Here is a 57,186-nt window from a genome sequence, read left to right on the forward strand (position 1 = left end):
TTGCCGCACCTCGTGCCGGCATGGACCCGCTCGTCGTCGATCTGTCATTGTCTAAAGTTGCACGCGGCAAGGTGATGAGCGCGCGCAAGGCGGGCAAGCCTATACCGGAAGGGTGGGCACTTGACGGCGATGGCGACCCGACAACCGATCCTGAAAGAGCGCTTCAAGGCACCATGCTTCCCATCGGCGAGGCAAAGGGAACGGCCCTGGCGCTACTGGTCGAGATCCTTGCGTCGGTCATGACAGGCGCTAGCTACAGCCAGGAAGCCTCTTCGTTTTTCAAAAGCGACGGTCCGCCACCGGGTGTCGGGCAATTTCTTATTGCCATGAAACCGATGGATGAGCATTTCGGATCACGACTTGAAGGCCTTCTTTCGCTGATCACATCGCAGGAAGGTGCAAGGCTTCTGGGCGAACGCCGCGCTGCGGCCATTCGAAACGCGCAGACGAACGGCATTGATGTACCGGTTCGTTTCCTTGATGCGCTCGAAAGGATTGCGGCCGCTGAAACCTAAGACGCTGCGTCTGAATAATTCATGGAAACGGGGAGTTCCGACAAGATGTACAAGCACATTCTTATTCCGGTCGCGCTTGACCATGAAACGCTTGTTGCGCGCAAACTCCAGCTCGCGCGGCATCTCCTGGCACCGGGTGGCGAGATTACACTTCTGACGGTTCTGGAGAATATTCCGGGGTTCGTTTCCGAATTTGTCGATTTGAAAATCGACAATCACCTGACGCAGAAAGTGACCGACAAATTGCAGGCAGCGGTAGAAGGGGATCCGCAAATCAGCTGCAAGGTCGTCACCGGTAAACCCGGCGTCCAGATCGCGGCATTCGCCGAGGCGAATGAAACAGATCTCATTCTTGTCGGCTCCCACCATCCTTCGGCACAGGACTATTTCCTTGGGTCGACGGCCTCAAGGGTCGTTCGCAGGGCTGGTTGTTCTGTTTTTGTCGTTCGCGATGGTGTCGACTAGAGCGTTGGTCAAAAGCCCGGGCAAGGCTCCTATACAGTGACGCGTAGTCCGAAATCCCGCTTGACGTGATAGACTGATTTAAGGAAACGCGACGCGTCCGGATTCAAGTCCGCTATACCGAGCTCCAATTCCTCGTTGAGGCGTTTTCCGAGATCAACGATTGCCTGATGCCTTGAACGATCCTCTTGCCAATCCGCAAGAATTTTGTCTCTCCAGAAGCTGTCGATCCATTCGTAGTCGGAGACAAGCCTATGTTCAAAAGCTTCGAGAGCGGTCATGACGCAGCCGAGCCGCGCTCCGAGAATTGCCCAGTCACCGTTTGGAGCGTCCATGCCAACGCTGCACCAGATCCGAAGGCGTTCGTAACTGGCGGCACCGGTATGTTTCAGAATGGCCTTGCCCGTGGGTAAGTTTGGATAGGCCTTGGCGGCAAGTGTCCCGTCAGCAAGGTTCAACTTAACGCCTTCGCGAAAACCGCCGCGAAACGCCTGAAACGGGGTCGCTGTCATGTGCACTTCCGATAGCACATGCTTCACCTGATAGTATGGCGTCGTCCAGCAGAAATCGACGGCCGCCTCCGGCCGGCGTGCATTCTCGTGCGAACGAAGGGTCAGGAGCGTTTCGCGGGGCCAAATCTTGACGCCGCCATTGCCATATTCAAGCGCATTGAGCACGTTGCGAGCACTAAAAGAAAACACCGCACCCCGGTCGCGCGGGGCAATGTCGAAGCGGCCTGAGAAGAAATTCTCGTCGGTTAGTAGATTGTCGGCATCGATCGTAATGACATGTTCGCTGTTGCTGATCTGACCTGCCTTTCGGTGAGCCGCATCAAAGCCCTTGACGCCATGCACACGCATTGCATTTGGCAAAAGTTCCTGAACGCGCGAAAAATGAGCGTCCGCATTCGGCTCGTCGAAGCTCAGGAAAACCGCATCGCACTTTGACAGTTCCAGCATAGCCTCACCAGTTCCGGTTGCTGCCGAGGTGAACGATGGCCTCCGGACACCATTTCTCGATCAGTAGCTCCTTGCGCCGCTCGAAGTAGACGCTCCAATCCAGGTCGGGCAAACGAGCCATATTGGCCACCACGTTTGGCAATGTGTCATAAGCGAACTCAGAATTGTGAAGTGGAACAAGGTCCATCAGATCGACGACAAGCACTGCCAGCATGTTCTGTTCGCTTGCCCCGTCCCGTGCAACCGGTAATAGCGGCTGGATCTCGCTCCATTCGAGGCCGCACAGATTTACGAGCATGATTGATAGAGGGCGCTCCTCGCTAACGATACCTTCGATCACGTGGCTGTCCGACTTGAATGGCCACGCCGCTTCGTCGGGGTCCAGTTTTTCAGTCTTGGGGCCCTCGGTCCAACGCGCGTTTGAAAACAAGCTTTTCATGTCATGTACCTTGCGGCCTGCATGCAGGACCCACGAGCGTCGTCATAACGTCACGCCACGCGGCGGCAACGATCACTGTATCACGTGCTGCGGTCGCGTGTGCCGCTGCACGTCCTCGTTCAGCCCAGGTCGTTGCATCAGTGCCGAGCGCGACCCGGAGGGCTTCGCGCAGGTTATCGGGCTGATAAAGCAAACCGGTGCTTTCCTGCACGACTACGTCGCGCAGACCCGGGGTGTCGGGGCCCAGGACGGCGCGTGCGAGCGTCGCGGCCAGAATGGCCGATCCAGACGTGAGTGAAGCGCGATACGGCAGAACGACAAAATCTGCAGCCGCGTGCAATTTGCCGACCTCTTCCGGCGTTTCAAAGCCGTTCCGATAGATCAAGCGATTGTCTTCAGGAAGTTCGATTGAGAGGTCTTTTTCAGTGTGACCTGCGATTATCAGCCTGTCATCGGCTTTGGCTATGGCGAGAAATGCCTCGATAAGCTCGTTCGGTTGCTTGTAAGGAGCAATCCGGCCCGGACACAAGGCGATCATGCCGGCGTCCGTTAAACCCAAACTCGCCCGAGCGGCCTCGCGCACAAAAAAAGGGTAGGCGCCCGTGTAATTCTGATGAGGTATTACGCGAACTTTTCTACCGGGAAGATTGAGTTCCGCCTTGGCAGCGGCAACAGCAGGGAGCGAATGCAGGTGCAGGATATCGGCGAGCTCCAAGAGACCTTTCTGAAGATCGGCATTTGTGCCGCGTTTGCTTTCATCATGCGGACTCAGATTGTGAATCGTCCAGATGATCTTGCCGCCTGCCGCACGAAAGCAGTCCAATTGGTTGAGGAAGCGCTCAATAAGCCTCGGTTCGGTTTGCCCTTCGTAAACTGCATGCTCCCAGTGCAGGTGGAACAGACGTTGCTTTTCCGGTGAGGCTGCCTGCAAATCGACTGCTTCGTCGATGGTTCCGGGTTCTGCCTCAAACATAGGCTCCAGGGCTTCGTACAGCAGCTTTTGATATGGGTTCGATGCCCTGTAGTCGGGAAAAAACGTTATTGGAATTGGGGTTAGAAAGGCGAAATTGCTCATAGGTCACATTGGCACGTCTGTGCACTCGCGACCAGCAACTATCATGCATGATCACACAGTGCGGGTGAGGGTTGACACGATATCCGGGCTCGCCTCTAATCGACGGGAAGATTTCTGATATTTTTTTCGACAATCAATTCGGGTGAGTGCGGCCATGGCACGTTGGGTCCTTGGAAAAATACTGGCAATGTTGAGCGTGCTCGGCATCCCGCTTAGCAGTGCGGCTGCACAAAACTCCAAGCAGTTCGACACGGCGGCTTCCGCCCGCGCCTATTTGCGCGCAAACCCGGATGGCCCGGAGGCCAATGCCGCCTTTCTCGCGCTAGTCGAGTTCCGGTTGATGCGGGAAAATCCAGGACTGTCGAGAGACGATATTATCAGGACTTTTAACCAGGGTGCTTCAGCGTCCACAACCGGGCGTCAAGCCCAACTACCCGGCCTTTATTGAGAAGATCTATGCAGCAACCGATACGGTTTTTGCTCAAGTCTACAAGCGTCGTTGCCGTTGCAGTAATGGTCCTATTGGGGCCTGCCGAGGCGCAGACGAGCGATGCGCTGGCCAACTCGACATCGCGGGTCGCACTTGTGATCGGGAACTCCGCCTATCGTTCGGTCGCGCCTTTGCCTAATCCTGTTAATGACGCGGAACTCGTGGCCGAGAGATTGTGGGAAGCCGGATTTGAGGTCATCGAGACGATCGACGGCGATCGCGAAAAGATGCTCGCCGACCTTGCCACTTTCCGCAGCCGGTTGCGCGAAGGCAGCGAAGCTTTGTTCTACTACGCCGGGCATGGCGTGCAGATTGGCGGACGCAATTATCTGCTGCCGGTATCTGTCGCGCCCAAGTCGGTTGAAGAACTGATAGAGCAGTCAATCGACGCGCAGCTCTTCGTGGACATCATGTCCAATTCGGGCGCAAAGCTGAACATTGTTCTGCTTGATGCCTGCCGCAACAATCCGTTCGGCGAAATAACCGCAGAAGAAACCGATACCATTGCGTCAAGAGCGATCAGCCTGGGGGCTTCGCGCGAAGAAGTTTCCCGCGGCCTGGAACAATTGTCCGAGTCAAGCCGTGGCGGTCTGGCCGAGATGACGGCGGGTGATACCGAAACGATCATCAGTTTTGCGACCGCGCCGGGGTCCGTGGCATATGATGGTGAAGGTCGGCACAGTCCCTATACACAGGCGATCGCCGACAACATCAGCGAGCCGGGTCTTGAAATTGTCGACCTCTTCCGCCGGATCCGGGGCCACGTAAGAGAAACCACGGCCGGTGAACAGATTACCTGGACGACAAGCACGCTTGAAAGCCGGTTCTATTTCATGCCGGAGATCGACGACCTGCGGGCCGCGACGACCGGCATGTCCATTGCCTCCGACACGCTCGGCGGCCTTCCGCCGCGCCGCGTAATTGATCGGACTTTCTGGCGCTCCATTCGCGAAAGTGACAGGACAGAAGCGTTTGCGTCCTATATCCGGACAATGCCGGGCGGCGCGTTTGTCGAAGATGCCAAGGAACAGTTGCGGCAACTGGGTGGCGATCCCGATGCTATTCTGGTCTCAGATACCACGCTTCCGGAACCGGAGCGCCGGGAGACCGGAGCGCTTGAGGACGGCGTACGTGAGGAGTTCGAGGCCACGCTCAACGCAGCACAGATCACGATACCTATCGGCGTCGGCACGAAACCGTTTGAGAGCGAGCAGGATGAAACAGGCTGGATCTACGTGGAGAGCGCTTCGCGTCTTGGCGTAGTCACTGAAAGTTCCGGTAAGCCTATTCATGGCGGCACGGTGCACTGGCTCGCAAATGACAATGAGTTGTCCTACACGCCGCAGATCGGCTCCAATGGCGGGCGCGACAAATTCCGAAGCGTTGCCTTGCGCGATGAAGGGAATACGTCCCCGATCGAGGCGCAACTGGATGTGTATGTCGACGCCTGCGATATCCTTGCAGGCAATCCCTATGACAGCCAACGCGTAACGGCGGGAACACGGCAATTCATCATTGACCGGAACTTCGACGCCGCGATTGAAGTGTGTGAAATCGCCGTTGCCAACTACCCGGATGTGGAACGGTTCTGGGCGCAGCTCGCCCGCGCCTATCGTTCTGCCGGTGAATACGACAAAGCGATTGAATGGCAGCAGAAGGCCGTTGATGCAGGCTACGCCTCCGCAATGGTATACCTCGGACAAATGCATCTTGACGCACAAGCGGTGCCGCGTGACTTTGCCCGCGCAAAGGAACTGTTTGAAGAAGCCGCGGACCGCGGTGAAACGGCAGCATATACGGCACTGGCGTGGATCTACCGTGCAGGTGTCGGTGTCCCTCAGGACTATGCGCAAGCGCTTGAATTTTATCGCGAAGGCGCGGATCTTGGAAACGATTGGGCGATGACGAATATCGCCGAGTTCTACCAGAAAGGCTTTGGTGTCGAGAAGGATCCGAATGAGGCGGTCAACTGGTATACCGCAGCCGCGAAAAGCGGGGAACTGACCGCGCAAACTCGTCTCGCGCGCATGTATCAGAGAGGCGACGAAATTCCCCAAGATTTTGGCGAAGCCCGGTTCTGGTTCGAGACAGCGGCTGGTCGAGGCGTGCCGAATGCGCTTACGAGACTCGGGATCATGTATGAAGCCGGGCAGGGGGTTGATCAGGACATAGAAGCCGCCGTCCGTCTTTTCACGCGGGCAGCGCGCGAAAGCGATTCCGAAGCGTTTTATCGCCTTGGGCGCGTTTACGCATCACGTCACCCGCTTTTCGACGATCCGGGCCGTGCCGCGACACTTTTCGAGCGGGCTGTCTCAGAAGAAGTCTATGGCGCCGGCCGTGGCCTTGGAAAGCTCTTGTTCGAGGGGCGAGGTGTCCCCAAAGACGTTTCCAGAGCGCGTGATCTTTTTGCGTTGGAAGCTGAAAAGAATCCGTGGGCGGCGCGGGACGCCGGACGCGCCTGGGCGTCTTCAGAAGGCGCTGAACCAAATTTTGAAGAGGCTGCGCGCTGGTTCCGGGTTGCCGCCGAAGGCGGTGTGCCCTGGGCTGCGCTGGATCTGGCCAGGATGAGCGAAGCGGGTCGTGGCGTTCCAAAGGACCGCCTGGCAGCTCTTGTGTGGTACGCAACGGCGCTCGGGCTGAGCGACGATGCAAAACTGGCCGAAACCGTCGGTAAAAGCACGTCGTCCTACAGCCAAAAGGAGCGGGTTGCCGCTGCGCAGACGATTCTTTTGAGGCTGGGCGTCTTGTCAGGCACAGCTGACGGACAGTATGGCCCTGCAACACGCAGGGCCTTGAACGATGCCTTTTCCAGTCGCGGTCTTTCCGCGCCCGGCGACGACATCACGCTCGACGTCCTGTCGACACTTACACAAATGAATTGAGACACAGGCGGGAATCCCATGACCAAAAGCACTGCGGTTCTAATCGTCCTCATGGTTTTCCTGACCGGTTGTGTGAGTACCAATCTTCCTGACGTTTCGATCAATGAAGAGGTCGCGCGTCTTCAGCAACTCGGCTTCAGGCAAGTTACACAGACATCCGACGGAACCCGGATCTTACGTTACAGCGGTCGTGTAACGCGTGCCGTCGAGTGCCGCCGGAGTGCGGGTGGGGAGTTTGCGCCCATTCCGGCAAGGGGACGAAACGCAGAAGGACAGAGCCAGACTGTCAGCCTTGATGCGTACCTGCAGCTATCGCCCGGCGCCGATGGCGTTTTGAGAAACTCCGGCCGCGATGGCATCTACATTCTGACCGTGAAAACGCGTGACGGCCGCCGATCAACGCTTACGGGCACCAAGTTCGGACCGCGTGGACAAGGTTCGTTGCCATCGGGTCTGACTTGCCGGGCAGCCTGACCGGGCTGACCTTGTTGGCTCGTTCATCCGCCATAAGGCTTGATATCTGCGTCCTTGCGGACATCCGGAAAGGGGATGTCGCATCCCCATCGCATGCGGCTTCGCTCGAGGCCTTTGTTGCGGAAGCCTATAGCGTTGGAGTGTTGCCGGTTGCGTCTCCGGCCATCGCGTCGGACCCCTATACTCTAGATCCTTGCTACCGACGCCTCTTCGAGGACGCGCGGATTACGCGATTGGCGCCGGGAGCAGCTGTCGAGTGCTCCCTTGCTCTCGGCTTAGATGCCCGGCTTTTTGCGGCACCAATGAACGCTGCATGCAACATCAAGGCGGAGCATCGCGTCGTTACACTCGAGCGGCCGGCGTCGTTCACCTCGCTAACACCACGACAGCGAGAGCTCATGCGCAGTTATGCCGAGGAGGTGTTAGGCGGTTCGATCGTCTGGGCGCCGAACACAAGGATCTCCCGGGACGCACTTTTTTTTGCCGCCCCCCATTGGCCGACGACCGAAAAAGATTGGGTGCCTGTAGTGCCAACGCATACACCACGGCTGCGCGAGGCGACTGAGGGTGCCAGGCCGAGCGTTGGCATGGCGCGTGTTGCGCGTGCGCGGCCGGTGCTTCCGGCGGACTGGGGCGAGAACGAAGACTATGACTTTAGTTCGGCAAATGTAATGTGGCGTCTGCGATTGGCTCCGGACGCACATCGTCCAAGCTGGCCTCAAGCCGCACCCATGCAGGTCTGGCCCGACACCGAAATCTCATTGGCGGATTTTTTTGCAAAGATTGACATCCTCGCAAATGCCGATACAGCCGCCGAAGAACCGTGCCCGATTGAAGTGCTCTATTCGCTCCGAAGTGGCGTTGTTCCCTTTCTGGAACCTGAATACAGGACTGTCTTCTCCGGCACGGCAATTTATGGCCGTTGCTCTGAACTGACCCAGCGTGCACTTGAGTTTTACGACAACCCGGATCTTGCTTCTGATCTTCGAGACGGTGCCGAAGACCTGATCGCCACGACCTTCTCAGCGAATGCTGCGGTCAAGTGGTTGAGACTTGTGATCGGCAAGCCCCGTGTGAACTCCTTTGCACCTGCCGTTCACGCGACACCAAATTCCACAGCGCTTTTCTTTTCGACGAATGGTGTTGGCCTTGGTCACCTGACACGGCAGCTTGCCATTGCGCGCCGGTTGCCGTCCCGGATAACGCCGGTATTTCTCAGTCACTCGAAAGCCATCGATATCATCGGTGCGCATGGCTTTGTTGCCGAGCACTTGCCGTACCATGCCGCTTATGGAGAACGAAAGGAACACTGGAACGCGGCCCTTGCCGACGCGCTTGAGACAGCGATTGCCTTCTATCGCCCTCGGGCAGTCGTCTTTGACGGGAATGTTCCTTTTGTCGGACTTATGAAGGCAATGGAAGCGTCGCCGGATGCGGGGCGTGTTTGGATCCGGCGGGCGTTTTGGGGATCCAACCGGGATCTTGACGCGTTGGAGCGAGGAGAGGCATTTGACCTGATAGTCGAGCCTGGGGAACTTGCCTGGGCTCGTGATGATGGTCCTACGGTCGCTTTGCGGCCGCACACGCGTGAGGTTCCTCCCGTCACGCTGTTGGATGGCCACGAGCTCCTTGAAAGGTCGGATGCTTGCGAACGGATTGGGCTTGATCCGGACCAGACAAACATCCTGATTGCACTGGGTGCCGGGAACAACATCGATACAAGCAACATGATCGCGCGGGCGCTCGCCCATCTCCATGGGCGCAGTCGAGTAGGTGTCGCCGTTGCACAATGGCGTATTGCCGAAGAGGCGCTTGAGCTCCCGCCCGGTGTTGCACGGCTCACCGAATACCCCTTTTCCAAATTCCTACGGGCGTTCGATTTTGCGGTCGCAGCAGCGGGTTACAACACGTTCGCAGAGCATGTGAAGGCAGCTTTACCGACAATCTGGGTCCCGAACGAGCACGCAGAGCAGGACCAGCAGATCCTGAGAGCACGCTTCGCGGTGGCGCAGAACCTGGGCTTGCTTGTCAGGCACGCTGCTCCGTTTGATCTCACCGGCAGCCTTGATCGCATGCTTCAAAGCGATGCAGGTGATGAGATGCGCGCTGCTCACGAGCCGTTAAGACAAGAGTATTCGACCAACGGCGCGGTTGCCACGGCGCAAGCCATTGCAAGCTTGTGTGAGACGGTCATTGTTCGAGAAGGGCAAAAGAACGAGACGTTTCAGGTTCTTCCTTGAATGAAGACGCTCTGCCGGACTGAAGCTTCCGCAATGCTGCTTATACCAAGCTCAAGAAGTAAGGACCTATCTGATGGCGCTGTTCCGGTTTGCCGGCAAGGCGCTTTGTGCAGGACGGCCTGGTTGGCCGTTCAAACAAGGCAACGCCGTCCGGAGAGCCGGAACAGGCCACCGAAGGCCACGTTTGAAGGCTGTTCCGCCGCGTCGCAGGTTTTGGACGATAAACCATATCGCCTGGCAACCTGCTTCTTGCCGAACAGCCTTCAAACCCGGTCAGATCGGTTCTTTTTTCTTGAGCTTGGTACTATTTCCCGAACCCAATCTGTTCACTGAATGGCTGTCCGCAAAGCTTCACTGGCGCTTCACCGCGACGGCCGTACGAGGATCTCAAGGCAAAAAAACACCGGGCCGATAGGGCCCGGTGCGATTTCGATTTGTCGTGACTGCGGGGTATCGCGTCCCGATCAGGCTTCCGAACGGCGGCGCATGCGCATTCCGGCAAGAACCGCAAGTCCGACCGGAAGCAAAGCCAGACCTGCAGGCAACGGCACTGGTGTAAGCTTCAGGTTGAAGTCACAAGTGGAATTGCTACCGCAAGGGCTTCCAGGGTCACCGTTCTGGTTCGCTGTGTAGAACCATCCAGACAGCCCCAAGTCGCCGTTCTTGTCGTTTGCGCCAATACCATACTGATAGGTGTATTTACCGTACGGCTGCGGCTTCATAAGCAGATTGTAAACCGCGCTGATGCCGTTAAATCCGGTCAGCGTGGAAGTCGGCAGCAGATCCATGAAGGACCACTGCGTTTCATCACCGTTACCCGTTCCCTTGGCGTGCGGCGCCGACGTGATAGCCACCTGCTGAGCCCAGTTCCGGAAATTGCCGAAGTTCAGGTTCACGTCGAATCCAGCTGTTGCTAGGGTTCCGTCCGTGGTCGCCGTGCCGACCAACGTGCCGGTTCCGTCGTCGTAACGTGTGAACAGTGCGCCTGAAGCGAAGTGATACCGGTTGCCATTCATGTAAAGGCTGTGTTGGCCGGAATTGTAGCTCATCACGTCATACTGCTCGACAATCGCAGCTGCGGATGCAACCGATATGCTGAATGGCAATAGCAAAATTGCTATTAAGCTCTTACGAAACATGGGTTTTACCTCTGGTTGCTATATCTAAACACGCAAATTTGTCTTTATATTAACGAAATTTTTACAACGTTTCCCTGCGTTAGTCAACCAATCTGATGCATCGGTGCCTTGGTCGCAAGCGCCTACAATCTTGATACAATCCATGGTCGTTTTTCTGTCTTTCACGACGCCGGATCGACACCTTTCCAAACCACATCAGCAAGGCATGTGCGTCGCTATGAAGGCGGTATTTGTGTCCGCATGCCGCTCGTCAATCGGTCAGGATCCCGCGATCTCTTGCAGTTGCCGGACCGTTTCAGGGCGATCCCACTGAGCGGGGCCAATCATCCGACCCAACTCGCGGCCGTCGGGCCCGATCAGAACCGTCGTTGGAATGCCGACGACATTGAGCGCCCTCATGATGTTCTGCGCGGGATCCATATAGACAGGCAGGTCCTTTAGATCGTGGCGTTTATAAAAGCGCTCGACCGCACCCGCACCGTTCACATCAATTGATATCGGCAGCAACTCGATATTGCTTCCACGCAGGTCGCGCGCCAACTGATCAAGCGCGGGCATCTCTTCGCGGCAAGGTTCGCACCAGGTCGCCCACACGTTCACAAACACATAGCTTCCTTCAAAAGCCTTGAGATCCACCTGAGCGCCGGCTTCGTCCGTGAATTTCGCGTCTGGAAGCTCGCGCGGTGTTTCCAACATGGCAATCCGGCCCATCGGCAGTTCTGTTGGAAACAGAATGGGGTAAACGTTCGCAACGGTCACGAAACTACCGATGATGATGAGGAAAGTAACGAGTGACGAACGCATTGTGACGGCTAGACCCGGTTTCGAGTGCAGACCACGCCGGACACTCAAAAAAAACAAACTCAATCTGCGATCAATAGTTCAGATGCAGTCGGTTCGTCGACAGCCAATCCATCAAAAGAACGTGTCTCAACGGGTTCCGTGGCGGTCTGGTACGTGACGCTTGGTGCAGACAGCCGGTCAGGTATGCCCGCTCGACCAGACGATTGACGGTAACAGTCCGGTTTTCCCTCATCGATCTGCGAGTAGCTTCAAAACCCTACTTCGCACGAGCCTTCAGGAATTCACCCACCTCGAGCAGGATGAGTTCGTTGTCATCCGGTGCACCGAGGCTGCGTCCGGCGGAGAATGGAAAATTATTGTCGTTGCCGACAATGATATGGGTGTCGTCGATGCGGTCGACGTTCTCGATTGTGACAAACGGAAATGTAAACAATCCGTCTTCCCGTTTTCCTTGCCTGACAAGGTCATTCGGGTCCTGAATGCGCAGGAGATCGATATAGGCGACCTTGTGAACCGGTTCGCCGGGCGCGACACCTTCCATATCGATGAGGTAGATACGCTTGAAAGCGGCGGGCTTTTTGAAACAGTTTTCGGTCACCCCTTCTTTACAGGCAAATTCTGAGTCGCCCTGACCGCCGTCACGTTCGATGACCAGGCCACGCGTTTCGTCAATCATGTTGAAGTCGCCAATGGCATGATCAGGTGCTTCGACCGGGTAGAACCAGGACCGACCGGTCCACTCGCGTGTCTGAGCGTTCATTTCAAGGAGCCGAAGCGCCGTCCTGCCATCCGCTATTGTTTCGTACGCGCCTTTTTCAGTGTCCCAAAGAGGGCCCTCGAGCAAAGGGAAAAGCATATCGCCGTCGACCGACGCAGCGAGCCCTTCGTAACCACGTGAACGCTTGATGTTTTGTTTAACCTCCGGCGCGTCCGGATTTGACAAGCCAATGAAAGGATTGTCGGGAGACTGGACGATGACATCATCGACGACCGTTTCGTGGAATTCGGTGATCTTTCCGCTTTCAAGGTCGGCAACGATGATAAAGGGCCCGAATTCGTCGCCTATGACGATCTGGTCGCCCACGAACTGGAAGCCTTCAATGTCGAAGTCAGCGCCCGTGAGGTATCGCTTTTCGGTTCCTTCCATCGTCAAAGGAAATGGAACGACCTTGTCCGGGTCGTTCAAAAATACCTGATCTTCGATTTCGACGGTGCCTGTGTCGAAGTCTGGTCTCACCCTTGAGAAAAAGAGCATTGCGTCCGCAGAGTTGGCCTTGCTGCCAAATCCATTATCGGTCAGGACATAGTACGTGCCGTCACCGACCGTCTTGATACCGGAAAATCCCTGAAGCGGTTGGCCGTCAAAGGGGAGCGCGCTGCCTTGGGTAGGTGCCGCGTGCGAGCGGCGATTTCCCGGTTCCGTGAATTTGCCTGAAACCTTCAGCGCGTCCGGCGCGTCGGAGGGTGCCGGAAACAGCGTTTCGGCGGGGAGTACTGCATGACCCGCGAGTGTTGCGTCGAACTGGGTCTGTTGCGCGAAAGCAGATGTTGCCGCGGTCAAAATCAGTGTCGTCAAAAGCAAGCGCATTTCACTGTTCTCCGGAAAACGATATCGCCTTTTCTAACGACTGATTGTTGTGGGAAAGTGTCGCTGAGCTTTCAGTTGCGTGACATCGCCACGGTCATTTCGCTTCGGATCTTCGCAGCGGGGGAGGATTTCATGCTGCACTGCATTATCAAATGGTCGAATAAGCAGTATCCGACGAGGTTCGCAATCTCCGCGCCAAACTGTCCAAGAGCATCCGGGGGATCTGGGAAATTGAAGAAGACCGCGAAAAAATCGCAGAATTCTGCGTTTTTTTGATCGTATACCTAAGTATTAATCCCTCGGAATAATAGTGTAGATACGTATCCTTATACCTAAGTAGCGTAATTCGTAAGTAGTGTTGAGCCTCTGCTAAGTGCTGCTAGGGTCCCGGCTGCAGTTCTGATCATTTTCAGTCTCGATCTGAAATAGTTGTTCTCAAGTCATCGTGTGCCTTGGTGAGGCAGGCATCGCGGTGGATTGCGTCAACCGGGGAAAGTCGTGCCGTTTTGTCTTTGGAAAAACAATGCGCGCAATGGCGTGGTGTTCATCGCGTGCGGCACCGGTCTGAACTGTAACTTCAACACTCAGCCTCGCAGTCACTTCCCGTGTGCTCCGTTTGTGCGTCGCGGGAACAGGCCTTTCTACAAAGGGCTGGTCAATGGCCAGGAAATACCGGAGCCGCAAGGCGTCGCGAATTTCCAGAAGCAACAGGACTATGTGGAGGAGACGACATGTCCGAAAAACCATCCAACAATGGATACTGGTCCGCAAACATGCGGATCATATCGATCAGCCTCGTGATCTGGGCGCTGGTGTCGTTCGGGTTCGGCATCCTGCTGCGCCCGCTTTTGAGCGGGATTTCGGTCGGAGGTACCGATCTCGGATTCTGGTTCGCGCAGCAAGGCTCGATCCTGGTCTTTCTCGCAATCATCTTCTTCTACGCGTTCTGGATGAACAGGGTCGACCGTGAACACGGCGTCGACGAAGAATAGGGGCCCCTGGCAAGATGGATCAGTTTACAATCAATCTGCTGTTTGTGGGTGGCTCGTTCGCGCTCTACATCGGCATCGCAGTCTGGGCCCGGGCAGGTTCGACATCCGAGTTTTACGCCGCCGGACGCGGGGTGCATCCGGTCACCAACGGCATGGCAACGGCCGCCGACTGGATGTCGGCAGCGTCCTTCATTTCCATGGCAGGCCTGATCGCCTTCACCGGCTATGACAACAGCTCATTTCTGATGGGCTGGACTGGTGGCTACGTGTTGCTGGCGCTGTTGCTTGCGCCTTACTTGCGCAAATTCGGCAAGTTTACTGTCTCCGAATTCATCGGTGACCGGTTCTACAGCCAGACGGCCCGGATCGTCGCCGTGGTCTGCCTGATCGTGGCCTCGACGACCTATGTGATCGGTCAGATGACCGGGGTCGGCGTCGCCTTCGGCCGCTTCCTGGAAGTGGACAATACGACCGGCCTCCTGATCGGTGCCTGTGTCGTCTTCGCCTATGCCGTTTTCGGCGGCATGAAAGGCGTGACCTATACGCAAGTTGCACAGTACGTGGTTCTCATCACCGCCTACACGATCCCGGCAATCTTCATCTCTCTTCAGTTGACGGGCAACCCGATTCCCGGACTGGGTCTCTTCGGCAACGATGTCGCCAGCAGTGTGCCGCTTCTGACCAAACTGGACCAGGTGGTGACGGAACTCGGCTTCAACTCCTATACGGCCCACCATTCCAACACGCTGAACATGGTTCTGTTCACGCTCTCGCTGATGATCGGCACGGCGGGCCTGCCGCACGTGATCATGCGGTTCTTCACGGTTCCCAAGGTTTCCGACGCCCGCTGGTCAGCTGGTTGGACCCTGGTTTTCATCGCCCTGCTTTATCTCACGGCTCCTGCAGTCGGTGCGATGGCGCGGCTCAACATCACGGAAATGATGTGGCCGAACGGCGGGATCAATGGCGGTGCTGTCGCAGTTAAGACCATTGCCGAAGATCCAAAATACGATTGGATGGATACCTGGCAGAAAACCGGTCTTCTTGATTGGGAAGACAAGAACGGCGACGGCAAGATCCAGTACTACAACGATCAGAATGCGGAGCTGCAGGCCGTTGCGGAAGAAAAGGGCTGGGTCGGCAACGAGCTGACAAAGTTCAACCGCGATATTCTTGTCCTGGCGAACCCGGAGATCGCAAACCTGCCAAGCTGGGTCATCGGCCTGGTCGCAGCCGGCGGTCTTGCCGCAGCGCTCTCGACGGCGGCAGGTCTTCTGCTCGCGATTTCATCGGCGGTCAGTCACGACCTGATCAAGGGAGCGTTCAATCCGCAAATATCGGAGAAAGGCGAACTCCTGTCGGCGCGTGTCGCGATGGCGGTTGCGATTGTTGTGGCAACCTATCTGGGGCTCAATCCGCCCGGGTTTGCAGCACAAACGGTGGCACTCGCGTTCGGGCTTGCGGCGGCCTCGATCTTCCCGGCGCTGATGATGGGGATCTTCTCCACACGCATCAACAACACCGGTGCCGTGGCCGGCATGCTGGCGGGTCTGATCGTGACGCTCGTCTACATCTTCCTGCACAAGGGCTGGTTCTTCATTCCGGGAACCAACACGTTCACCGATGCAGATCCTCTGCTTGGCCCGATCAAGTCGACATCGTTCGGCGCCATCGGTGCAGCTGTCAACTTCGCCATCGCCTATGTTGTTTCCGGCATGACCAAGGAAACGCCCGAGGCGATCAAGGAGCTGGTGGAAAGCGTGCGCATTCCCCGCGGCGCCAGCGTCGCGCAGGACCACTGATACGTGTGCGGGCGGCTGGTCTCCAGCCGTCCGCCAAGCCTATGATCCGATCCTGTCCGGTTGTTTCAACGCCGGACAGGATTGTCCGTTCAATTCGAGGCTGTCGAAATGTCACTGAGCATCGACCAGATATTGAGATTTCTTAAGTCTCTGCACCCTTATGACGCGTTGTCTCATGAGGTACAGGAAAGGCTTGCGGCCCGATTTGAAATCCAAAAGGCCGAAGCCGGGACCCACATCTACAAGTTCGGTGACCAACTGCCCGGCCTGTTTGTTGTTTACGAGGGATCGGTGAAGATCCGGGACGAAAACAGCGTTATCGTCAGCCACCTCGTTCATCGAAACACGTTCGGCGAACGGGGCCTGTTGAAAGACGGGACCGCCGCCACCTCGGCCCAGGCGGATGAAGCTTCTATCCTTCTTGTACTGCCGCCGACTGAATTTCGGAGGCTCATGGACGAACACCAGGCGTTTTCGAGGTTCTTTGAACGCGCCCGCAAATCAGCGACGCGCGGCCGGGATCTCGCGACCAGCAGCGCTGAAACCCTTATGGCGAGAAATCCGATTACCTGCCTCCCCGACACGACCGTACAAGAAGCAGCCCGGGTCATGCGGGACAGGCACATCTCATCGCTGTGCGTCACGGATCCGGACGAAACACTGCTTGGGATTGCGACCACCCGGGATCTTGCCGGGAAAGTGCTGGCCGAAGGACGGTCAGTGGCAACTCCCGTTTCGGAAATCATGACCAGCAAACTGTTGACGTTGCCACGATCGGCCATCGGAACGGATGTTCTTCATTTGATGATGGAAAAGCGGATCGGTCATGTTCCAATTGTTGAAGGGCAACGCCTTGTCGGGATAGTGACCCAGACGGACCTGACGCGTTTCCAGGCCGTCAGCTCCGCCGATATGGTTGGACAGATCACGCGGGCAAAAACTGCTGAAGAGATGGCAGCAGTAACCGCTCATATTCCACAACTCCTCCTGCAACTGGTCGCGGCGGGCAGCCCACACGAAGTGGTGACGCGCCTCATCACCGATATTGCCGACACTGCGACGCGGCGCCTTTTGAGCCTGGCAGAGGAAAAGCTCGGGCCGTCACCTGTGCCTTATCTGTGGCTCGCCTGCGGGTCACAGGGGCGCCAGGAACAGACCGGAGTGAGCGACCAGGACAATTGCCTGTTTCTTGACGATGCCGTGAGCGAGCAGGACAGGGACGGGTACTTTGCGGACCTGGCTGCCTTCGTCTGCACGGGTCTCAATACGTGTGGTTACGTCTTTTGCCCGGGTGACATGATGGCGACGAACCCGCGCTGGCGCCAACCGGTGCATGTCTGGCAGGAATATTTTCGCGGCTGGATAGAAAAGCCGGACCCGGAAGCCCAGATGCTGAGCTCCGTGATGTTCGATCTCCGTCCGATCGGGGGGCATGCTCAACTGTATGCCTCAACGCAGGAGGGAACGCTGAAGGCGGCGGCTGCAAATTCGATATTCGTTGCCCACATGGTGAGCAATTCTCTGAAACACAATCCGCCGTTGAACCTGCTCAGGGGGCTGGCGACGATCCGGTCCGGAGAGCACAAGAATTCGGTTGATATGAAGCTCAACGGGGTCGTGCCGATTGTCGATCTTGCCCGAATTTATGCGTTGCAGGGCCAGATTACAGGCGTGAACACAAAAATGCGCCTTCTTGAAGCGCGCGCGAATGGCCAGCTCAGCCAATCCGGCGGCAGCGATCTGCTCGACGCCTATGACCTCATTGCCGAAACCAGGCTGTTGCATCAGGCCGGTCTGATCAAGCTGGGGCAGAAACCGGACAATTTCCTGCAGCCGTCAACCCTTTCGGATTTTGAGCGAAGTCATTTGCGGGATGCGTTTGTTGTGGTCAAGACAATGCAATCATCAATCGGACACGGACGGGGCATGCTGGGGTAGCTGGAAACTTCAAGAGCAAACCGTTCAATGAAGACCGGAGCTTTGGTGGGAGGAAGACATGTTTGTCGAGTTGATCGCGGCTTTTGTCGCCGGCATTGCGGCTGCAGGTGTCGTCATGTTGGTCAACAGATTTCTCGGAGGACGCCTGCCGCGCTGGTTCGCACCTGTTGCTGCCGGCGCTGCGATGATCGCCACGACAATCGCCAACGAGTATGGGTGGTTCTCGCGGACGAAGGATGCCTTGCCTGACGGGATTGTCGTCGCTCAGACGATTGAAAACAAAGCGATCTACAGGCCATGGACCTACGTGGAGCCGTTTGTCGAACGATTTGTAGCTGTCGATGTCAGATCCATTCGCTCGCATCCGGACCGACCGGATGAAAAACTTGGAGAAACCTATTTCTTTGGCCGCTGGTCTCCGGTGAGCAAGATAAATGTCATTGCCGATTGTGCCGGTAACCGGCGAGCCGCGCTCACGGACGGGATTTCCTTTGAAAGCGACGGCGCGGTGGCCGGTGCAGAGTGGATCGACGTACCGTCCGGTGACCCGATCGTTTCGACCATCTGCGGAGTGGAATGATGTTGATGTCGCTCAGTCTGCGTCTGCGCACGTTTTTGATGTTCTTCGGGTCAGCTGCACTTTGTGCAGGACTGGTGGCCGTCTCACACTATTTTGCAATGAGCCGGCTGGAGGACGGCAATGAAGGATCGGCGTTTCTGATATCCGCGGTCTTGTCCGGATTTGCGATCCTTGCTGTTACCACTCAGGTCTGGTTTCTCTTTGACGAGAATGTCGCTAAACCGATCGAACGCCTTGCTGCGACCATAAGGACACGCGCCCATGCCGGTGTCGATGCGCTGGTCGATCTGCATGACGCACGCTTCCTCGGTGACCTGGGCCCTGCCGTTGAGGCTGTGACCGGGAAACTCACGCAGGTTTCGACACAGACGGATGACGTCGTCGCCACCGAAACGGCCCGGCTTATGGCGGAAAAAGCGCATCTGGCAATGCTCCTGACCGAGATCCCTGTTGCCATCATCCTTGTCAGTCCCAATCACAGGATCATGCTCTATGACGGTCAGGCCGCGGACGTTCTTGGCCAGGTCCATGTCCCCCGCCTGAGCGCGTCTGTGTTTGAGTATTTCAACGAGGCTGAACTTCGTGCGGCGCAAGAGCAGCTTTCTGCGACGAGATCCGAAGTGCTGGCAAAAGTGCAATGCAGCCAGGGAAACCTGCGCTTTGAATTGCGTGTCAAGAAACTGAAGCAGGTGCCCGGCTACATGATTCTCGTAGACGGCACCAAGGCGCGTATCGCGCCCGACGCCGAACGGCCGCTGATTTACGACTTCGATCTCACCGAACAGGACGCGGAATATGCACTTGAGGACAGGCCGCTTGAAGATCTGAGTTTCGTTGTTTTCGATACCGAGACGACTGGATTGATGCCGAACAAGGATGAGATTGTCCAGATCGGCGCCGTACGTGTCGTTAAGGGCAGGATCTTAGCGGGTGAGCGGGTCGACCAGCTGGTTAATCCAGGACGTCCCATACCGCCTGCCTCAACGAAGGTACATAAGATTACGGACGAGATGGTTGCCGAGGCGCCGGATGCAGGGGCAGCCGTTACACGGTTTCACGGGTTTGCGCGCGATTGCGTCATGGTTGCTCACAATGCGCCGTTCGATATGGCTTTCCTGAACCGTCATGGCCGGATATGCGGGCTGGAATGGGATCATCCAATGTTGGATACGGTCCTCCTGTCAGCCGTTTTGTTCGGCGATACGGAAGAGCATTCTCTTGATGCCCTGTGCAAACGTCTCGACATCAAGATTGACCCGGAGCAACGGCACACGGCGTTGGGGGACGCGCAGGCTACGGCAGAAGCTCTTTGCAAGATGCTCCCGATCCTGTCCTCCCGCGGTTACACAACCTTCGGCGACGTCATAAGACAGACCCGCAAGCATGGCAGGTTGCTCAAGGATCTCAACTGACCGGCGGATGCGAGCAGAAGCTACCTAGTCGAACACATGGCCATGCTGGTATCGCTCATCCTTGCCCGCCGCCTCGGTCAGCGCTGCAACATTGGACTTGGTGAAGAAGCCGTCAAAGGCCTTACAACGTTCGATGTATTCAGTGATCAGCAGCGTGTGCTGCGAATGCTTGGAAAAGATCTGTTTCAGATCCGGTGAATCTTTGCACTCCCCGACGACATGCGCCAGGAACGGGATGCCCTGATCGCCCAGGATTCCAACCACATAGTCGACATTTTTCTGACCGGATGCATGGTCACCGTCCAGAATCTCAACAGCCATATGATGCATCCGGCGCCCATAGTTGCGAACGAAGTTTTCCGTCGGCATCGGCAGGTTCTCGAAGGAATTGACGAAAGAGGGCGTGTTGTTCGCAGTGAAGACCTTTGCCGGTGACTTCTTGTCATCACTGACGATCGGACACCTGTTGACGTTCGTCGAGGAGTTCATGTCCGAGATGTTGTAGGCACCCCAGAAGTAGTACGGCACCATCGTCTGGAACTCCAAGAGGGCGTCTTCGCGCTCCCCTGCTAGAATGCGCGTTGCCATGTGGTCATAGCCGAGCATCAATTCATCGAGGCCGTGTTGCTCGGAAAAGGCAATTCCCTGCTTGAGCAGCGCTTCTTCGCTGTCTGTCAGCTCAAGACGTTCGCCCAGGGCCAGACTTTCCGGATCGTTGAAATCGGCCCCGCTGTACCCGATCCTGTTGCCCGTAAAGTCGGAAGGGCTCGAAAACAGAACGCCGTTTGAGGTGTAGAATTCATTCTCGGTGTCGCCCGCATATTCAAATCGAATGCTCTGAGCCTCCAATGTGTCGCGAAGCGTGGAGGTGTCGGGACACTGGAAGATCTCCCCTACATAACGTGTATTCGGCTTGGGCCGGGACAGGGGATAGAGAACGTTGAGACGCCGGATATAGTCCTCAAATCCGTCAGACAGCGGTTCCATCAAAATGAGTGCCGGAAACTCCGGCTTGTTGTGCAATACATGGAACTTGTGCGTTTTGGAAACATAGCTCGAGTGATATCGATTGGGCGTCATACAGTGCAATTCGGCCATGGTTGCAACACCGTCGCCGGGTTCGACCTGGATAACAATGGCCTTCATCTCACCGACGAGATCGTTGACGCCCGTTTCCTGCCTGCGGGCGTAGATCCTTGGGAGATACTCGCCGAAAAATTCCGAATTCTTCTTGTCCCCCTTGGGCTCGTATCGGGCATAGTCAAACGGGATCGCGTCCATGGCAGAGGTGTCCTTCAAATCAACGGAGACATTCAAACAGGCCAAATTCATTAGGCCGAAGAAGACGCTAGGCGTCAATCAGTTGCAACAACGTAATCGCTTGCGCGGTTTGATTGTGTCCTGAACGCAAGGCGGCATAAAAAAGGGGAGCGGACATCCGCTCCCCCTGCTTCGTTTGCTGGCCTGCCTCAGCCCATTGCCAAGCAATCAGACTACGGCGTCGCCGGCACCCGACAGATCCAGTTGAGCAACCAGCGGATCGTGATCGCTTGCCCGCTCATCGGTCTCCGCGAACTCGGAGTTTACGTGGACAAAGTCGAAGGAGGCGTTGTCCGCCAGATGTTCGCTCACAAGGATGTGGTCGAGCGCCTGTGAATTGCCCTGGAAGATGAAGCTGTAGATTTCATCTTCGTCAACCGTGTTCGACAGGTTGACAAGGCCGGCTCCGCTGTCTGCGAGCGTTTCAAGCGGTGATATGAATTCGAATTCGTTCATGTCACCCAGAACAACCACGTTCGCAAAGTCTCCTCCAACAGCGTAGATATCGTCGACATATTGCGAGACAGCCGCTGCCTGAGCCTGACGTTCGTCCAGGCTGCCATTCACGGTGACGTCTTCCTGCCTCTGATCGAACGGTTGCTCGACGCCGAGGATCGGCGCCGAACCGCCTTTCGAGGACAGGTGGTTGTTGACGATGGTTACCTGGTCGCCGCTGAAATCGAAGGTCGCTGCCAGAGGAAGCCTCGCACCTTCGAAGGGGCTGCCCTCGCTCTGATCGCCAACAGCTTCGACAGATCCTTCGACGAGGTCGACACGATCCACATTATAGAGGAAGGCCGTGCGGATGTTGCCGCCAGGCTGTCCTCCGGATGCATTGTCGGTGATGAAGGTGTTGTCGACGAACGCGAAGTTCAGGCTGCCGTTGACGAGGCCATCGTCGACCCTGTCGATCTCGTCCACGAGAAGCTGCAGGGTTTCGCTCGCCGAGACAACACCATCGTCGGTGGATCCGCTGTTGTCCTGGACCTCCTGGAGCCCGATGATGTCCGGGGTTCCAAGGTTGTTGACAATGTGCTCCGCGATCTTTGTGAACCGGCCATTGGCGACGTCAGCGTCACCGTCCGCGTCGTTGGTGTCGAGGTTCAGCACGTTGTAGCTGGCGATCGTCAGGAGATCTTCAGCACCGGTCACCTCTGTCGTCTCTTCCTCAAGGCCGGCGGAAACGATCTGGCTGGTGAAATCGACTGTCGGCGCGATCTCGAAGTTACCGAAGCTGTAGCTCACAACGCCGGTTACATCGCCAAGCTGGTCGCCGACATTCACATCCGGGAAGTCGAAGTCGAGGATACCGCTGTCGAAATCGATCTGCACTTTCTCCGGATTGAAGTCGTCCGGGGAAATGTTGAGCGTTCCACGATCGCTGATCCCGGTTGCATCGGCTCCCTGATCCACGACACCGAAGATTTCGCCGAACCGGTTTGTTCCGGCAACCGCCACAACGTCCTGCGCCGTTACCAGCATCCCTTCGAGGCTCTCGAAGAAGTCGATGCCGTCGGTTTCAGGATCAAAACCGCCATTTCCGGCGATCGTACCGAAGGCGTCGTCGTCTATGACTTCGCTCGGCGGTAGGCGGCCACCCTGACCGATGACAGTTGCCGCGACTGCAGCACCCGTTCCCGTGACCGTGACCACGGGGCTTACAAGTTGGGTGATGGAGAGATTGCGTGAACTCACGCCGCCGGGCGTGAATTCAGACACAGAGGCTTCAACATCGACGGCATCGCCGACCGACACTGCAGGGGCGTTTCCGGTGAAGACGAAAATGCCGTTAGAGGTTGCAATGTCATCGTCACCATCGGGATCCTGCAGATAGAAGCCGTTTGTGTCGACGGCCGTCACGACGCCTGAGGTAAGCACTGTCTGGCCTTCAAAGGCAGACGTGTGGCCAGCCCCCTGGATCTCGTAGATCGCAACTTCATCGCTGCCACCGCCGCCGTTGCCGTCGTCGTGACCCGGCGTTGGTGTATTCACATCCGGGCTGTTGTTGAAGTCCAGGATGGACCAGTCCGCAGCCGTGTCGGTGTCAACACCATCCGTGATGCGGCCAACACCTGCCGGCAGGAACGATCCGTCCGGTCCAATCACCGGCGCGTCGAAGGCGAAGAAGCTGTCATCTTCGCCATCGGTCACGCCGACAGTGTCGATGACGACTTCCAAACCGGTCACGGTTGATCCGGTAATGCTCGCCGTCTCGACCAGAGCGATGGTGTAGGAGCTGTTTTCGATGAAGTTATCCGGAATGGTGTCATCGGCGGTGACGCTGTAGGTCGATTCCGTGAGTTCGTTGGCGACAAGGTAAAAACCGTTTTCACCGATCACCGCATCGTCACCAAAGTCGAACTGGCGATCAATGGTGCCGTTGGAAGACTGGTCGTCGCTCTCGACAACGATCAGGCTGAGACCGGCAAGCGATTCACCCGGTGTTCCGAAGAGCTCGATATACTCGCTGTCCGGACCTGTTGTGCTGCCCAGGACCTCATTGATGACAAGGGGCTGCTCTGTTTCACCCGATGACGTGATGTCATAGACGATGGTGGTACCGGAGATTTCGTAGGCGACAGCGATCTGCGCATTGCCCGTCGTGCTTTCCTCGGCCGGGATGAACGCAATCGTTTCAGGACCATGACGTGCCACGTCGCTCGGCGCCGCATTGTCGACATGCAATGGCGGGATGTAGTCCACGAAGGAGGCATTGGCCGGATCATCGATGTTGTAGATCATGATACCGCTGTCGCGCTCCAGCCCGATAAAGGCGTAGACGCTGCCATCAACCACGCCTGTGATGATGGCTTCCGGTTCCGGCCCCTTGGCGTCCGATCGGTTTTCACTGTCGTCGCCGTCGTCGGAATTGAAACGCTCAGGGGCAATCTCGGCAATTTTCTCTTCGAACTCCGAGCCGCTGTCGAAAACCAGGTTGCCTTCGTCATCGAAGATCGAGAAAGAGCGCGACGAGAAGGTGTGGAGCACATCAATGTCACCGTCACCGTCCGTGTCGCCATCCAGCGTCGAGACCTCAAGCCGTCCGAGGCCAAAGTCCTCGTTGGACAGGTCCAACTGACCAGCGTCGATCAGCTGTTGCTGGACGGTCGGGTCGATCAGGCCATCCTGTGCCAGATCGAAAACACGGTCCTCATCGAAGTCACGGTTGTCACCTTCATTCGCGGTCAGGACATAGGTCTGGCCGCCAATTTCTGCCGTAGCGATGGCATCTGGCATGCGGAAGCCGACAAGATTGTCGAAGGTCTGGATGTTGATGTTACCGTCGTCCAGCGGATCAAGAGCGATTTGGCTGTAATCCGTTACACCAAGGTCAAAGACATCGACGATCGTTTTGGTTGCAAGATCGATCTTGGCGAACGCGTTGTTTTCCTGCAGGGAGACGAAGGCAGTCGTTCCATCCGGGCTGACTGCGATGTATTCGGGCTCGACGTCGTCGGCGAAGTCGACACCTTCCTGGATGCGGATGCCCGCAGCCCGTGCCGCATCCTCGAACCCGTTGAACTGGGTGAAATCGAGTATGTGAGCAGAGAAATCGCTTACGTCGATGAGTGCGACGGTGCCCAGCGGGTTGGCCGCAACACCGTCATCAATGCTGTCTTCGTTGAACTGGCCTTCGCCGGCAACGAGCAGCATGGTGCCGTCATTGTTGAACGTGAGCATGTCGGGCAGGTTGCCGACGTCAACAGTGGTGATCAACGCGAGTGTTGACGCGTCGAACACAGCCACAAAACCCGGTTGTTCGACCAGCTTGGTCACACCAAAGTTCGTTTCCTCCACCGGTGCGCGGGAGATGGCCGCTGCCACAAGACCGTTCTTGACCGCAACGGACTGAACGCCGTCGTATCCGTCAAGACCACCCAGCGGGATCGTGTTCGCCAATGTGTTGCCGGCGATGTCGAAAATGTCGATGCGGTCATTGGCACCATTGGTGACATAAAGCAGCCCATCTTCATGCGCGACCACCTCCGAAGCGCCTTCCGGGTCATCCGGATCACCGCTATCGCCTTCAAAATCCGCAACAATGGTGGCTTCCAGCTCGTCATCGTCGTCGAACACGATCCCTTCGAAGACTGTGTCTTCACGGAATGTAAGGTTCTGGATGCGCTCGTCGTCAACAGGTCCCGTGTCGGCTTCGTCATAGGCTGTGCCGCCGTTTTCCGGGTTGAAATTGTCATCCAGGTATTCGGCCAGAGCATCCTGTTCCGATCCGTCAGCGGCAAAGGTCGCGTCTCCTGTGAAGGCGTCGTCATCGACACCATCGGAATCAAGGTCGATCAGATCCACACGGTTCGGATTGGACAGGGTCGACAGGATCTCGTCACCGGCATTGGCGAGGAAGTTCAGCGTCACGATCCGGAAGCTTTCTGCCGAGTCACCGACGATCTGGCCGTCCCGGACAATTGCAGAGATCAGGTTGCCGTCTTCATCGAAGATGCCTGCATTGATGACACGCTCGCCAGGGGTCGCGATGTTGCCGTCCTGGTCATAGGTCTGCGCGGTCTGTGTCTCGTCGAATGAGAATTTCAGGCCGGAGATCTGCGGGAAGCCGCCGGACACGCCGTCCGGCAGGGCGCTGACAGCGCCTTCCAGGAACGCCTTGATCTCTTCCTTGCTGATGTCGAGCAGTGTCAGCCCGTTGTTGAAGGCGAGCGTTGTGGCGATATCGTTCTGGCTTATACCACCTTCCGGTTTGACCACATTGCCGTCGCCGTCGACGATCTCCTCATTCGGAACACGCACCGCTTCGGTGCCGCCTGCCGGAACGACAATCTGGCCAATATTTGCGCGGATGCCGCCACCGTTCTTGATGGAGATGACGACTTCGTCGCCGAGGCCTTCTGCAGCGATGATCTCGTTGGCATAGGCGAGATTCGCGTCCGCGGTCAGGTTGCCGAGATTGGTCTCCTGGGTGCGCACGCCGTCCGGGTCGTCCGGGGTGAATGTGCCCGAGCGGTTGCCGTTCAGGAACACGTCCGACACGCCAAACACGTTCGATTCGGTTGCCACGATCTGTGCCTGTATGGCGTCGGTGATCGCGTCGATTTCCGGATCGATCAGCCCCTCGGCATTGAGGTCAGCCACGCCCTGGTCGTCGGTGGCGTAGGCTCCTGAGACGTCTTCGTCGTAGCTGTCGGCAATGATGTTGCCGTCCGCGTCGAAGTCGATGACCAAACGGCCGACATACTTGTAGTTGCCATCGGTGTTCACGACCGCTGTCGTGGTGCCGCCGGCATTGGTGATGAACTGCGGGTATTCACCCTGATCGCTATCGCCGTCGCGGATACGGTCGTTGTCGTCGAAAAGGCGGGTGTTGGAGCCGCCGGCAACGATGATGTCGATATTCTCCAGCCGTGCGGTAAGAGATTGCTCGATGCTGATCTGCTGCATGTGGCTCAGCAGGATCACCTTGTTGAGATCCGGATTGTCGCTCAGGAGCTGGTCGACCTCGGCCTGGATAATGGCTGCAAGCGCGTCCAGTTCCGCATCCGTCGGCGAGCCGCTGGCCCAGGCCGGGGAAATGCCCAGGTCATCACCGGGGCTGGAGATGGAGCGGATCGTCGGAACCGTCGCGCCGATAATGGCAATTTTCTCGCCGTTGACGTCGGAGATGGAAGAAGAGGTGACCACATTCTGGAGCGAGGCCGTATCTTGACCACCGGCAGTCTCAAGCGGTGCAAGGTTGGGATCGGTGGAGAAGTCCAGGTTGGTGGACAGGTAAGGGAAGAGAGCGCCCGCAAAGTCTGCGCCTTCCAGATCCGTGCCGACAAATTCGCTGCCTGTGAAGCCACCGGTCGCATCGCCGCTGATCAGGCCTGCGAGAAGTCCGGTGCCTAGGTCGAATTCGTGGTTGCCAAGGGCGATGGCCTGAACGCCCAGCTCATTCTGGATCTGGATGTCCGCGATGCCTTGCGAACCGAAGACCGCTTCGGAAGCATCGAAGAACAGGCCCGGAATGATTGCATCGCCGGAGCTGAGCGTAAGGGTGTTGTCGTCAACGCCATCGTCGCCGATGTCTTCGGCGCGAAGAGCGTTCAGCACGCCGGACAGGTTGTCGATGTTGTCGATCGTTGCCGCATTGGCCTCCTGATCGGCAAAATGCAGAAGCTCAAGCGTGAATACTTCTGGTTCAATCAGACTGATGGTCTGGTCCTTGAATTCCAGGAATTCGATATTCACGAACGTGTCCGTGCCGTCCTTGTTGCCTTTGCGCAGGTCTTTGACGATGCCGGTGTCCAGATCGATTTCGTAGTGTTTCAGCTTTCCGGAGAACACAAGCGTATCGATACCTTGCCCTCCGTCGGCAAAATCATTGCCCTTGCCGCCCTTGATGCGGTCATCGCCCCGGTTGCCGAAAATCTTGTCATTGCCGCGGCGTCCAAAAATGTCGTCATCGCCGTTGAGGCCGAAAATGAAATTGCCTTTTTTGTCACCCTTCAGGGTGTCGTCGCCTTGCGTTCCGAAAATAAACCGGCCGAACTTGAAACCATTGCCAAAGCCGAAGTCGTCGAAGATGCCATCAAAAATGGAGGGATTCTGGTTTCCACCAAGCCCGAATTTGGCAGCGTGATAGCCGTCAAGATTTGCGGACAGGCTTTGTTGCGCCTCTTCCATCGCCTTGTTCTGACGTTCGCTGATCTCTTGAGACCTTGAGAAAAAGTCACGTGAAAATTTGGACCTGAAGTGAAAACCCATAATCGACCCTCATTCTTTTATTAAGGTGCAGTACCCTTCCGAGAGCGATTCTCAAGTAATCCTGATGCTTGCATGCCCGAAATTATGTATTTATTTTGAATTTGCATCTAAAATGCTCAAGAAACGCCGATTTTCTATAGTTTGATGCTGTTATCAGCGTATTTTAACAAGATAATGAATGATTAATTGAATAAAAAAATAGATTAGAAAAATTTGTTAGGTGGAATAATACTTTTGTATTTATTCTCTGAGGCTTGCGCGTGAGTTAGCGGGCCATTGGCGTTGGTGCGAGCCAAGCGGCTGCCGGGTCGATCCCGGATGACTGGTCAACGTAACTAGCCCATTGTTCGAAGACGCAACGAAGAGATGAACAGATTGGTTGGATTCAAGATGTGTTTGGCCGGGTGAGTCTGATTTTTGCGCCGAAGGACAGCAGCTGGAACTGCGTCTATCTCTAACCAGCGCATATCTGCCGTTGGAGCGACGGAGCCTGAGGTCAGAAAAAAGAAAGGCCACGCGATGTGCGTGGCCCTTTCTTTGATCGACAGTTTCTCAAAGGTGAGACGCGGTCGTTTTGGCGGCCTTGAGGCCATTCGGCAGTCGCGGCAGATGCCGCGCGCGCCCGCTGTGACTTAGTTGGTTCAACGAAGTGCGCGCGTGTTGTCAGCCTGCTGGCGGCGAACAGAGACCGGAGTGTTGCCGTTCAGATCGCCATATGCCTGGTCTGCATAGTCGGCGAAGACGCCGGCGTCAGTTTTCACACCACGGTTGGCAGAGCGAAGCTGGCTAGTGTTGACGTTCTGCTGGCTGCTGGTGAAGAACACCGGCTCGGAACCGTTGGAGTCGCCATAAAGACCACCGAAATCGATCGCATTGGCCGTGCCGACGAACGCACCGGAAACAAAGACAGCTGCGATTACGGAAGTGATGACTTTCTTGTTCGAACGCATGATTATTCTCCTTGTTGAGTATTGCTAAATGGAAGAGATGCCGATCTGATATTTCGTCTCTGCATCTCGATTACAGCATAAGAACGTCTGTAAGAGGGGATGGTTCCGAAGTTTTTAGAAAAAAGTTTATGCTTTATAATATAAACAAAAAAACAAGCGCAATTTTTGACTGAGATTGCGATTTTTTTGAAAAATATATTTTGTGATATTTATCACTCTTCAAATTTTACTTTATTTTGTTATTTTATATCTTGCAGTCGCCATTGACATCGGAGTTGAGTGTCGCCGTCTTAGAAAACTAAAAATATTGCTTTCAAATCCTGATGTTAGGGATGTTGGATTTTTGAAGATCACTACAAGTAACATTTGCGTAGAGTGACGCGTGATCGGTGTCGTTCATCGCGAACTATCAACTCGTCATGAACTTCCTTTGAAATATCTAAAACACGCTGATGATAATCATTAGATGCGGGTCATCGAAACAGTCACCAGGGAGAGCTAGATGACCCGTCATGAAGATCGCTTTGCAAAAGACCTGCAATCCGAGATCCCGCATCTGTGGCGTTTTGCCAGATCCATTTCCAATTCCTCGGAAGCCGCTGACGATTTGATGCAGACCGCGCTCGAGCGCGCCCTAAGGAACAAGCATCAGTATGTTTCTGGAACAAAGCTGAGGAGTTGGCTCTTCGCCATTGTACGCAACGCCCAGCTGGATGAGTTCCGCAAAGTCGAGCGCAGGGGGCATCACGTTCCGATCGAGGAGTGGTACCAGGACGCTCAGTTCGCACCTGCTCAAGAAAAGCACGTCGAACTTGGCGATGTCGCCAAAGGAATTGAAGGTCTGCGGCCTGAAGAACGGGACGTTCTTGAGCTTTGCGTGTTTTCCGACATGTCCCACGACCAGATCGCCACTCAGATGGGTGTCGCTGTGGGAACCGTGAAGAGCCGGCTTTCACGCGCGCGCCAGGCTTTGGCAGCCTGACGGGAGCGGAAAGTCCGAGACAACGAGGTGGGGCGGCTGCGTTCAGCCGTCCAGACTTCCGAAGGTGCGGATATCGGTACCTTCGGACCGGCGCTGCGACGTGTAGTCGGCAAACGCACCCGTCAACGCCTCGTTCTGCCAGTCAAGAAGCGCTTCCTTGTAGCTTTGACGTTCAGAAACTCTTTCAAACCAGTTTTTCAGATGAGGTGTTCGTTCAAACGGCCAACCCATAAGACTGAACCGGTGGACATTCGGCATCCAGGCGATGTCAGCCAAACCAAATGTATTTCCGGACAAGAACCTGCGCCCATCCGTCAGCAGATCATCGAGCCGTTTGAAAGCCTTGTCCGTGCGGGTTACCACCGCGTCTATTCTTGATTTTTCAAATCCCGACGCGAAGTCCCGGCGAAACTGTTTGAGCCACTCGTTCCTGTGCTGCTGCTGAAAGGTGTCAAAACTTTCTTTGTCGCTTCTTTCAACACCGCGAAACAGAAACTCGAATGTCGCCAGTTTCAGATCTGCCTGAGCATCGTCGGCCATCGCCAGAAGCTCAGTGGATCCGGAGGCGGAAAGCTCCGAGCCGGGATCTGCAATCTGCTGAATGATGTCGACGCTCTCTATGAAAAGGCGTCCATTGTCGACAAACGCCGGGACCAGGCCATTCGGATGGATTGCCTGGTATTCGGGCGTCGCGTGCTCGTCCTTTGCCAGATCGATCAGATGGCTGGTGTAATCCTTGCCGGTTTCGGCAAGCACGATGCGCACCCTCTGTGAGCAGCTCGACATCGGCGCGTGCCACAGGTGCAGGCCCTGAAGATCTTTAAGACTTCGGTCTCCCGGTTCAATCTCAGGCATGGTGTCCTTTCTCCTTGATACGCTCAGAATGCGACCCGGTCGCCGCCTTTGAGGTCGAGCATTTCCCGTGCCTCTTCGGGAGTGGCGACCTCACAGCCAAGATCTTCGACAATCCGCCGGATCTTGGTGACCTGTTCGGCATTCGATTTCGCCAACTGACCGCGCGCGATCATGAGACTGTCTTCCAGACCGACCCTCAAGTTGCCGCCCATCTGGCTCGCGGTCGTCGCAAACGGCATCTGTGCGCCGCCGGCGCCGAGGACCGACCACTGATAGTCATCGCCGAACAACCTGTCGGCCGTCCGCTTCATGAAAATAAGGTTGTCGATGTCGGGGCCGATGCCACCAAGGATGCCGAAAATAAACTGGATGAAAACGGGCGCTTTGAACAATCCGGCATCCATACAGAATTTCAGATTGTAAAGATGCCCGACATCGTAGCATTCGTGTTCGAACTTTACGCCGTGCGCGCCTCCGAGCTCGGTTGCTACATAGCGGATATCTGCAAATGTGTTGCGGAAAATATAACCCTCCGAATTGCGGATATAGGCTTCTTCCCAGTCGTATTTGTACTCCTTGATCCGGTCAGCAATCGGATGGAAGGAGAAGTTCATCGATCCCATGTTCAGAGAACACATTTCAGGCGACGCCCATTTGGCCGGCGCGATGCGTTCTTCCATTGTGTTGACAAGACTGCCGCCGGTGGAAACGTTCACGACCGCGTCCGTGGCCTGCTTGATCACCGGCAGGAAGGCCTTGAAATGGTCCGGCGCAATGGAAACCGAGCCATTTTCCGGATTGCGGGCGTGAAGGTGCAGAATGGATGCGCCTGCCTTGGCGGCTTCGATGGCCTGGTCGGCAATATCTTCAGCCGTAAAGGGAAGCGCGTCCGACATTGTGGGCGTGTGGATCGCCCCGGTTACCGCGCAGGTTATGATCGTTTTTTTCCTTTTGCGAGCCAATGCCGCCTCCTAATCATCCGATTTTTGTTTTTCGACCCGCCTGGAGAGGGGGAACAGTTCGACCCCGGTTCTGGCCCTAACAAAACCCCAGATGCCTTGAGGTGCCTTGAGCATAACGACAATGGCGACGAGCCCGAGGATCAGGAGATAGGTCGTGCCAAGATCGGCGAGCGTTTCGCGCAGTAGAAAGAAAACGATCACGCCGATGATGGGCCCTTCAAGCGTGCCAATGCCGCCGATTACGACAATGAAGATGACGAATGCCGTCCAGTCGTTCACGCTGAATGCGGCGTCCGGCGATATCCTCAGCTTCTGCAGAAAAATCAGGGCGCCGGTCGATGCGGTCAGTCCGGCAGTAATTACGTAGACGACGAATTTATGGCGCCAGATATCAATGCCGAAACTGTTGGACGCGGTTTCACTGTCGCGGATCGCGGTCAGTGCCAATCCGTTACGCGAGCGCAGAAGCAGGTAGATGACAGCCAGCACGATGACCGCCATGCCCAGCGCCAGCCAATAGGTGGTTGCCTCGCGCATGGAACGGCTGGAGGCCATGGAGCGGACAATCGCGACCGGAAGGCTAGTGCCGGATCCGCCACCAAGCGCGGACACCTGCGCAAAACTCAGCCTGAACACTTCAGCAATCACCCAGGTGCCGATAGCGAAGTATGCGCCGCGCAGGCGGAAAATGAGGAAGGCGACGGGGATAGCCACCAAAGCTCCGAGCAGGCCCGCTAGCGGGATTGCAGCAAGAGGAGACAGTCCGGCAAAAATCGCGAGCGCGAACAGCATATAGCCGCCGAAGCCGACAAAGGCCTGCTGTCCAACGCTGACGAGGCCTGCATATCCGGCAAGCAGGTTCCACAGGCAGGCCAGCGACAGATAGAGGAAGATCTCGCTCATCAGCCGCATATCGGCCCTGCCGGCCCACCAAGGGGCTGCGATCAGTGCGACAAGGCACACCACGCCGAAAAGAGCTGCGGTTCGGCTTGCCCGGGAAGACCTTGATATGGTGTAGGTTTGTGCGTTCATCAGTCAATCCGTGGAAACAGGCCGCGTGGCTTTACCGCGAGCACGATCAGGAAGGCGATGTGGCCAGCCAGAAGCTGCCAGCCCGGGTTGATCTGCGCGCCGATATTCTGGCTGACACCGAGAATGATCCCGCCGATCAGCGTGCCCCACAGATTGCCTAGTCCGCCGATGATGACCGCTTCGAAACCGAAGATCAGCCGCCCGGGGCCTATAGAAGGGTCGAAACTCGTCCGGATACCAAGAAAGACGCCGGCAACGGCGACGACCGCCAATGAAAGCGCCATGGCCAGACCGAAAACATGGGCCTTGTTCAGACCCATCAGCTGGGCAATGTCCTGCTTGTCCGAAACGGCGCGGAAAGCACGCCCAAGAGCCGACTGGTAGAAAATCCATTGAAGGCCGGCGATGACGGCGACCGAAACGGCAAACATGACCAGGGGAAGGACGCCGACATTCAGTCCACCTGGAAGGGCAACACTTGCTATTTCGATCGAACCCGCATTCATCTTTTGCGGGTCGGCGGAGTAGATCTCGAGCAGGCCGTTCTGAATGATGACCGAAAGCCCAAACGTGACCAGGAGCGGTGGCAGGATATCATCGCCAAGGGTCTGATTGAGAATGCCGCGCTGAAGCACATAGCCGATCCCGGCCATAACAGGAACGACGACAACGAGCGTCAGCAGCGGATTTATGCCGAGCGCGGTCGTTGTTGAAAGCGCGAGAAAGGCGGCCAGAACGATGAAGTCGCCATGCGCGATATTGACCAGCCGCATCACGCCGAAAATCAGCGACAAGCCGGCCGCGAACAGGGCATAGAGGCCTCCCAGAAGCACGCCTTGAACAATGGCATTGATCCAGTCCATTCTAGTTGCCTTTCGGGTAGGGCGAAGACGCGGGGTTGCCGGTTGGAAATTGCCCGTGCGGCGGTGTCGTAGTGGTCATCTTCCGATCCATGCGTCAGACTCCGAAATAGGCAGCGCTGATCTGTTCCCGGGACAGTTCATTCGAACGGCCCTCAAGCGAGATCCTGCCTTCCTGCATGCAATAGACCCTGCCGGCGACGCTGAGAGCCTTGGCAATGTCCTGTTCGACGATAATGGCGCTCATGCCCTCGCCGATGATGTCCGGCAGCGCCTCGTAGATCGACTTGATGATGATTGGCGCAAGGCCCAGGCTGATCTCGTCAAAGAGTATGAGCTCCGGGTTCGACATCAGTGCGCGCCCGATGGCGACCATCTGTTGCTGGCCACCGGAAAGGGCCGTTGCCGGTACGGCACGTCTTTCCTTCAGAACGGGAAACAGCTGAAAGACCTTGTGAAGGTCCCATGGACCCTTTCGGTTCATCTGGCCGCCGATAACGAGGTTTTCCTCGACTGAGAGAGACTGAAAAAGCTGGCGCCCTTCGGGCACCATCGCGACGCCCAGTTTCGCAATCTGGTCGGCACGGGAAGCGCCAATCGGCTTGCTGCGAAAGCGCACCATGTCGTTCCCATTGGGCAGCAGCCCGGTAATCGAGCGCATCAGTGTTGTCTTGCCAGCGCCGTTAGCGCCGATGATCGCAATCACTTCGCCTGCTTCAATGGACACATCGACAGCGAAAAGGGCCTGAAAGTCCCCGTAGTGCGCATCAAGAGCGCGTGTTGATAAAAGCGGGTCAGACATCGGCATCGACCCCCATATAGATTTCCTGAACTTCGCGGCTGGCCATCGTTTCCTTCGGCGCTCCGTCCGCGATCTTGCGGCCAAAATCGATGACAATGAGCCGGTCGGCCACCGACAGCAGGGCGTGCACGATGTGCTCGATCCAGATGATGGATATGCCGGTCGACCGGATCGTGTTGATGGTCTGAACCAGCGCGTGGCACTCGCCTTCGGTCAAACCGCCTGCAATTTCGTCCAGCAGGAGCAACTTGGGCTGCGCGCAAAGTGCTCTTGCCAATTCCAAGCGTTTCCGGCCCAACAGCGTAAGCGAACCAGAGACATCATTCGCCTTGTCGATCAGACCCGTTAGCTGCAACATATCAAGGCAGTGTTTGTCCGCCATTGCCGACTGCAATTTCGCGCCATGAGTTGCGGCGACCAGAACATTTTCGAAAACGGTCATGTTGCCGAACGGCTGGGGTATCTGAAAGGACCGCGCAATACCGATACGGCATCTTCTTGCCGCGGACATACGCGTAACGTCGGTGCCATTGAACAGTATCTGTCCGTGGTCTGCCCGCACCGTACCGGTGATCAGATTGAACATGGAGGTTTTGCCGGCGCCGTTCGGTCCGATCACACCGAGCGCTTCGCCTTGGTCCAGCCGATAGGAGAGCTCGTCGGCGACGGTAATCGCGCCGTAAGCTTTCGAAAGGTCCTTGAGTTCAAGAACGGGCGCCATGGATATCCCTTGACTGAATGGTCCGGAGCTGGTGCACGGCGGGGGTCGCCGTGCACCAGAAGTTCATTACGACAGCAGTTTCAGTTCACCCGTTGTGGGGATCTCAGGTGCGCTGTGATTGGACGTAATGACCAGTTCCATGCCGTTTGCCCCCTTCTGCCACTGCCCGGCGACAAGCGGTGTCTTGGAGACGTTTTTGACCGGGCCGAAGCCCCAGTTGACGTGCCCGACAACAGTTGGAAGATCGGTTGCCTGTATGGCTTCCAGCGTTGCGTTGGGGTCGTCCAGGTCTGCGCTGCGCTTGATGACATCGGCGGTTACCTCAAAGAGCGCGTGCTTGAACCCGATCGGCTGCGTCCAGGGACGGCCTGACGCGTTGACGTAGCCGTCGGCGAGCTGCCTGGCGGTTTCCCCTGTCAGGGAAGATGAGAACGGGTGGTCCGGTGTCCACCAGATTTCGGACGTGAGCCCGTCACCGCGATCGCCAAGAGATTCAATGACCGACGGGAACAAAAGAGCCTTGCCGATGGTGACCACCTTTGGTTGAAATCCCTGCTGTGCCGACTGGGACCAGAAGGTGGCGAAGTCCGGCGGGATCATGTTGCCGGTGACGATCTGGCAGCCAGCTTCCTTGAACGCTGAGATCTGGGTCGAGAAATCGTCTGTCAGCGGTTGATACCGGCCCGGATCGGTCAGTTCGAAACCGCTTCCGATTAGCGCAGGCGGGAACCCGACCTTGTCGTCGCCCCAGGCGTTGCCGTCCGCATCGTTCGGGAACAGGCCGCCGACCGTTCTGTCGACACCGGCTTCTTCCCAAAGCGCCAGGAAGGCTTTGATCACGTCTTCCAGGCCCCAGAAGAAATGATAGGTGTAGTCGAAGCCCTGAGCCGGATCGCCGTTCCGGCCAAAGAAGTAAGGCTGCCAGGGGCAGTCGGTGGTGATACAGGGCACCTCGTTGAGTTCGGCCTGGTCCGAGATGGGGTTTGTCGTGTCGGGTGTCGAAGCGCCCACCAGAATATCGACTTCATCACTGAGGATCAGTTCGGAGGCCACTTCGGCCGCACGGTTCGGGTTGGACTGGCTGTCCTTGGAAATGATTTCGATCTTGTAGGATCTGTTGTTGTTTTCAATTCCACCGGAAAGGGCTTTTTGGATGCCGGCAAGGACAAAGTCGTCTGCCTCTGCAAAACCGGCTAGCGGACCTGTCCGCGGGCTGACATGACCGATCTTAATGACCGGATCTGCCGCATAGGCACGTGTTCGTGTCAGGATTGCCGGCGCTGCAAGTCCAGCGCTGGCACCCGCGATAAATCCACGGCGGGTAATGCCGAATTTCTTTCCTGTGAGCGTCATCGTCTTTCCTCCCGGATGCGCTGGTCGCGTTTGCAAGCCACATCAGCTCAAGATGGTTTCAAGCTCCCGCAAGTGAGCTGCGACGCGCTGGCGAACTTCGTCCGCTTCCTCCGGCGTCCAGCTTTGAAATCCTTCACCCGTTTTCATCCCGAGCTTTCCTGCCGCAACAAGAGCGCGCAGATACGGAGAAGGGGAGGGCCGATTGTCCAGATCGGCCAATACGTTTTCATGGATGTCGAGCGTCAGATCCGTTCCGACCAGATCGGCATTGGCAAGCGGTCCGAGCACAGAAAGGCGCCGGCCGAAACTGGTATTAACGACGGTGTCGACATCGGCCGCCGTGCAAACGCCTGTTTCGACAAGACTGATCGCCTCGCGCCACATCGCGTGCTGCAGACGATTGCCGATGAAACCGGCAACATCCTTTTCGACACGGACCGGTGTCTTGCCGACCGAGGCGAGCAGGTCGGTCGCCGTAATCATCGCCTCGTCCGATGTCCATTCGGTGCGGATAACTTCGACCAGCGGGATCATGTGAGGCGGGTTCCACCAATGGGTTCCCAGTGCGCGTGCACGATCCTTGAGATCAGACATGATACGGGTGATCGGGATCACCGAAGTGTTTGATGCAAACAGCGCGTGCGAAGGCGCATGGCGCTCTGCTTCGGCAAAAAGTGATCGTTTAAGATCGAGCTTTTCCGGAGCTGCCTCGAATATGACGTCTGCATTGGCGACACTCGCGTCAAGGTCTGCAAACGGAGTGATGCGCGTGATCGCTTCTTTGGTTTTTTCCGCAATCGAACCGAGCGCGGTCAGGCTTGTGCGCACCCGTTCGTGAAGCGTTTCCAGGCTTGCCTCATAGGCATCAAAGACCCGAACGGAATGGCCGTTGCGCGCAAAGGTCAATGCGATGCCATGGCCCATGAGACCGGCACCGAGAACAGCGATGTTCTTGCTCTCGCTCATTTTCTATCCCGCCGTGTATCCGCCATCGGCATAAAGGATGTGCCCTGTGTAGAAATCGGATGCTTTGGATGACAGGAAAAGCAGGGGGCCGATCAGATCCTCAGGCTCACCAAGGCGGCCCTTGGGCACGCGGGCGAGAAATCCGTCTCGAAAGCCCTTTGCCAATTCGTCATCCTCGAACATCCAGGAAGTCAGCGGCGAGCGGAAAACGGTCGGTGCGATTGCATTGACGGTAATGTTGTCGGCGCCAAGTTCGCAGCCGAGCGCCTTGGTGATGCCGTCGACCGCAGCCTTTGAGGCGCAGTAGGCGGTGTAGCCGGCAGGATGCCCGAGAAGGCCGCGCGCCGAGGATACCAGTACAATCTTGCCGCCATTCGGCTGCTGCATCATCTGCGCCGTAGCAGACCGGGCAAGCAGCCAGGATTGGGTGACATTGGCTTCCATAACGCTGGTGAAATCTTCCGGCGCAAGATCGTTTATTTTCGCGACCTTGTTCATACCGGAGGCGACAACAAGGATATCCAGAGATCCATGGTGCCTAACGCAGTTCTCGACCATCTCGTCGCAGACGTCCGCGTTGGTTGGCCGCTTGTTGACAGTTTCGACGGCAGCGCCCTTGGCGCGGCATTCTTCGGCGATCTTTTCGAGCGCTTCGCTGTTTCCGGCGGCAAGTATGAGGTCGCATCCGGCTCCGGCCAAAGCATTTGCAGCGACGGCGCCAAAAGCGCCTGTTGCACCGGTCACAAGGGCAACCTTGCCCTTGATGTCGAACAATTCGAGCGGGTGGGTCCAGATATCAGCCATCAGTTTACCTCCGGCGGATAGGGAATCACGACAAGCATCGTGCTGGTGTGATTGGAGCGGTTCTCGATCGTCCGAACTTCATCGGGTGCGATGGTGCAGCTGTCGTATTTCTTTAAGACCGTCTCGGTGCCGTCGGCTATGACGGTCATTTCGCCTTCCAGAACGACATAGACCTTTTCAAAGGGCGTGGAATCCGGGCCTGCGCCACCGCCAGGCAGAAACTGGCTGAGACCGATCCATTGATTTTGCGGGCCGTTGCTTTCAAATCCCTGCAGGCGCAGACCGACAACCCCGCGATGATTGGGGGCCTCATAAGGTTCTGCGTCGTCGAAACGTTTTACATGCATCGCTTCCTCCCAGACGCGACAAGGGGACCGCCGTCTAGAGCGGCGGTCCAGGTCATGATGTCCTAGAATTCTTCACCGGGTTCGATGCGGTAAGCCTGACCACGGTCGATCATTGCAACGAGGCGGATGATGCAACCGTCACCGCGGTCCCAGTTCCACGGGAAAAAGGCGAAGGTACAGCGTTTGCCCGTGACTGCGTCGAGATCACCGCCGACATTCTCAATGCCCAAAATGCCATTGGAAAAGAGTGTGGTGTGCACCGGTTCCCACTCGGGAAAATCGTCTTTCCAGTCGCGTCCACCGGACCATTCAAGATATTCCGCTTCCAGGTGTGGCAGGATGGGGCCATTGCGCTGCGGTCCGATTGCCGTTGCGAGCGGGTGGTCATTGGCCTGTGTGTCATGCCCGACGACCTTGACGCCTTTTTCAACCATCCAGTCGGCAGCTGAAGGAACAAGGCCGGGGCAATAGGCGAAATAATCGCCGTCTTCGTATTGCTTGTGCCAACCGGTGTTGATGATCAGGACATCGTTCTTGCGAATCGCATGTCCGCAGGCCTTTTCCAGATCGTCAGCGGTGATCTGTTCCCATTTCTGCTTCGGTATCGAGACGACGAGGCCAGAACCGAAGAAATGCGGCAGCGGCACCTCGTCGATGAAGGGCGTGCCCTGCACCACGTGGGCCGGAGCATCGATATGCGTCGTCACGTGCATGGTCGTGGTGATTGTCTGCGACAGCACCCCGGATTTCGCCATGTAGTGCTTGCGGTCGATCTGGACGTCCTGGAAGTAGGGCCAGTTGGGGCACTGAAAACCGTAGCGGTGGGAGAGGTTGTAAAACTCAACACCCATATCGTTGTTCAGGTTGTCCTGAAACTCGATGCCGCGAATTGTCACTGACATATGTGTTCCTCCCGTCAGTCAGTGTATCACTGTATTGCTAAACGGTACAGCTGCATCGTAATATGGTCAATAGTGAATCTCGACAGATTTTGAAAATTGACCTATATGCTGCGTTTGGCGCTGTGCAAAAAGCGATTCCAGCATCAGATCAAAGAGGGCAGAATTGGTGTTGTCGATGGAAGCTGAGAAAAAAACTCAATCGAATCAAGGTGTTCAAGTTATCGCGCGCGCGGCCGAGATATTGCGGGTTCTCAAGAACGACAATGCCGGGCTTAGCCTGGGGCAAATTGCGGAGCGCGTACATTTGCCCCGCTCTACGGTACAGCGGATTGTCAATGCTCTGCTGGCCGAACGGCTGGTGATGTCGTCTTCGTCTGAAGGCGGACTGCGTCTGGGTTCAGAAATCCAGTCCTTGGCCGCGGCAGGCCGGGTCAACATGACCGAGTTGGTGCACCCGGTTCTGACCGAGCTTGCGAAACGCACAAAAGAGACCGTGGATCTTGCTGTTTTCCGCGATGATCACATGGTGTTTCTCGATCAGGTGATCGGTACGCACCGTCTTAGAACCGTTTCGGCGGTTGGTGAGGTCTTCCCAATGACCGACACCGCAAATGGCAAGGCCGCGTTATCAATGCTCGAAGATGACAAAGTCGTTTCCATCGCTGCCCGAGAGCTGAAGGCCGATGGCCAGACGCAGCGACCACTTTCGGATTTTCTCAAGGAGATCGAAGATATACGGGCGACTGGCATAGCGTGGGACCTGAACGAGCACACGCAGGGTATCTCGGCAGCGGGATTTGCGTTTCGTGATCCGGTAGGCCTGATCTATGCCATTTCCGTGCCGGTACCCTCACACCGATTTGCCGGTCTCAAGGGCGACCTTTCTGGTCAGCTTCTGGAGACAAGAGACGCTGTCATGAAACTTGTCTGACGGTTCAGTCACAGATTTCCCTGGCGGTCTGTCCTTTGCACGCCCTTAACGGGTCGGTTTACGCAGCGACCCGCCGTCTGACGCCCGCGCGCTGGGCTTCGATGCGTTCAGTTTCATAATTCGACCAATTCTCGACCGATCCAGCGTTTGCGCTCCGGTCGTCATCTGTCGCTTCAGCCAGCACTTCCTCGGTAATGTTGTTGCACCAGCCTTCTTCGGGATTGAATTCCAGCACCGCCCTGACATTTTCGATCTGACCGTTGCGAATATCCTCAACGAGCTGGAGCCTTCGCATATCGGTCAATTCGATCTCTGGCGTGTATAAGGAACTTCCAAGTTCGCAAATGATTGAGAAAAACGATGTATCGAGATTTGGTTGCATTCACAGCCTCCTTCAAACTCAATCCAGAGTATACGCAAAATGCGTACAAATCAAGTTGAAAACATCCCGTTTTACGCGAATGCGTACGCTTGAGGGTTTCTGATTGTTGTAAGTCGGCTGATTAGGCGCTAGACGAGCACGAGCCTAGAGCGGTTTGAAAACCATGACGACCTTGGCTTTGATCTTGACCTCAGTGTGGTCGAAGTCGCCTTCCTGGTAAACGATAGTTTCCTGAAATCTCGGGTCATCGGACTCCGGCATCAGCTCCGACTTCCCGTTGAGGCTGACGAGGCGTTTGGCCGTGCGTTCAATGGTCATGCCGTTGTCGCGCGAGCGCTCCACAAGGACCAGGTCGTTTTCCTTCAATTCGATTCCGGCGGCCAAATAGTCGACGCACAGAAGCAGGTCGCCATTGGCGGCAATCCTGTTGAGAGACTCGCCACGCACCTTGACCACGTATTGAGCCTGTGCAGGGAAGCGAACGTCATATGAAATTGTTGATTCTTCTGCATTTTCTGTCTCAAACAAGGCTGCTTCCATCCAAAGACCGGCGGCAACCTCGCCAACGACCGGAACGCCGGTTTTGGGCAAAGATGTTGTTTTGCGCTGAATTTCGGCCACGGACCCGTCGGCGAGCGCGAGGATCTCATCCCGTGTTATGGCCGGGTCTCCTTTTCCCGGAAGAGCGGACAGTAACTTGCTGATGAAGTTCGCCGGCAATCCATTCTCCCCGTAATCCGCGGAGAAATAGCGCTGAATGGAAGAGGCCTGGGAATAACCCATCTCTCTTGCGATCGCCCGCAAGGAGAGCCCTGATCTTTCTTTCAGCTTTTGAAGCTTGCTGTGCAGTGTCCGAGCAGGTTCGGTCATGATTGGTGGTGCCGCAGTTTCTTCGCAATGGAAGAAGAGTTGTATCGTATGAATTCTGCGTTGACAAGTGTACGTTATTTGCGTACGATTTTTCGTGAAGTTTGAATCTGGAAGGACGACAGAGAGTTTTGGGTCAGGCGCAGAGACAAAGGAGTGGCCGGTGAGCGGGCTTAAGGACGAAATAGAGGCGGCAAGGGAGCGTGTGGCGCACTATCGTCTGCGCGCAGAAAGACCAAGTGCGCGCCTTGAAGATGAGTACGCACTGGAAAAAGCGCGCACGCGGCTTCTGACGCTGGAATTGAGAGGATTGAAGGCGGCGTTAAAGTCCAAGGACGCGGGCAAGAGTGTGAGCTTCGATCATGAATCAGGTGCCAAGCGGAGCGGAACAGGTCACATCAGTGCCGAAGCAGGAAGGCGAATAAGAACAAAACATGAACATTTGGGTTTGAGTTCACGCGCGCAGGCGGAAGCCTCGTTCGCAGCCTTGCAGAAAGGACCTCCAAAGCCCGGGGAGGGACGTTAATGGCGTCAGGTGCAGTCGTAGACAGGATCGCGTCAGAATTCGGCGTTCACTTTGTATCATCAGCAAAGCGCGTTGAAGGCCGCCACCAATCCAAAGCACGCAAAACCTGTCTCGCTTTGCTGAAAAAACATGGCGCAGAACATCTGCGCCTGGTTTTTGGCCTGATCAACACACCGGTCAATCGCGGTAACTGGTCAGCACCCGTCCTGAGCGCAGTCTCCTGGGTGGTTGTGAACCAGTTGGGCATCGTTGCACGCAAAGATTTCGTCACGAGTTTCGACCGTCTCGACCTTGGCGCGCTCCATGCCCGCGCCAAGAACATAAATCCAGAGGCACTGACGATAACGTTGGCGGTGCTGCTTTCTTATGAACTCGATCAATCGGTGCAGTCTGGTCTCTCGGAGGAAGCTGCCTGATGCGTTTGGTTGACCTTATGGAGGCTGTTTCATCTCTTTTGTCAGTCAAGGAGTGTGTGTTGAAAATCAGGAAAACGCTCAAACAGTGTGTTGTCGATGGGGGGCGAGTGATTTGAAGGCCGAGCCTGAGGAACACGTGGGCAGGTTTACCGGCGGGGAGATTGAATTCGTATCAGACAAAAGCGCAAACGCACTCCTTCAAGCGAAGCGCGGCGGCCTACCGGAATGGCTGGCGATCATCAGAAAATCCCTATCCGAAGGATGCCGACTGTTTCGATTGTTGGGAGCAAGGCTACGGCTAGTACACCAAGTCGCAAGTCGAGGCGCTGACCTGCTAGCGCGCGCACATGGTCACTGGAATGAGGCTGTGTTCGTCAAATGATCCGGGACAGGACCTGGAACACAATCGAAAAGCAAGCCAATGCGAGTAAAACTGGATGTCTCATGTAAATCGCCCGCAGTCTCCTGAAGATGTTCTGGAGCGCCTGATCGAGGCCGTGGAAGTGAATGCTGCCGTTGCAAAAGGCGATGGTCCGAGAGCGATCTTTTCCGCTTGGCCGGACTATCGGCGAAAAATCGCCAGGAGAAAAAAAACCTATCCGCCTCCGCAGATTTCAAGGGCGGAAGAAGCGCTGACCTGGTTTTCGCTGATTGACGACACAGACGCCCGCCGGGCGTTGCAATTTGAGATCATGTGCAAGGCCGGCGGTGGCAAGTTCAGCAGGATTTGCGAAAAATACGGCTGGAAACGGACAACGGTTACCAGCCGGAATAAAATTCTGCTGTCGTGTCTAGCCACCAAGCTTCGCGCCTTGGGTTGATAATCGTGACTTAAGCCCCAATCGGGTGGGGCAGCCTCCTCCCGGTTGATGGCTCCATGCCGCAAGAAAAAGCTATTCAGGCTTTCTGCCACCGCTTGGTGATGTGACGATCCAGTCCCTGAACGCGGCTGCAGCCTCAGTCCTTGATTTGACGGACAGGAAGTAACTTTCGTTGGCTGCGATCGAAACATCGCTCGCCTGTTCGATCAGTCCCTGCTGTCTTGGGTGTGCGGCAAGAAGCTCATGCACCAGACAGATGCCATTGCCGTTTACGGCGAGCTGAAGTGCGGATCCGTAAGAATCCACAAACAGGGCCGGTGCGGAAAGTGCTTTGCCTGCGACCTTTGACCAAGACTTCCATCCGTCGGACGTTCCGACGGCCTCGATAAGAGGAAGGTTTTCAAAATTGCCTTTCAAGCCGGGTGATTTCAGCGCGATCAATCGGTCTGAACCAAGGAGTTCGGCGTCGGTTGCGGCTTGTTTTTGGGACCCGAAGCGGATTTCAACATCAGCTGCGATCCGGGTGAATTCGTCCGGCCAGACAGCCCCGATCAACCGGAGCACGACATCGGGATGCCTTTCGGTGAACTCTGGAAGTCTTGGAGCGATGACCCAATGAATGACGCTTATAGAGGCGGATACCGTCAAAAGATCAGAAGACTGGCCGGTGTCGAAAGCGGCGGTGGCTCCGGTCAAGGTGGTCAGTGCGGCATCGACCTGAGGCAGCAGCCTGCGGCCATGATCCGTCAGTGCAAGCCCGCGTGCCTTGCGCTCGAACAAGGGTACGCCGAGCCTCACTTCGAGCGATTTGATCTGCTGACTGACGGCTGATTGGGTCATGCCGATTTCATCGGCCGCTGCTGTGAAACTCAAGGTCCTTGCCGCTGATTCAAAAGCGCGAAACCAGTTCAAAGGCGGCAGTGCCGGCGCCATGGTCAAGTCACCTATTAGTTTGACTAATATCTAAGACTGAAAATCATTCGTTTGTCCGGAAAGTCAAGGCGTTCGATAGTGATTGCGGCGATCAAGGCGATGCAAGGGAGGACGGTCGTGGAGCCTGACATCAGGAAAATCGTGACCTATGACGAGGAGGTGCTGATTGAAGGCTTCCGCAAGGCAGAGACGCCCTGGCGCATGTTTGCAGTTGCCGCCGTTGTCCGAAATCCGTGGGCAGGGCGCTTTGTCGACGATCTCAGCCCGGAAATCAGGTCCTACGGGCCAAAGCTCGGCAGTCTGATGACAGACCGGATGATCAAATTGGCCGGGAGCGGGGCCGCCATCGAAGCCTATGGCAAGGCGGCGGTGGTCGGTCTGGATGGCGAGGTGGAACACGCATCGGGCCTGATCCACACACTGCGTTTTGGGAATTACTACCGGCAAGCGGTCGAAGCGAAATCCTATCTGGCATTCACGAACACGCGCGGTCCTGCCAATGCCCCGATCATGGTGCCGCTGATGGACAAGAACGATGCCGGGCGGCGGTCGCATTATCTGACGATCCAGTTTGCAATTCCCGACGCACCCCGCGCCGACGAGATTGTCGTCGTTCTTGGCGGAGCAACCTCCGGCCGTCCATTTCATCGGATAGGCGACAGGTATCAGGACCTTAAAGAGATGGGCCATGACGTGGACAACCCGGCTGCGGTCTGAAGCGGGCTCGCTTGCCTTTATCACGGCGGGAAAGGGACCGCGTCTTTTGATGATCCACGGGGTGGGGCTTCGGGCGGAGGCCTGGAATGCGCAAATTGCGGCCTTGTCGGACCGCTTCGAAATTCTTGCTCCGGATCTGCCGGGGCATGGAGGCAGTGCGGCACTTTCAGGTGCGCCGGACTTGAAGGACTATAGCGACCGGATCGCGCGACTGCTCGACCGCCCGTCCATTGTTGTCGGGCACTCGATGGGAGCCATGATCGCGCTGGATCTGGCGTCGCGGTATCAAGATCAGGTTCGGGGTGTTGGCGCTCTGAACGCCATTTTCAGGCGGAGCCTTGCGGCTCGAACCGCTGTCCGAAAACGCGCTACGGAACTTGACGGTATCGCGACGGTGGATCCGTCGGCAGCGCTTGACCGTTGGTTTGGAATTGAGCCAGGCCCGGAGCGTCAGGCCTGTCATGATTGGCTTAGCAGCGTGGATCCGGCCGGTTATCGAACGGCCTATTCCGTCTTTGCAAAAGAAGACGGACCGGACGAAGCGGATTTGATGGCTATTTCCTGTCCTGCGCTCTTCATGACCGGTGGCCTTGAGCCGAACTCCACACCAGCCATGAGCCGCGCGATGACCGATCTTGCACCGCACGGCGTGGTGAACGTTGTCGAGGACGCGGCGCACATGATGCCGATGACACACCCCGCAGCGGTGAACCGTGCCTTGCTGGATTTTGCAGAAGGATGTCAACCATGAACGCACTTGATCCGCGCGAATTGCGGGATGCCTTTGGGCGGTTCATGACCGGGGTCACCGTTGTGACAAGCCTTGATCGTGAAGGGCGTCTGGTCGGATTTACCGCGAACTCGTTTTCGTCCGTTTCCCTGCACCCGCCGATCTTGCTGGTGTGTCCCGGCAAGTTCCTGTCGAGCTTCGAAGTGTTTTCTTCCTGCGAGCACTTTGCCGTGAGTGTCTTGAGCGAGGGCCAGGAGGAGGTTGCGAATGTTTTCGCGGGCTACAAAGGTGACCGGTTTGCGCGGGTGGCACATACGATCAACGAGCATGGGATTCCGATTGTCGACGGCGCGATAGCAACGTTTTCCTGCAAAACGCATCAGGTCGTACCGGCTGGCGATCATGTTGTGCTCTTGGGCGAAGTTACCGAGTTTGCGCAGGGCGAGGGGCGAGGTCTTGGATACGCGGGCGGGCAGTTCTTCAGCCTTGGCCTGGAGCACCAGGCGCGCGATCCGAGCGCCAGAAAGAATATCTGCGGAGCGATTGTCGAGAGCGAAAACGGCGTTTTGCTCAAGGCGACGCCTGATGGGTACAGATTGCCCGAGTGCGTCGCACCTGACCGCGCATCTTTGAGAGATCGTTTAAGGCAAGAGCTTTTCGGCCTGGGAATTGGGGCGGAGCTCGGTCCTGTTTTTTCTGTTTTCGATGATCAGGCACAGGAAACCCACTTTGCCTACCTGCTCGCCAAAGCCCAAAGCGTTGATGCGGCCTGTGGCTTTGAGAGCATTGCGTTTTCCGAGATTGCGGGGCTCACATTTAGCTCGGCGACAACTGCGCGAATGCTGGAACGATTTGCCGAAGAAGCGCGAACACGCAATTTCAATCTCTATCTCGGTGATGCTGTCTCAGGCGGGACGCACCAGATCCAGGAAAGGGCCTGATCATGGAGTTTTCCCTTTTTGCGCATATGGAGCGGCTGTCGCCTGACGAGCCTCACGCCAAGCTGTACGAGGACTTTCTGTCCATTTGCAAACTGGCCGATGAGGGCGGGATGCGGGCGATCTGGACCGGTGAGCATCACGGTATGGAGTTTACCATTGCGCCCAACCCTTTTCTGTCTCTGGTCGATCTTGCGCACCACACCAAGAATGTCAGGCTGGGAACCGGCACGATCGTCGCGCCGTTCTGGCACCCGATCAAACTGGCGGGCGAGGCGGCAGCCGCTGACCTGATGACAGGCGGGCGGATCGAACTCGGGATTGCCCGGGGTGCTTATTCTTATGAATACGAACGCATGATGCCCGGCATGGATGCCTGGGAGGCAGGGCAAAGGATGCGCGAAACGACGCCGCTCCTGCGAAAACTCTGGGACGGTGATCATGCGCATGACGGCGAGTTCTTCAATTTTCCCGCAAGTACCTCGTCGCCGAAACCTCTCCAGGAGAACGGTCCGCCGATCTGGATTGCGGCGCGTGACCCGAACAGCCACGAATTTGGCGTTCACAACGGCTTCAATATCCAAGTGACCCCTCTCTGGCAGGGACACGATGAGGTGGAAACATTGATGGGACGGTTCAACGATGCCTGTGCGACCTTTGATGGACCGAGACCCAAGATCATGCTTCTGCACCATACCTACGTCGGGTCCGATAGCGACGATGTTTGCCGTGCAACGCAGGAGCTTTCCCGGTTCTATTGCTATTTCGGTGCCTGGTTCCAGAACAAGCGTCCGGTCTCCCAGGGGCTGATTGCCGAGCTCTCGGAAGAGGAGATTGCGGCCAACAAGATGATGGCGCCAGAGAACCTTGCCATGGACCTGACGATCGGAACGGCGGGTGAGGTGATCGACCGAATCAAGCGTTACGAAGATCTCGGTTATGATGAATTTTCGTTCTGGATCGACAGCGGCATGAGCGCGGAGCGCAAGCGTGCGTCGCTCAGCCGTTTCATCGACGATGTGATGCCGGCTTTCAGCTGAGGGAACAGGATGCAGCACTATCAGCTCTTCATCGACGGTGCGTGGACCGACGGACATGCGGGCCAGGTCATGTCCTCGCAAAACCCCGCTACGGGCGAGGACTGGGCGACATTCGCCTGTGCGTCGCCGGAAGACGTGGACCGGGCGGTTGCCGCAGCGCGGCGTGCGCTGTCGGAGCCTGACTGGCGGGACATGACCCAAACGGCGCGCGGCAAACTGCTCTACAGATTGGCGGAGCTGATCGAGGCGAATGCGGCAGAGATTGGCGAGGTTGAGACGACCGACAGCGGGAAGCTGCTCGCCGAGACGGCCAGCCAGACGAAATATGTCGGCGACTACTACCGTTACTACGCGGGTCTTGCGGACAAGATTGAGGGCCAGGTTCTTCCCATCGACAAGCCGGATATGCATGTCTTTACACAGCGAGCTCCGATCGGGGTCGTTGCCGCCATTGTGCCCTGGAATGCGCAGATGTTTCTGACGGCAACCAAGCTCGGTCCTGCGCTCGCCGCCGGGTGCAGTGTGGTGCTGAAGGCATCGGAGATCGCGCCGGCGCCGATGCTGGAATTTGCGCGACTGATCGAGGAAGCGGGGTTTCCGGCAGGTGTCGTTTCGGTGATCACGGGAGATGCCGAGAACTGTGCCATTCCACTGACCCGGCACAAGGATGTCGACAGGGTCGCGTTTACAGGCGGGCCGGAGACCGCGCGGCACGTGGTGCGCAACTCTGCGGAAAACTTTGCGGTGACGACGCTCGAACTCGGCGGCAAGTCTCCGATCATCGTGTTTGAAGACGCGGATCTGGAGGGGGCTGCCAACGGTCTGATCGCCGGCAATTTCGGAGCGTCAGGTCAGAGCTGCGTTGCGGGAACGCGTGGATTGGTTCAGCGCCCGGTTTTTGAGGAACTGGCCGCTCGCATTACCGAGAAATCAGAAGGTATCGTGGTTGGAGACCCGCTTGAGGCATCGACCCATGTAGGCCCGCTTTGCACCTCGGCGCAGATCGACAAGATCAGGACGACACTGGAGAGCGCCAGGTCGCAAGGTGCAAGAATGAGGTTCGGCGGCGCGCCGCTTGATCGCCCGGGCAACTATATGGCGCCGACGCTTGTGGAATGCGCGACACCGGAGACCGCAACGCTGCATGTCGAGATGTTCGGCCCGGTGATGTCTCTTTTGCCATTCGATACCGAAGAGGAGGCCATCGCGCTCGCCAACGACACCCCTTACGGTCTTGCGTCCGGTGTCTTCACGCAAAATGTTGCGCGGGCTCACCGCGTATCGTCGCGGCTGCGGGCCGGGATTTGCTGGGTGAACACCTACAGAGCAGTGTCTCCGATCGCTCCCTTCGGTGGGTTCAACCAGTCCGGATATGGCCGGGAGGCAGGGCTTGAGGCAATCCTCGATTACACACGCACGAAAACGACCTGGATCAACATGTCTGAAGCACCCATGAGCAACCCGTTCGTCATGCGCTGACACAGGTTAGCTGCTCTTCGGTTTGGAGTGTGTGATCGTGTCTATATCATTGAGTAAAAAATGTTATTTCGCCCAGCATCAAGCCACGACATAGAACTGCTTGCCCAACTTGTCATCCCGAATTGCCGGTTTTCGGTAAAACTGGCAGCCAGTATGTAACAGCCAAACAAGAGTTTACTGGGTTCCGGCCTTTCGCTGCGCTTCAGCCGGAATGACAAGTCTCGATTCAGCAGGGGATCGCCTCATGAGTGCATTGTCGTTCAGACAGCCGTGGGACGCGTTCCATCCTGTCGAAAGCTTAATTTGCAATCCAGATAGTGCCGGTGTCATGTGCTGTTGCACTTGACATGGCTTTGTCGATTATCGGAAAAATATCCAACTTTTTCGGTTTTAAGGCACGGAATGCTTTTTGGTGGACGCAGCAGTGATGACGAGACGGTGGTGGCCATGCTCGCCTCGGCGATCCGCCGCGACATCTCGTTTGGCGTGCTGCCGCCCGATGAAAAACTGAAGATCGAAGCGCTCCGCCGGGCCTATGGCGGGTCCAACCACTCCATGCGCGAGACCTTGCGAATGCTGGCTGCCGAAGGTCTGGTTGAGGCGACCAGCCAGCGTGGCTTCCGGGTCATGTCTGCGACCCAGGAAGACCTGGAAGACATCCTGCTGATGCGGCTTCAGACAGAGAAACTGGGCCTTAAGCGGGCGATGGCACGCGGCGATGTCGCCTGGGAATCCAGGGTCGTTGCAGCCTTTCATGCGCTCTGCCGTGCGGAAGCTGCGGTTGTTGCCGGGCCGGACGACGTCACCGCACTGGAATGGGACGAAGCCTGCCGGGTGGCGTCGGAGACGTTGCTGTCGGCTTGCGGCTCGATACGGCTTATTCAGATGGCCGGAAAATTCTACAATCAGTCGCGACGGTTTCGCCTTGCGCTCTTGCGCGAGGGCCGAATTGATTTTTGCGCCCGAGCGGACCGGCTTGGGAAGCTTCAAAAAGCGGTGCTTGGCCGTGACGAAAAAGAAGCGCTTGCGCTGCTGGATGACGACATTCGCGCCGATCTTGGCGTTGGAGACAGACAACATGATTGAAATAAAACGGGAGGACAAACAGATGAAATTCAACAGACGCCAGACCCTTGGTCTGATGGGAGCAGCTGCCGCGACAACTCTGGCAGCCCCCGCCATTGCGCAAAACAAGAAGATTGTGGTGGGCGCACTTCGCTTCACCTCGCATTCCGGCAGCTTCATTGCGCTCGAGCGCGGCTATTTCAACGACGCGGGCCTTGATGTCGAGCTTAAGTTTTTTCAGGCGGCGCAGCCGATGGCGGTGGCAATCGCCTCAGGCGATGTCGACTATGCCGTGACGGCCGTTTCCGGCGGCCTGATTTCGCTCGCCGACAAGGGGGCGATCAAGGTCATCGGCGGGGCGCTCAGTGAAGAAAAGGGCATTGACGGCCAGAAGATCCTTGCATCGGACGCAGCCTTCAAGGCCGGTTTGACATCCCCGTCGCAACTCGGCGGAAAGACTTTTGGTATGTCGACCGCGGGTTCATCCTTCCACTACATGGGTTCAAAAGTTGCTCAGGCAGAGGGCGTTGAGATGTCCTTCAAGCCGCTGCAGAAGGTTGGCGCGATCATCGGCGCGCTCAAGTCAGGACAGATCGATGCCTGGTCGATCGTCCCGCACATTGCCAAGCCACTGGCTGGCTCCGGAGCTGTTCACATCATCGGTGACATTTCCGATTACCTTCCGGGATATCAGGTAACCACGGTGTTCACTTCGGCCAAGAATGCGGCCGACGAACGCGACCAGACCAAGGACTTCCTGACCGGGTTCGGCAAGGGTGTCAGCGACTACAATTCAACCATGATCGACAAGGCTGGTGGCGAGGACGGCGTCAACGAGATGGTCGATCTGATCCACAAATACGTCTACACCGACCGCCCGCGCGAAAAGGCAGCCCCTTCGATCATCAACGGAACGATGCGGATCAACGAAGGCTCGAAGCTCAACATCGCGTCCTTGCGCGACCAGCTGGAGTGGTTTCAGTCCGAAGATCTTGTCGGCAAGGACATCACACTCGATACGCTTGTCGACGGTAGCTACGTGGAGACCTACGAGGGCTAAATTCCGAGACGGAGCGGCGGTCCGAAGCAGTGGCCGCCGCAGCGTTTTTATCCGGCTCCATCAGGCGGTTACATATGGGCATGGACATCAGGCTGGATGGCATCTGCCATTTTTACGGCGATACCGAAGTGCTGCGCGACATCTCTCTGGAGATCCCGACAGGTCAAATCGTGTGCCTCGTCGGTCCTTCGGGGTGCGGGAAGTCGACGCTCTTGCGTCTGATTGGCGGCCTTGAACGGCCGGGCAGCGGGCGTGTCCTGCAGCTCGGCGCACCGCCGAGCAACAGTCTCAATCCGCTGACATTTGTCTTCCAGGATTTTGCACTATTGCCGTGGCGAACGGTAAAGGGCAACATCTCGCTTGTGCTTGAAGATCACGGCATTCGCGGCAAGCGCTCCAAGGCGATCATCGATGATGTGCTGACCCGCACGAAACTGGCCGACTTTGCCGACGCACTTCCGAAGCAGCTCTCCGGTGGCATGAAACAGCGGGTGGCGATAGCGCGCGCGCTTGCCGTCAATCCGGCCGTCATGCTGATGGATGAACCGCTTTCCGCGCTGGATGCCCAGACCCGCGAATTGCTGATGGATGATCTGGTCGCCCTCTGGACGCGGCAGCCCTTTACCGCCGTCTATGTGACGCACAACCTGGCCGAAGCCGTACGGCTTGGCCACACGATCGTGGTGCTGTCGCGCCGCCCGGGACGGATCCGGGAGATCGTCAGCATCGATACACCGATCGGTGAGCGCCGGGCTGGCGATCCGGTCTGCCAGCGCAAGCACGACCTTCTTTGGGAGCTCCTGCGTGAGGAAGCGCGTGCCGCTGACGAGGAGCTGATCGATGGCTGACACGGGCGCTGAAAACAAACGCAATGGCGAAGGGCCGATCGAAGTCCGGTTTCGAGGCGGTGGCTTTGCGCCGAAGTCCTTGCGCTGGGTCGGTGTGGTGGTGTTCGTCGTCCTGATCGCTCTGGTTCAATGGGGGACGGAGAGCGGTTGGATTTCTGCCCTGACGCTGCCCAAACCGAGTGATGTGCTGGCGACATTCGTTCAGCTTTGGGAAAGCGGCCTCCTCTTCAAGCATCTGCAACCTTCCTTGACCCGTCTGGTGATCGGAGCGGCGCTTGGTGCAAGTGCCGGGATCGGAATAGGTGTGCTGATAGGTTTGTTTTCTTACGTAAGGGCAGGACTTGTGCCACTGGTCGCAGCTATTTTTCCGATCCCCAAGATCGCGCTTCTCCCGCTATTCGTGATCTGGTTCGGGATCGACGAGGGCTCCAAATATGCGCTGATCGCCTTCGGTACGTTCACTCCGACCGTCGTTGCAACCTATGGCGCGGTGGACAATGTCGACCGTTCGCTGATCCGCATGGGACAAAGCTTCGGGCTTTCCTGGTTCTCGATCGTGCGCAAGATCGTGTTGCCCGGCGCAATGCCGGGCATCCTTTCGGGTCTGCGCATCAGCCTCGCGATTGCGATTATTCTTCTCGTTGCCGCGGAAATGCTGGGTGCGGAGTACGGCATCGGCGCCTATATTCTCGAAGCCGGGTCGCTATACGATCTGGAGCGTTTATTCGCCGGTGTGGTGATCCTGTCTTTGTTGGGTGTTCTCGTCAGCGCCCTGATCGGCCTCCTGGAAAAACGGCTGCTTGGCTGGAGAGTTTGAAAAAACACCTTCTGCGCGCTTAACGCAATTGAAGGGCTAAAACCTTGTTTCGAAATTGCTTTTCCGGCCGCTTGGTCTGAAAGCGCAATTCAGACAACGCCTTCAGATGGACGCTTCGTCAAAACGGGACTAAAACAAGTGTCATAACGGTACTTTGGAAAAGTGCGCTCTTGTTCGGACGATCTGTCTGCACCTCTTATGAACCGCGCATCATGTGCCAATATGCGGGTTCATTTGAAACCAGGTTCACCGCGAGGCTTTCTGACAGGCAAATCTCAGACACTAAAGACTGTGTGCATGTTTAACATCGATGTGTGTGTCATTGGTCGATGGGTCGCGAAATGTGTTCCTGTTCTGGTGTAAGCACACCCACTTGGATGTTTGGGGACTGGAACTATTTCGGACTGAAATTCACCAGAACAGGTTGTTTGGACAAAGCCGGCCAGCAGTGGGCTTTCAATTCGTTCTCTGGCACAATCCTGTTTAAGTGGCGCGTGTGACATTGCTACGCCTGATTGAACGGGCGCTTGACAATCGGAACATATAGTGAACATGATGGTTGTGGAAACTGGTTTTGCCTACCATATTTTCGTCTCAAGGAGATAAGTGATTGTTTTTGGAATTCTTGGTGTCAGCAATCCCTTTGGCAGTTCGGTTGTATCTCAATATTTTCATCTATTGGAAAGACAAAAAAACAGTCTTAAATCTTATTTCGTTCTTGGCGATTTGTTCTTCTTCAATTTATTTTTTTGGTGCGCCGTTTGCTTCTTTTACTTTTCCTGAATATTTACCCGAAAGAACAGAAACTCATTTTCTTTTTTTACTTACAATTTTTGTATTGGATGCGGTGACAAGTATTTTTCAATCGATAAGGGTTTTTGTTGTTAAGTTCGGCGTTCGGATCCGAATATACAGATGCGCGTCAACGGCGATGCTTGCTTTAGTATTTATGTACGGTGTTGCCATTGTCTTTGCTGATCTTTGATTAATTGTGAAACGAAAAGACTGATAGTACAGATTGGCTTATCAAGTTTTGTTTGATTTTACGGTTGCATTGCTTCTTACCCTGGCAACCCGAGAACTCAAAAAAGATCAAGCCGTTCCGCATGAGTTACCACGAGCAAGATCCCGGGTCCGCGGCCTGAACCGAAACCGGATCAGACAAAAGACAACCTTATCCCTGCCACGGGGCATCAAGGGCGACCATCATCGCCGGAAACGCTATTTAAACAGCAGGATCTGCCCGTGCCCTCTCGAAAACCAGGACCCATTACCGGTGCTCGATAGTCAGGCGGTGAACTCGCCAACCACCGTTTATCACAACCGGTAAATACAGGATGTCCGGCGACGTTTGCAGGCACTGTCAGTTCTGCGGGCAGGCCCGAACGCTCGGCGTTTCGGTGGAGCTTCTGGTGAGTGTCCAGCGACAGCTTTGAACTGTCAGACCGGGCAGGTTCGGGACCTGATCAGAGACCCAGATGCTGTCGGCGGCGAAATTAAACGGTGTTTCCGCCGTTGATGTCGGAGCCATCCGGGCGAGCTCATCAGACGGAAAACTGGCGCCGCATGATTTGAAATAGGCACTGACAACCGAGCCGTCTGCGCTTGTCGTCGCCTTGCCGCTGTAAAGCGTGTATTCGTTGCCGAGTTCAGCCGTGTCGACATATTTGTAGTCGACGCGCAGGTTCTCACCATCCTGAACAATCAGCAATTCGATGTTCCAGCCCCAGCTTGAGGCCTTGCCGGCGGTCGTGCTGTCGCAGGCAACGACGCCCTTGTAGGTGCCGGTGAGGGAAAACGCCCCGGCCGGCAGGATTGCGCATGTCATCATTAGTAAGCCGAGGCCGGACGCGCTGAGACGTGTGAGCATGTTCATGGTCGGTGATCCTCATGACAGCCGCGGCGGAATGCGAGCCGCATTCTTGGGGCTCCCACAGGCGACAAGTTCTTCAAAATCCGATCATAACAGGAGGATGCCATGCGCACCGAGAAAGAAAAATCAGAGAAGCCCGAGACAGAAGCGTCGAGCGAGGCAGCTCCCCCATTGAAATGGCAGACGTCAGCTTTGCGGCGTCTGGCATGCGACGCCTTTTGCGCACACATTGGCGCGGGCTTTTCGGTCGAGAGTTTTCCCGACGCGGACCGCAAGACGATCCGCTACTACGCCGAACAGTTTCCTGAAGATTTTCCGCGCGAAAAACTGGAAGAGGCGACACGGCGGGGTTTGCTGGAGTGGGAAAAGATCGGCAAGGAAGGCGTGCGCGGAGACCTTGCCAAGTTCAACGCCAGTGCCTGGGCTTTCAATATGAAAAACCGGGCGGGCTGGCGCGACCGGACCGAGGTCGACACCTGGAACGTGCTGGCAAGTCCGGAAGAAGCCGCTCGGCTTGAACAGTTGAAGCCGCGCAGCACGGCGGAAATCGCACTTGGCGTATTGGCACTCCTGACGCGTGAGGACGGCAAGGGAAATGACGACAGCTCTTCATAAGCTCATCGACCATATCGACGATCTTGAGCCGCCCGACAGGGTGTTACTGCAAAGGCAATTGGATGAAGCTGGTGTTTTGAGGCAGTTCGAGGTGTGGCAACCTCAACCGGGCCCGCAAACCGAAGGGTATTTTTCCGAAGCCGACCTGACGCTTTATGGCGGGGCGGCAGGCGGTGGCAAGACGGATCTGATTGCCGGGCTTGCGCTGTTTGCCCACCATAAGACAGCGATCTTCCGGCAGTCGCTGAAGTCGCTCAAGGGCCTGATCGAGCACATGAACAGCCTGATGCGCGAAGCGAGTCTCGGCAAGGTGAGCGGGACACCGCCACGATGGGTCGGACCGGACGAGCGCATGATCGAGTTCGGGCACCTGGGACTGCCGGGTTCGGAAGAAGACTGGCAGGGACGGGACCATGATCTGAAGGCGTTTGACGAGGGCGCTCAGATGGATCCGCGCAAGATCCTGTTTGTGCTCGGCTGGCTGAGGACGACCCGGACAGGCCAGCGCTGCCGCGGGTTGATCGCGACCAACCCGCCGCTCGGCGGGCAAGGTGACTTCCTGATCGAGTGGTTCGCGCCCTGGCTTGATCCGCTCCATCCGAAATATGGCACCGTTCAGCCTGGCGAACTGCTGTGGGCTGTTTTCATCGATGACGGCGATACGGTGCGCACGGTCTGGGTGGATGGCCCGGAGCCGGTGGAGGTGGACGGCGAACTCAGAACTCCGAAGAGCCGGACCTTTATTCCGGCCAAGCGGCAGGACAACCGCTATCTCGGCGCGGCCTACGACGCGCAGCTCGACCAGATGCCGGAACCGATGCGCACGGCGCTCAGGACGGGAGATTTTCAGTCCGCGCGTCAGGATCATGACTGGCAGGTGATCCCCTCGGAATGGCTGGAACTTGCCTTCCTGCGATATGATGCGGGTGTTGATGCGGACACACCCATGGACGTTCTGGCCGTCGATGTCGCCCAGGGCGGCAAGGACAAGACCGTGCTGCAGCCGCTTCATGGACGGCGCTTTGAAGAGAGCATTATCCGGAAAGGCACAGACACGCGGGATGGCGCTGATGTCGGCGCTCTGATCGTTCGTGAACGGCGCGACAATGCTCTGATCGTGGTCGACTGTACCGGCGGTTGGGGCGGCGATACGGTTGGATTTCTGACCCGGGAAAACAGCCTGCCGGTCGAAAAATGCGTGTTTTCAGCGCAATCAGGTGAGTACGCAAAAGACAGCCGGATCCCATTCTATAACCTGCGCGCCCAGCTTTACTGGCGCTTGCGAGAAGCGCTGCACCCCAAGAGCGGGCTGGGCCTTGCGATCAGGCGCTCTTCGACCGTGAAAGCGCAGCTGACGGCCCATCGCTGGAAACTGAAGGGCGGCCGGATCCTCATTGAAAGCAAGGAAGAGATCAAGAACCGTCTCGGGTCGTCTCCGGACGAGGCGGACGCAATCGTCGAGGCACTTGGATGGAAAGACAAAGCGGACCTCAAAAAGGTTTTACGGAAAGAACAGCGCACGGAAAGTGCACCTCTGTCCGACCCGCTCGACGGCTTCTGATCAAGGACCTAACCATTCGCGATGCAAGCTTTATTGCCGCCAATATGCGCGATGAAGACCGCCGCGAAATTGCGTGCCTCTGGAAAGACTGGGATACGCGCGCGCTTGGCGTTTGCGCGCTTGAGACGGCTGTTGCAGGCATGGTCTGGTCGGTCTGGTATGACGGGCAGCCGGCCGCGGCCTACGGTTTCAGCCACGCATCGGCT

Annotated in this window: 53 protein-coding genes (2 of these 53 running past the window's edge); 29 read left to right on the forward strand and 24 right to left on the reverse strand. The window is 56.7% G+C overall.

The genetic code is table 11. The annotated features are described in order from the left end of the window. Both Q0915_RS03335 and Q0915_RS03340 read left to right on the forward strand, forming a co-directional pair. On the forward strand, positions 1-515 hold the 3' portion of the coding sequence (locus tag Q0915_RS03335) for an Ldh family oxidoreductase (RefSeq protein ID WP_299473234.1). Its footprint begins 493 nt before the window's first position; 515 of the gene's 1,008 nt are visible here — the last part of the coding sequence; the start codon falls outside the window, past its left edge; its stop codon occupies positions 513-515. Positions 516-560: 45 nt separating this feature from the next. Then, complete coding sequence (locus Q0915_RS03340) at positions 561-980, forward strand: universal stress protein (protein WP_299473237.1); 420 nt, start codon at positions 561-563, stop codon at positions 978-980. Between the two features lie 29 nt (positions 981-1,009). On the opposite strand, the gene Q0915_RS03345 is transcribed toward Q0915_RS03340, so the two are convergent. Genes Q0915_RS03345 through Q0915_RS03355 form a run of 3 tightly spaced genes read right to left on the reverse strand, consistent with a single transcriptional unit; the run spans position 1,010 to position 3,348 of the window. Next, the gene (locus tag Q0915_RS03345) at positions 1,010-1,936 is read right to left on the reverse strand and encodes a hypothetical protein (RefSeq protein WP_299473240.1); all 927 of its coding nucleotides are present in this window, start codon (positions 1,934-1,936) and stop codon (positions 1,010-1,012) included. 4 nt (positions 1,937-1,940) lie between these two features. After that, a complete protein-coding gene (locus Q0915_RS03350) occupies positions 1,941-2,375 on the reverse strand; it encodes a hypothetical protein (protein ID WP_299473243.1) in 435 nt (144 codons plus the stop codon). A 1-nt stretch (position 2,376) separates the two neighbouring features. Next, a complete protein-coding gene (locus Q0915_RS03355; protein ID WP_299473246.1) occupies positions 2,377-3,348 on the reverse strand; it encodes a glycosyltransferase in 972 nt (323 codons plus the stop codon). A 256-nt stretch (positions 3,349-3,604) separates the two neighbouring features. Here Q0915_RS03355 and Q0915_RS03360 point away from each other — a divergent pair, with 256 nt between their 5' ends. Genes Q0915_RS03360 through Q0915_RS03375 form a run of 4 tightly spaced genes read left to right on the forward strand, consistent with a single transcriptional unit; the run spans position 3,605 to position 9,536 of the window. Beyond that, positions 3,605-3,898: a hypothetical protein gene (locus tag Q0915_RS03360; RefSeq protein WP_299473249.1), complete on the forward strand. Its 294-nt coding sequence runs from the start codon at positions 3,605-3,607 to the stop codon at positions 3,896-3,898. Between the two features lie 8 nt (positions 3,899-3,906). Then, positions 3,907-6,822, forward strand: a complete 2,916-nt coding sequence (locus Q0915_RS03365; RefSeq protein WP_299473252.1) for a caspase family protein — start codon at positions 3,907-3,909, stop codon at positions 6,820-6,822. 18 nt (positions 6,823-6,840) lie between these two features. After that, positions 6,841-7,296, forward strand: coding sequence for a hypothetical protein (locus Q0915_RS03370; protein WP_299473255.1), 456 nt, complete (start codon positions 6,841-6,843; stop codon positions 7,294-7,296). A gap of 14 nt (positions 7,297-7,310) precedes the next feature. Further along, the gene (locus tag Q0915_RS03375) at positions 7,311-9,536 is read left to right on the forward strand and encodes a glycosyltransferase (protein WP_299473258.1); all 2,226 of its coding nucleotides are present in this window, start codon (positions 7,311-7,313) and stop codon (positions 9,534-9,536) included. A 464-nt stretch (positions 9,537-10,000) separates the two neighbouring features. On the opposite strand, the gene Q0915_RS03380 is transcribed toward Q0915_RS03375, so the two are convergent. The 3 genes from Q0915_RS03380 to Q0915_RS03390 form a co-directional block, all read right to left on the reverse strand. Then, positions 10,001-10,675, reverse strand: a complete 675-nt coding sequence (locus Q0915_RS03380) for a VPLPA-CTERM sorting domain-containing protein (protein WP_299544164.1) — start codon at positions 10,673-10,675, stop codon at positions 10,001-10,003. A 258-nt stretch (positions 10,676-10,933) separates the two neighbouring features. After that, entirely contained in the window at positions 10,934-11,479 is a 546-nt protein-coding gene (locus Q0915_RS03385) for a TlpA disulfide reductase family protein (protein ID WP_299473264.1), read from the reverse strand. A gap of 256 nt (positions 11,480-11,735) precedes the next feature. Further along, positions 11,736-13,067: an esterase-like activity of phytase family protein gene (locus Q0915_RS03390; RefSeq protein WP_299473267.1), complete on the reverse strand. Its 1,332-nt coding sequence runs from the start codon at positions 13,065-13,067 to the stop codon at positions 11,736-11,738. A 731-nt stretch (positions 13,068-13,798) separates the two neighbouring features. On the opposite strand from Q0915_RS03390, the gene Q0915_RS03395 reads away from it, so the two are divergent. The 5 genes from Q0915_RS03395 (at position 13,799) to Q0915_RS03415 (ending at position 19,791) form a co-directional block, all read left to right on the forward strand. Then, positions 13,799-14,059 carry a DUF4212 domain-containing protein gene (locus Q0915_RS03395; protein ID WP_299473270.1) on the forward strand — a complete coding sequence of 87 codons (261 nt, stop codon included), beginning with the start codon at positions 13,799-13,801 and terminating at the stop codon, positions 14,057-14,059. 14 nt (positions 14,060-14,073) lie between these two features. Next, complete coding sequence (locus Q0915_RS03400; RefSeq protein WP_299473272.1) at positions 14,074-15,861, forward strand: sodium:solute symporter family protein; 1,788 nt, start codon at positions 14,074-14,076, stop codon at positions 15,859-15,861. Positions 15,862-15,969: 108 nt separating this feature from the next. Next, the gene (locus Q0915_RS03405; protein ID WP_299473275.1) at positions 15,970-17,799 is read left to right on the forward strand and encodes a DUF294 nucleotidyltransferase-like domain-containing protein; all 1,830 of its coding nucleotides are present in this window, start codon (positions 15,970-15,972) and stop codon (positions 17,797-17,799) included. Between the two features lie 58 nt (positions 17,800-17,857). Further along, positions 17,858-18,379, forward strand: coding sequence for a hypothetical protein (locus tag Q0915_RS03410; protein ID WP_299473278.1), 522 nt, complete (start codon positions 17,858-17,860; stop codon positions 18,377-18,379). 5 nt (positions 18,380-18,384) lie between these two features. Beyond that, complete coding sequence (locus Q0915_RS03415) at positions 18,385-19,791, forward strand: 3'-5' exonuclease (RefSeq protein ID WP_299473281.1); 1,407 nt, start codon at positions 18,385-18,387, stop codon at positions 19,789-19,791. A 24-nt stretch (positions 19,792-19,815) separates the two neighbouring features. Here Q0915_RS03415 and Q0915_RS03420 read toward each other — a convergent pair whose 3' ends face one another. From Q0915_RS03420 to Q0915_RS03430, 3 genes are all read right to left on the reverse strand, one after another. Beyond that, entirely contained in the window at positions 19,816-21,072 is a 1,257-nt protein-coding gene (locus Q0915_RS03420) for a hypothetical protein (RefSeq protein WP_299473284.1), read from the reverse strand. A gap of 207 nt (positions 21,073-21,279) precedes the next feature. Beyond that, positions 21,280-27,744 (reverse strand): choice-of-anchor I family protein, encoded by a 6,465-nt coding sequence (locus Q0915_RS03425; RefSeq protein WP_299544168.1) that lies wholly within the window; start codon positions 27,742-27,744, stop codon positions 21,280-21,282. Positions 27,745-28,466: 722 nt separating this feature from the next. Next, positions 28,467-28,775, reverse strand: a complete 309-nt coding sequence (locus Q0915_RS03430; protein WP_299473289.1) for a hypothetical protein — start codon at positions 28,773-28,775, stop codon at positions 28,467-28,469. Between the two features lie 502 nt (positions 28,776-29,277). Between Q0915_RS03430 and Q0915_RS03435 the strand changes: the two genes are divergently transcribed. Then, entirely contained in the window at positions 29,278-29,757 is a 480-nt protein-coding gene (locus tag Q0915_RS03435) for an RNA polymerase sigma factor (protein WP_299473292.1), read from the forward strand. Between the two features lie 42 nt (positions 29,758-29,799). On the opposite strand, the gene Q0915_RS03440 is transcribed toward Q0915_RS03435, so the two are convergent. The 11 genes from Q0915_RS03440 to Q0915_RS03490 form a co-directional block, all read right to left on the reverse strand. Further along, positions 29,800-30,612 carry a glutathione S-transferase family protein gene (locus Q0915_RS03440; protein WP_299473295.1) on the reverse strand — a complete coding sequence of 271 codons (813 nt, stop codon included), beginning with the start codon at positions 30,610-30,612 and terminating at the stop codon, positions 29,800-29,802. Between the two features lie 23 nt (positions 30,613-30,635). Continuing rightward, positions 30,636-31,574 carry a 3-keto-5-aminohexanoate cleavage protein gene (locus Q0915_RS03445; protein WP_299473297.1) on the reverse strand — a complete coding sequence of 313 codons (939 nt, stop codon included), beginning with the start codon at positions 31,572-31,574 and terminating at the stop codon, positions 30,636-30,638. 9 nt (positions 31,575-31,583) lie between these two features. Then, positions 31,584-32,606: a branched-chain amino acid ABC transporter permease gene (locus tag Q0915_RS03450; RefSeq protein WP_299473299.1), complete on the reverse strand. Its 1,023-nt coding sequence runs from the start codon at positions 32,604-32,606 to the stop codon at positions 31,584-31,586. After that, complete coding sequence (locus Q0915_RS03455) at positions 32,606-33,469, reverse strand: branched-chain amino acid ABC transporter permease (RefSeq protein WP_299473301.1); 864 nt, start codon at positions 33,467-33,469, stop codon at positions 32,606-32,608. Before Q0915_RS03455 ends, Q0915_RS03450 begins: the two co-directional genes overlap by 1 nt. 94 nt (positions 33,470-33,563) lie before the next feature. After that, positions 33,564-34,274 carry an ABC transporter ATP-binding protein gene (locus tag Q0915_RS03460; RefSeq protein WP_299473303.1) on the reverse strand — a complete coding sequence of 237 codons (711 nt, stop codon included), beginning with the start codon at positions 34,272-34,274 and terminating at the stop codon, positions 33,564-33,566. Then, the gene (locus Q0915_RS03465) at positions 34,261-34,989 is read right to left on the reverse strand and encodes an ABC transporter ATP-binding protein (protein ID WP_299473305.1); all 729 of its coding nucleotides are present in this window, start codon (positions 34,987-34,989) and stop codon (positions 34,261-34,263) included. Before Q0915_RS03465 ends, Q0915_RS03460 begins: the two co-directional genes overlap by 14 nt. A gap of 66 nt (positions 34,990-35,055) precedes the next feature. Further along, on the reverse strand, positions 35,056-36,342 hold the full coding sequence (locus Q0915_RS03470) for an ABC transporter substrate-binding protein (protein WP_299473307.1): 1,287 nt from the start codon (positions 36,340-36,342) through the stop codon (positions 35,056-35,058). Between the two features lie 42 nt (positions 36,343-36,384). Then, complete coding sequence (locus Q0915_RS03475; protein WP_299473309.1) at positions 36,385-37,308, reverse strand: 3-hydroxyacyl-CoA dehydrogenase family protein; 924 nt, start codon at positions 37,306-37,308, stop codon at positions 36,385-36,387. A gap of 3 nt (positions 37,309-37,311) precedes the next feature. Beyond that, complete coding sequence (locus Q0915_RS03480; protein ID WP_299473312.1) at positions 37,312-38,112, reverse strand: SDR family oxidoreductase; 801 nt, start codon at positions 38,110-38,112, stop codon at positions 37,312-37,314. Beyond that, positions 38,112-38,459 (reverse strand): cupin domain-containing protein, encoded by a 348-nt coding sequence (locus Q0915_RS03485; protein WP_299473315.1) that lies wholly within the window; start codon positions 38,457-38,459, stop codon positions 38,112-38,114. Before Q0915_RS03485 ends, Q0915_RS03480 begins: the two co-directional genes overlap by 1 nt. Before the next feature lie 62 nt (positions 38,460-38,521). Beyond that, positions 38,522-39,361 (reverse strand): cyclase family protein, encoded by an 840-nt coding sequence (locus Q0915_RS03490; protein ID WP_299473318.1) that lies wholly within the window; start codon positions 39,359-39,361, stop codon positions 38,522-38,524. 175 nt (positions 39,362-39,536) lie between these two features. Here Q0915_RS03490 and Q0915_RS03495 point away from each other — a divergent pair, with 175 nt between their 5' ends. Next, positions 39,537-40,292: an IclR family transcriptional regulator gene (locus tag Q0915_RS03495; RefSeq protein WP_299473321.1), complete on the forward strand. Its 756-nt coding sequence runs from the start codon at positions 39,537-39,539 to the stop codon at positions 40,290-40,292. 58 nt (positions 40,293-40,350) lie between these two features. Here the strand turns inward: Q0915_RS03495 and Q0915_RS03500 are convergent, their stop codons facing one another. Next, entirely contained in the window at positions 40,351-40,674 is a 324-nt protein-coding gene (locus Q0915_RS03500) for a hypothetical protein (protein ID WP_299473324.1), read from the reverse strand. Between the two features lie 144 nt (positions 40,675-40,818). Further along, complete coding sequence (locus Q0915_RS03505; RefSeq protein WP_299473327.1) at positions 40,819-41,544, reverse strand: S24 family peptidase; 726 nt, start codon at positions 41,542-41,544, stop codon at positions 40,819-40,821. Positions 41,545-41,704: 160 nt separating this feature from the next. Between Q0915_RS03505 and Q0915_RS03510 the strand changes: the two genes are divergently transcribed. The 3 genes from Q0915_RS03510 (at position 41,705) to Q0915_RS03520 (ending at position 43,304) form a co-directional block, all read left to right on the forward strand. Beyond that, on the forward strand, positions 41,705-42,067 hold the full coding sequence (locus tag Q0915_RS03510) for a hypothetical protein (RefSeq protein WP_299473329.1): 363 nt from the start codon (positions 41,705-41,707) through the stop codon (positions 42,065-42,067). Continuing rightward, positions 42,067-42,483, forward strand: coding sequence for a hypothetical protein (locus tag Q0915_RS03515; protein ID WP_299473331.1), 417 nt, complete (start codon positions 42,067-42,069; stop codon positions 42,481-42,483). The genes Q0915_RS03510 and Q0915_RS03515 overlap by 1 nt, the downstream gene beginning before the upstream one ends. A gap of 437 nt (positions 42,484-42,920) precedes the next feature. Further along, positions 42,921-43,304 (forward strand): DUF6362 family protein, encoded by a 384-nt coding sequence (locus tag Q0915_RS03520; protein ID WP_299473333.1) that lies wholly within the window; start codon positions 42,921-42,923, stop codon positions 43,302-43,304. A gap of 72 nt (positions 43,305-43,376) precedes the next feature. Here Q0915_RS03520 and Q0915_RS03525 read toward each other — a convergent pair whose 3' ends face one another. Next, positions 43,377-44,237, reverse strand: coding sequence for a LysR family transcriptional regulator (locus Q0915_RS03525; protein WP_299473336.1), 861 nt, complete (start codon positions 44,235-44,237; stop codon positions 43,377-43,379). A gap of 117 nt (positions 44,238-44,354) precedes the next feature. Here Q0915_RS03525 and Q0915_RS03530 point away from each other — a divergent pair, with 117 nt between their 5' ends. The 10 genes from Q0915_RS03530 (at position 44,355) to Q0915_RS03575 (ending at position 53,916) form a co-directional block, all read left to right on the forward strand. After that, on the forward strand, positions 44,355-44,954 hold the full coding sequence (locus Q0915_RS03530) for an amino acid synthesis family protein (protein ID WP_299473339.1): 600 nt from the start codon (positions 44,355-44,357) through the stop codon (positions 44,952-44,954). Continuing rightward, positions 44,926-45,705 carry an alpha/beta hydrolase gene (locus Q0915_RS03535; RefSeq protein ID WP_299473342.1) on the forward strand — a complete coding sequence of 260 codons (780 nt, stop codon included), beginning with the start codon at positions 44,926-44,928 and terminating at the stop codon, positions 45,703-45,705. The genes Q0915_RS03530 and Q0915_RS03535 overlap by 29 nt, the downstream gene beginning before the upstream one ends. Next, positions 45,702-46,625 carry a flavin reductase family protein gene (locus tag Q0915_RS03540; protein WP_299473345.1) on the forward strand — a complete coding sequence of 308 codons (924 nt, stop codon included), beginning with the start codon at positions 45,702-45,704 and terminating at the stop codon, positions 46,623-46,625. The genes Q0915_RS03535 and Q0915_RS03540 overlap by 4 nt, the downstream gene beginning before the upstream one ends. A 2-nt stretch (positions 46,626-46,627) precedes the next feature. Then, positions 46,628-47,662 (forward strand): LLM class flavin-dependent oxidoreductase, encoded by a 1,035-nt coding sequence (locus Q0915_RS03545; protein ID WP_299473348.1) that lies wholly within the window; start codon positions 46,628-46,630, stop codon positions 47,660-47,662. A 9-nt stretch (positions 47,663-47,671) separates the two neighbouring features. Then, positions 47,672-49,141: an aldehyde dehydrogenase gene (locus Q0915_RS03550; RefSeq protein WP_299473351.1), complete on the forward strand. Its 1,470-nt coding sequence runs from the start codon at positions 47,672-47,674 to the stop codon at positions 49,139-49,141. 402 nt (positions 49,142-49,543) lie between these two features. Further along, complete coding sequence (locus Q0915_RS03555; protein ID WP_299473354.1) at positions 49,544-50,227, forward strand: GntR family transcriptional regulator; 684 nt, start codon at positions 49,544-49,546, stop codon at positions 50,225-50,227. Next, the gene (locus tag Q0915_RS03560; protein ID WP_299473357.1) at positions 50,220-51,266 is read left to right on the forward strand and encodes an ABC transporter substrate-binding protein; all 1,047 of its coding nucleotides are present in this window, start codon (positions 50,220-50,222) and stop codon (positions 51,264-51,266) included. The genes Q0915_RS03555 and Q0915_RS03560 overlap by 8 nt, the downstream gene beginning before the upstream one ends. Positions 51,267-51,346: 80 nt before the next feature. After that, positions 51,347-52,114, forward strand: coding sequence for an ABC transporter ATP-binding protein (locus Q0915_RS03565; RefSeq protein ID WP_299474671.1), 768 nt, complete (start codon positions 51,347-51,349; stop codon positions 52,112-52,114). Then, positions 52,107-52,931, forward strand: coding sequence for an ABC transporter permease (locus Q0915_RS03570; protein ID WP_299473360.1), 825 nt, complete (start codon positions 52,107-52,109; stop codon positions 52,929-52,931). Before Q0915_RS03565 ends, Q0915_RS03570 begins: the two co-directional genes overlap by 8 nt. Before the next feature lie 610 nt (positions 52,932-53,541). Then, the gene (locus Q0915_RS03575; RefSeq protein WP_299473363.1) at positions 53,542-53,916 is read left to right on the forward strand and encodes a hypothetical protein; all 375 of its coding nucleotides are present in this window, start codon (positions 53,542-53,544) and stop codon (positions 53,914-53,916) included. Between the two features lie 378 nt (positions 53,917-54,294). On the opposite strand, the gene Q0915_RS03580 is transcribed toward Q0915_RS03575, so the two are convergent. After that, positions 54,295-54,807 (reverse strand): hypothetical protein, encoded by a 513-nt coding sequence (locus Q0915_RS03580; RefSeq protein ID WP_299473365.1) that lies wholly within the window; start codon positions 54,805-54,807, stop codon positions 54,295-54,297. A 102-nt stretch (positions 54,808-54,909) separates the two neighbouring features. Between Q0915_RS03580 and Q0915_RS03585 the strand changes: the two genes are divergently transcribed. The 3 genes in view from Q0915_RS03585 to Q0915_RS03595 are tightly spaced (at most 44 nt apart) and all read left to right on the forward strand, a layout consistent with a single transcriptional unit that may run on beyond the window. After that, entirely contained in the window at positions 54,910-55,419 is a 510-nt protein-coding gene (locus Q0915_RS03585; RefSeq protein WP_299473368.1) for a hypothetical protein, read from the forward strand. Next, a complete protein-coding gene (locus Q0915_RS03590; RefSeq protein ID WP_299473370.1) occupies positions 55,400-56,980 on the forward strand; it encodes a hypothetical protein in 1,581 nt (526 codons plus the stop codon). The genes Q0915_RS03585 and Q0915_RS03590 overlap by 20 nt, the downstream gene beginning before the upstream one ends. Before the next feature lie 44 nt (positions 56,981-57,024). Further along, positions 57,025-57,186: the beginning of a hypothetical protein gene (locus tag Q0915_RS03595; protein ID WP_299473373.1), read on the forward strand. It continues 300 nt past the right edge of the window; 162 of the gene's 462 nt are visible here — the first part of the coding sequence; it begins with the start codon at positions 57,025-57,027; the stop codon falls past the right edge of the window.

Origin of the sequence: uncultured Roseibium sp. (genome assembly GCF_947494555.1) — a bacterium.
Classification (GTDB): domain Bacteria; phylum Pseudomonadota; class Alphaproteobacteria; order Rhizobiales; family Stappiaceae; genus Roseibium.

Coding starts and splice junctions, on each gene's coding strand:
- Q0915_RS03340 (WP_299473237.1), top strand. CDS start 561: ATGTACAAGCACATTCTTATTCCGGTCGCGCTTGACCATGAAACGCTT.
- Q0915_RS03345 (WP_299473240.1), bottom strand. CDS start 1,936: ATGCTGGAACTGTCAAAGTGCGATGCGGTTTTCCTGAGCTTCGACGAG.
- Q0915_RS03350 (WP_299473243.1), bottom strand. CDS start 2,375: ATGAAAAGCTTGTTTTCAAACGCGCGTTGGACCGAGGGCCCCAAGACT.
- Q0915_RS03355 (WP_299473246.1), bottom strand. CDS start 3,348: ATGTTTGAGGCAGAACCCGGAACCATCGACGAAGCAGTCGATTTGCAG.
- Q0915_RS03360 (WP_299473249.1), top strand. CDS start 3,605: ATGGCACGTTGGGTCCTTGGAAAAATACTGGCAATGTTGAGCGTGCTC.
- Q0915_RS03365 (WP_299473252.1), top strand. CDS start 3,907: ATGCAGCAACCGATACGGTTTTTGCTCAAGTCTACAAGCGTCGTTGCC.
- Q0915_RS03370 (WP_299473255.1), top strand. CDS start 6,841: ATGACCAAAAGCACTGCGGTTCTAATCGTCCTCATGGTTTTCCTGACC.
- Q0915_RS03380 (WP_299544164.1), bottom strand. CDS start 10,675: ATGTTTCGTAAGAGCTTAATAGCAATTTTGCTATTGCCATTCAGCATA.
- Q0915_RS03385 (WP_299473264.1), bottom strand. CDS start 11,479: ATGCGTTCGTCACTCGTTACTTTCCTCATCATCATCGGTAGTTTCGTG.
- Q0915_RS03390 (WP_299473267.1), bottom strand. CDS start 13,067: ATGCGCTTGCTTTTGACGACACTGATTTTGACCGCGGCAACATCTGCT.
- Q0915_RS03395 (WP_299473270.1), top strand. CDS start 13,799: ATGTCCGAAAAACCATCCAACAATGGATACTGGTCCGCAAACATGCGG.
- Q0915_RS03400 (WP_299473272.1), top strand. CDS start 14,074: ATGGATCAGTTTACAATCAATCTGCTGTTTGTGGGTGGCTCGTTCGCG.
- Q0915_RS03405 (WP_299473275.1), top strand. CDS start 15,970: ATGTCACTGAGCATCGACCAGATATTGAGATTTCTTAAGTCTCTGCAC.
- Q0915_RS03410 (WP_299473278.1), top strand. CDS start 17,858: ATGTTTGTCGAGTTGATCGCGGCTTTTGTCGCCGGCATTGCGGCTGCA.
- Q0915_RS03415 (WP_299473281.1), top strand. CDS start 18,385: ATGTCGCTCAGTCTGCGTCTGCGCACGTTTTTGATGTTCTTCGGGTCA.
- Q0915_RS03420 (WP_299473284.1), bottom strand. CDS start 21,072: ATGGACGCGATCCCGTTTGACTATGCCCGATACGAGCCCAAGGGGGAC.
- Q0915_RS03425 (WP_299544168.1), bottom strand. CDS start 27,744: ATGGAAGAGGCGCAACAAAGCCTGTCCGCAAATCTTGACGGCTATCAC.
- Q0915_RS03430 (WP_299473289.1), bottom strand. CDS start 28,775: ATGCGTTCGAACAAGAAAGTCATCACTTCCGTAATCGCAGCTGTCTTT.
- Q0915_RS03435 (WP_299473292.1), top strand. CDS start 29,278: ATGACCCGTCATGAAGATCGCTTTGCAAAAGACCTGCAATCCGAGATC.
- Q0915_RS03440 (WP_299473295.1), bottom strand. CDS start 30,612: ATGCCTGAGATTGAACCGGGAGACCGAAGTCTTAAAGATCTTCAGGGC.
- Q0915_RS03450 (WP_299473299.1), bottom strand. CDS start 32,606: ATGAACGCACAAACCTACACCATATCAAGGTCTTCCCGGGCAAGCCGA.
- Q0915_RS03455 (WP_299473301.1), bottom strand. CDS start 33,469: ATGGACTGGATCAATGCCATTGTTCAAGGCGTGCTTCTGGGAGGCCTC.
- Q0915_RS03460 (WP_299473303.1), bottom strand. CDS start 34,274: ATGCCGATGTCTGACCCGCTTTTATCAACACGCGCTCTTGATGCGCAC.
- Q0915_RS03465 (WP_299473305.1), bottom strand. CDS start 34,989: ATGGCGCCCGTTCTTGAACTCAAGGACCTTTCGAAAGCTTACGGCGCG.
- Q0915_RS03470 (WP_299473307.1), bottom strand. CDS start 36,342: ATGACGCTCACAGGAAAGAAATTCGGCATTACCCGCCGTGGATTTATC.
- Q0915_RS03475 (WP_299473309.1), bottom strand. CDS start 37,308: ATGAGCGAGAGCAAGAACATCGCTGTTCTCGGTGCCGGTCTCATGGGC.
- Q0915_RS03480 (WP_299473312.1), bottom strand. CDS start 38,112: ATGGCTGATATCTGGACCCACCCGCTCGAATTGTTCGACATCAAGGGC.
- Q0915_RS03485 (WP_299473315.1), bottom strand. CDS start 38,459: ATGCATGTAAAACGTTTCGACGACGCAGAACCTTATGAGGCCCCCAAT.
- Q0915_RS03490 (WP_299473318.1), bottom strand. CDS start 39,361: ATGTCAGTGACAATTCGCGGCATCGAGTTTCAGGACAACCTGAACAAC.
- Q0915_RS03495 (WP_299473321.1), top strand. CDS start 39,537: ATGGAAGCTGAGAAAAAAACTCAATCGAATCAAGGTGTTCAAGTTATC.
- Q0915_RS03500 (WP_299473324.1), bottom strand. CDS start 40,674: ATGCAACCAAATCTCGATACATCGTTTTTCTCAATCATTTGCGAACTT.
- Q0915_RS03505 (WP_299473327.1), bottom strand. CDS start 41,544: ATGACCGAACCTGCTCGGACACTGCACAGCAAGCTTCAAAAGCTGAAA.
- Q0915_RS03515 (WP_299473331.1), top strand. CDS start 42,067: ATGGCGTCAGGTGCAGTCGTAGACAGGATCGCGTCAGAATTCGGCGTT.
- Q0915_RS03520 (WP_299473333.1), top strand. CDS start 42,921: ATGTCTCATGTAAATCGCCCGCAGTCTCCTGAAGATGTTCTGGAGCGC.
- Q0915_RS03525 (WP_299473336.1), bottom strand. CDS start 44,237: ATGGCGCCGGCACTGCCGCCTTTGAACTGGTTTCGCGCTTTTGAATCA.
- Q0915_RS03535 (WP_299473342.1), top strand. CDS start 44,926: ATGACGTGGACAACCCGGCTGCGGTCTGAAGCGGGCTCGCTTGCCTTT.
- Q0915_RS03540 (WP_299473345.1), top strand. CDS start 45,702: ATGAACGCACTTGATCCGCGCGAATTGCGGGATGCCTTTGGGCGGTTC.
- Q0915_RS03545 (WP_299473348.1), top strand. CDS start 46,628: ATGGAGTTTTCCCTTTTTGCGCATATGGAGCGGCTGTCGCCTGACGAG.
- Q0915_RS03550 (WP_299473351.1), top strand. CDS start 47,672: ATGCAGCACTATCAGCTCTTCATCGACGGTGCGTGGACCGACGGACAT.
- Q0915_RS03555 (WP_299473354.1), top strand. CDS start 49,544: ATGCTTTTTGGTGGACGCAGCAGTGATGACGAGACGGTGGTGGCCATG.
- Q0915_RS03560 (WP_299473357.1), top strand. CDS start 50,220: ATGATTGAAATAAAACGGGAGGACAAACAGATGAAATTCAACAGACGC.
- Q0915_RS03565 (WP_299474671.1), top strand. CDS start 51,347: ATGGACATCAGGCTGGATGGCATCTGCCATTTTTACGGCGATACCGAA.
- Q0915_RS03570 (WP_299473360.1), top strand. CDS start 52,107: ATGGCTGACACGGGCGCTGAAAACAAACGCAATGGCGAAGGGCCGATC.
- Q0915_RS03580 (WP_299473365.1), bottom strand. CDS start 54,807: ATGAACATGCTCACACGTCTCAGCGCGTCCGGCCTCGGCTTACTAATG.
- Q0915_RS03585 (WP_299473368.1), top strand. CDS start 54,910: ATGCGCACCGAGAAAGAAAAATCAGAGAAGCCCGAGACAGAAGCGTCG.
- Q0915_RS03590 (WP_299473370.1), top strand. CDS start 55,400: ATGACGACAGCTCTTCATAAGCTCATCGACCATATCGACGATCTTGAG.